Source organism: Plantibacter cousiniae (nom. nud.) (assembly GCF_977070315.1).
Genome location: NZ_CDRVEU010000004.1, coordinates 341517 through 398655, shown reverse-complemented (window position 1 = coordinate 398655; position 57139 = coordinate 341517). Strand labels below are relative to the sequence as shown.

Genomic DNA, 57139 nt, shown 5'->3' with positions numbered 1-57139 from the left:
GGGAGGGGTGCGCTGGTTGATGATCGCAGCCCGGCGCTGATCGGCGCTCAAGCGGTTTCCACAGCCATCATCGCGTGTGCCGACCACGACCAGTGTCTGATCTGCCGGTTTTCCACGCGCGGTTTGCGCAGTGTTGGCGGGCGGCAGTACATCGATACGGGTTCCCGGTGGTGCGTTGAAGGCTCTCTGCAGGCGGGTACTGTGTCCATCCGGGCAGCCGAGGGTGGTAAACATAATCTTTCCGGATGCATCCTCGCAGCGATGAACGTTGCTGGCGGTTGCAGCGGCAGGAAGGCAGAGCAGGGCGCTCCACAGCAGCAGATGATTTTCAGGTCGCATGCTCAAGGTCCTCCGTGACAGGTGTCGGCAAAGGCTAACTGCGGTCTTTGAAAGGGGCGAGCGTGTTTTATTGGCTGAATGTGACGTCGAACCCTGGCTGGCTTACGGAGTTGTGCAGGTTTGCGCTGCAAACGGTTGTTATGAGCTGAATTTTCTCGCGTGCGCTTCGCTCAAAGCGGTGTATCATTGCGCCCGTCAGCTCCGCCGGGGCTTGTGGAACACCTCCATGGACATACCCAGTCGTTACTCGATAATGTTTTTCAACAATCATGAATTAACTGATTGATCTCCCGGCGTGCTCCGCTGCTGGGAGTGGAGTTCGCCTATGACCGAAAGAGAAGTAAAAAAAACGCAGGAAAGCTTGCAGGATCGCCTGGCTCAGGTTGTCGATCTGCTGCAGCGCCAGCGTATTGTTGAAGACCTGACCCACCGTCAGGAAGGTCAGCATCAGGACCGTGTAGAAAACCTGGTTCACCGGCAGAACCTCGTCGAGTTGCAACGCAAGCTCGAAGACCTTCACTCTGCCGACGTCGCCTATATCCTTGAAGCCTTGCCCCTGGAAGACCGCCTGACCGTCTGGCAGTTGGTCAAGGCCGAGCGCGACGGCGACATTCTTCTTGAAGTATCCGATTCCGTTCGTGAAACCCTGATCGCCGACATGGACGATCATGAGTTGCTCGCGGCGGCACGGGACATGGACGCCGACGAACTGGCCGACCTTGCTCCCGAGTTGCCCCGCGACGTCGTTCACGAGCTCATGGAAACACTGGATTCACAGCAGCGTGAGCGCGTGCGGTCGGCCTTGTCCTATGACGAGGATCAGGTCGGTGCGCTGATGGACTTCGAGATGGTGACGATCCGTGAGGATGTCAGCCTTGAAGTCGTGCTGCGCTACCTGCGCAGGCTCAAAGAACTGCCTGGTCACACCGACAAACTGTTCGTAGTCGATTCCGAGGGTGTGCTCAAGGGCGTGCTGCCGATCAAGCGTCTGCTGGTCAATGATCCGGAGAAGCAGGTTGGCGAAGTCATGGCCAACGATCCGGTCAGCTTTCACCCTGAAGACGATGCCTACGATGCGGCACAGGCGTTTGAGCGTTACGACCTTATCTCCACGCCGGTCGTGGACAAGAACGGCAAGCTGATCGGCCGTCTGACCATCGATGAAATGGTCGACCTGATCCGTGAGGAAAGCGAGAGCGAAGTCCTCAACATGGCGGGTCTGCGTGAAGAAGAAGACATCTTCGCGTCGGTATGGCGTTCGCTGCGCAACCGCTGGTCCTGGCTGGCAGTCAACCTGGTAACCGCGTTTCTGGCCTCGCGTGTGATCGGCCTGTTCGAAGGCTCCATCGAGAAGTTGGTGGCGCTCGCTGCGCTGATGCCTATCGTGGCCGGGATTGGCGGCAACTCCGGTAACCAGACCATCACCATGATCGTCCGCGCGATGGCGCTGGATCAGGTCAATACCGGTAATACGGCGCGATTGCTGCGCAAGGAGCTGGCTGTCGGCTTGATCAATGGTCTGATCTGGGGGGGTGTGATCGGCGTGGTCGCCTACTTCCTGTATGACAGCTGGTCGCTGGGTGTGGTCATGACCGCAGCCATGACGCTCAACCTGTTGCTGGCAGCGCTGATGGGTGTTTCCATTCCTATGGCACTTGCACGTTTGGGGCGAGATCCCGCGATGGGGGCGAGCGTCATGATTACGGCGATGACCGACAGCGGCGGCTTCTTCATCTTTCTAGGGCTGGCGACGATCTTTCTGCTCTAAGGCTCGCGACGGCTAGAGTCTATTGAAATAAAAAAACCGCCATGATCAGGCGGTTTTTTTATGCTTCCGCCAAGTCTCAGGTCGCTGTGTAACGCAATAAGCCGACGACTAATAAAGAAAAAGGCTACAACGAAAAAGGCCAGCTTTCGCTGGCCTTTGTCTGTTACGTCAAATCAGGACTCTTCGGAAGCAAGTTCCGTGTCATGAGCAATCAGCGAAACAAGAGCGTTCTGTTGACGATGTGAAAGCTGACGAAAGCGCTGCAGCAGCTCGCGTTCGTGCAAGGACAGCTCAGGACTATCGAGGCGCAGGCTTGGTTCATCACCAAGAGCACCTTCCTGAATCAGGCTTTGTTCGAGACGAGCGATGATTTCCGAGTTCATGCTGCGGTGATGATTCTTGGCTACCTCTTGCACGCGATTACGCATGCCGTCTGGTAGGCGAACGACGAACTTGTCAGCCGTGCGGCTGGAATAAGTAGCCTGTTTCATAGGGCTCATATATTTAACCGGTTAGTTCAGGGGAAGCGGTTCTAGCAAGTGGCCGCAAGATTGTCACAGTCAGACAATCATTTTGGCCAAATGTTCAACCGGGGTTCCAAGGGGTCGACATCATGCCGTATTACGTCGAATCCTTGGCGTCAATTCTGTGACAAATATTGACTCAGGTAGCGGCGTATTGCCAGCACCAATTATCAGAAATGCGAGCGAATTTGCAAACTCATCACATTTGTCCCCGGATAAAAGGGCACGCCATTGAGCTTTTTTGCTGTCATGGCCATTTGACTCTGAGTATGCGTCTAAATTCAGCGTGACCGAGGTTAGCCGACAAAGGGTTGGCTGCGGTGCAGGAAGGTTCTTTCGGAGGAGGGGAGATTCTGGATGCGAACGGTCAGACGACCGGGCAAATTACCGCAGGTAGCTTCGCTGTCAGCGAAGCACCGGGTCGAATTTGAAGCGGCGACCCACGAACAACGCAACCACGAAGAGACTGGCGAACACGCCTGCGGCGATGTTTGCAGCGATACTCATGGCCTGTGCATTAACAGGAAGCAAAAGGTCGGCGACGACAGCCATGATCGCCAGGACCAGAAATGACAACGCGGATTTTGACATGGCTACTCTCTCTTGGAAGGGTCGTTGCGGGCGTTATCAGAAAACCCAGCGCTGTTCAGCGCGTGGAAACTGAAGTGACTCATCATCGTCATTGGCCAGCACCGCTGCGCTCGCAACGCGTTCGGTCATGATTGCCAGCTTTGGCGCTTGACTGATCTGGTGGTGGACAGGAGCAGGCGTGATGGCCTGAGCGTCCTTGATACCAGAATCCTGGAAATGAAATGCTACCAGAGCCACCAGAGCTGCCGCATTCAACACTGAGAGAGTCTTGTTCATTTTCCAGTACCTGTGCCCGACCGTTTGGGATGAGATGTGTTCCACAGATATCAATAATGCAGTCTGCATGCCAATCAGAAAATGATAAAAAGTCCTTTAAAATCAATCACTTATTAAATTAAAAAAAGTGCTCTACAGTGCGTTTTGCAATGATGGCTTTTTGGGGGATTGCAAATTGCATGATCGGTTTATCAGGCCGTGTTTTCAGGCGACATCGGCTACAGGGTCGAAGGACAATGACGACATGACAAAAGCGCCACATGCCGCTAAGATGCACGCCGTCCTCGCTGGCACCGATCGGTGTGTCGGCACGCAGTGTCTCAGTAGCTCAATTGGATAGAGCATCCCCCTCCTAAGGGGAAGGTTGCAGGTTCGAACCCCGCCTGGGACACCATACATACATGCCACCAACCTTTGCTGAACGAGCTGCCTCTTTGAGCCTCTGCTCAGCATGCATAGCCGTATGTCGTCCAATACCAGTGATAGTCTAAAAGTGAGAGAGCCTCGGCTCGCTCTTCGATAAGCAAGCGTTCAGGATCACGAGTCACTTGGTAGGCTCTTCCTGGTACACGTGGAATTTCAGTCAATGATGGTTCCTTAGGCGCGGGCAGGCTTACCCTTGTCCGAGGATACACCCTAGCCACTAGCACAGAACGAATCACGTAACGGGAGTAAGGGCGTCTGTCTAATCCATTTCCAGCATGTATCGACAATGACCGCATAGCGCATCCGAATGGATTTCCTCAATGTCTTTCGTCATCAAGTGGAGCGCCGCATTGCCTACACTCAGGAGCTTTCGGGCCTTCACCACCCTAGGTGGCTGCAATGTAAAGGTCAGAGAAATATTTTCCAGTAAGCATTGAGCTAACCACATCACCAAATTGCGATGTAGCTTCGCATCGGGTGCACTGAAACGCAGTTAGTGAAAGTGTTTCGACGTCGCCGAAGGATTTCATCAGCTTGGCCCTGCATTCTGGGCAGCTCAGATGCTCTGTTGCGCTTGCAAGAATATCCGATGGCCAAGATACATGGGGCTGCCATCGAAGCGCTGGAATCGTAACTACATCACCGCGCTTAAAATTCTGGAGTTAGACCTTTCAATCCCAAGCCAAAGGCTCAAGCATCGGCGGTTATTGAGCTGCCATTTGGCAAGCAAACCATCACGGTGAAATGGCCCGCTTCCGATCCCGAGGGCTGCGCTCAGTTTGTCCGTGGATTTGCCCTATGATCCGCATCGACAGCATCTGGCTCGCCACCGACCCCATGGATATGCGTGCTGGCACCGAGACCGCTCTGGCCAGGGTGATTGCGGTGTTCGGTGCGGCGAAGCCGCACTGTGCTTATCTGTTCGCCAATCGCCGTGCTACCCGCATGACGGGAGCAAACTCGCAAGCTGCATCGTCGAATATCTTTGTTGAAATCCAGCATTCCCGGCGCAAGTTCTTCGAATTGCACGCTACTAACAAGAGTCAGCTCGCCGAGCAGGCCCTGCGTTTACGAAATCGAGAGAGAAGTCCGCGATCTGGCGCTGGATTTACGGTGCCGAATACGGCAATAAAAAGCCGTACCGGTGATGGATATGCTGCATGCCTGGATGATCGCCCAGAGTGATCTTATGCCCGAAGGTTCTGCTATCAGCAGAGCACTCGATTACAGCCTTAAACGCTGGGCAGCGCTGTCGCGCTACCTCGCTGACGGGGCTGTACCCATTGACAACAACTGGGCCGAGAACCAGATCCGGCCGTGGGCTCTTGGACGCACGAACTGGATCTTTGCAGGATCCTCGCGCTGTGGTAAACGCGCGTCGGCGTTGATGAGTATGATCCAGTTGGCCAAACTCAACGGGCATGACCCATATGCTTACTTGAAATACTTTCTGGCGCGACTGCCAACGCTGCGTGCGAGTGAGATCCCCGAGTTGTTGCCGCATAACTGGATGCCGTTACGCAACCCGGATCCCCGTTCGTTTAGCTAACGCGAGGTGTTTTCCTCACCGCTTACTGTGACCCTATCAGCGATTGATGGCGAAGTGCCTGGTTTTTGAGGATTTCAAGTTTGCTGCGCACCTGCCGCTATTCTTTTCAAGGAAATGACGTTCCTAACTCCATTTGACCTCCTAATGAGTAATCTCTATGTCTTGGTTGATAAGTCTGAAGCTGAAGTCCAAGCTACTAACTGCATTTGGTCTATGCGCGTTGATCACTGTTGTTGTGGCAGCGCTGGGGCAGTCCGGCATCGCCACGCTGTATGGCCAACTGCAAGATACTGTGACTAACAACCTGGTCTCGATCCAGAAAACCGACGCAATCAAGGCAAACGTGATTTCCACCAACCGTGATTTCTTCAAGGCCATTGTGCTAACGGCTGCGAACGCGAGCCCTGACGAGGTCAACGCCGTTATGCAGTCGTATCGCGATAATCAGTCTGAGGCTCAAGCTGCATTCAAAATTTACCGCGCCACCCCGCTAGAGGCAGACGAACGGGCTGCGGGCGACGATTTCGAACGTGACTGGCCAGCCTACATTTCTGCGGTGGACTCGGGTTTTGCCGCGCTCAAAAGTGGCGATATTACCCAAGCTAGAAGGCTAGCTACCAGCAGCGTGACACCGGCCTACCTCAAAGTCATTGCTGAGATCAAGATCATAATCGAGTCCAACACTCGACAGGCTTTTGATGTCGCGAAAGCAGGCGAAAGCACTAACAACCAGGTGACCTTGGTGCTTATCGTGGGCTGTATAATCGCCATGTTGTGTGCTGGCTTACTTGGAATGATCGTCACTCGCATGATCACCCGACCGATTTACCTATCGGTAGAAGGCGCAGACCGCGTCGCTCAAGGTGATTTGACGCAAGCCATAGAGGTTCGGGGCACCGATGAAACTGGACAGCTGTTACAGTCTCTTTCCGTTATGCAAAGTAATCTTAAAGGCACCGTTCAGCACATTGCCGACGCCTCGAACCAACTGGCTTCCGCAGCCGAAGAATTGACTGCGGTAACAGAAGACAGCACGCGTGGATTGGTGCGACAAAACGACGAAATCCAACAAGCGGCTACTGCGGTTAACGAGATGACGGCTGCCGTGGAAGAAGTGGCGCGCAACGCAGCCAGCACCTCTCAAATCTCCAGCCAGACTGCTGAAGACGCATTGAAGGGGCAGAAGCAGGTACAGCAGGCCGTGACTGCTATCAATACTGTGGCAGAGGAAATTACTGATTCCACGCAACTGGTCGAGGCATTGGCCGGACAGATCCACGACATTACCAAGGTATTGGAGGTCATCCGTGGTATTGCTGAGCAGACCAACCTGCTTGCGCTTAATGCTGCGATTGAGGCGGCACGTGCCGGCGAGCAAGGCCGTGGTTTTGCTGTAGTGGCCGACGAAGTACGTGCTTTGGCGCACCGTACTCAAACATCCACTGGCGAGATCGAGGCTATGATCAGCAGGGTTCGTGGCGGTGCTGACGATGCAGTGCAGGCCATGGGAAAAAGCCAAAACCTTGTTCGTAGCACTCAATTACTTGCCACTGAAGCCGGCCAGGCACTAGAGCGGATCAGTAACGGCGTTAGCCAGATCAATGAGCAAAACCTGGTGATAGCAAGCGCAGCAGAGGAGCAGGCTCAAGTAGCGCGCGAGGTGGATCGCAACTTGGTTAACATTCAGGATCTATCTACCCAAACTGCGGCGGGTGCCAACCAAACCAGCGCTTCTAGTCACGAGCTATCTCAGTTAGCCATTTCGTTTAATAAATTGGTAGGGCAATTCCGATTGTAGGTTGACACAATAAAAATTGTGTATTGTGTCCGCTTAAACGTGGACACAATTTTCATTCATGAATGTGTGAGTTCCCGAGGTGTGTTCGCCATCCGCTTACAGTGATCTTGCCTTGGAAAATAAAATTCCCTTCAGCATCTGTCACATCCGCCTTGTGATTACGGAACACCATGTCGTGCAGAATTTCAGGCTTCAGGTTCAGCGCCATGAGCTCTGTACGCCGCTCAGGCCGCAGCAGCTCGAGCAGCGCTACGAATTTGTCCTGCATGCCTTGGTGTGGGGTGGCACTCAGCAGCAGCATGTGTTGGGTATGAGTGCGAAGATTCTTCGCTAAATCGTACCGCTCTGAGCTATCCAGCTTTAGCCCGTACTGACGGCGACTCAGTCGATGAGCCTCATCAAAAATAACCAGATCCCAAGGTTCAGCCTGAAGCAGGCTTTCCAAGTGATCTGCTTGCTTCAGTCGATCCATCGAACCGATCACGCAGTCGTACATCTTCCACTCGCGGGGCTCATCGATGAAGAAGTCCTCTCCATAAATCCTGAACTCATCAAGCTGAAATTTATCGTAAAGCTCCTCCTTCCATTGTTTGGTCAAGCCCGCAGGCGTGATGAGGAGAATACGCTTAGCCAGATCGCGCTGCCGCAAGGCATGCAACAGCATCCCGGTTTCAATCGTTTTTCCTAGCCCCACATCATCCGCGATCAACCAACTGAAGTTGCAAGATGCAAGGATACGGTGCACCAGATGTATCTGGTGCGGCAAAGGATCAATTCCGAGGTGTGAAAGGGCCCCAGTATTCTCGTTCCACACCTTGATGGCGTAGGCCAGCATTCGCAGCCGCATGCGCTCTGCATCACGCGCTTCGCCTTTCTGAGCAGTGCAAAAGCGATGCTTAACGCCCTTCACTTGTCTCAAATACTGATAGGGAAGCCAATGGCGTTCACCGCGCTCAGGAAAATCAACCAACACCTGTTCGCTGCCCGCGAGAATCCGCTGTTGCATTACTACGCCCTGCCCCAGCGAGCGAACCCCGGTGGATGGATTTTCATCCACCACATCCATGCCGTTTTTAAAACCCGAGCGCACGGCTGATGCATCTACATAGGCCAACCTCCTTTCTGGAGTAAACCAATGGCGATCCTGATATTAAGGGTAATTGCGTCCGCTTAAATTACGCGGACACAATCGACCTTAATGCCGGGGTTCGGAAGGTGTGTTCGCCGGCCCCTTACAGATCACTAGCGCTTTACAGGTGCCAAGCAGCCGAGAATCCATAGACTTCGATAAAACGCTTCAGGCTTATCTCCGCAAAGGGTATGACGCCGGCGAATCGCTAGGTCGTACTGGCAATGCCATTGGGTTCGTGATGACGGTTTATCGAAAGCTTGCTGCATCCAGTGCGGCTGCCATTCATCGAGCCCTATGCAACCGGCTACAAAGACTTTTAGACGATCACGCGACCATCGCTATCGAAGATGAGATAAGCGACGAGCGTTATCTAGGTGAGTGGGAAGAGCAAGTCGCCACCGATGCTCGCGAGTTCTTTGCTGGCGAGGTTCAACTGCTCCAGGATCTTATTGCCGAGGCCGCCTTGCTGAAGGCAAACGATCTAAAACTTAAACTGTTCGTAGAGGATATCATCGGCAAAATCAACGCTGGAAATCCTAACGAGAAGGTGCTGATTTTCACCGAATATCGCACGACCCAGAGCTACCTAAGAGATGCTCTTGCTGATCGCTACGGAATTGACCGAGTTGATCTCATCAACGGCTCGATGCAGCACGCTGACCGGCGACAAGCCATCAAGCGTTTTGAGGAGCAGGGCCGCTTCTTGATCTCAACTGAAGCAGGCGGGGAGGGTATTAACCTCCAGAGCAAGTGCCATGTCATGGTTAACTATGATTTGCCATGGAACCCTATGCGCCTGGTTCAGCGGATCGGTCGTTTGTATCGCTATGGGCAAAAAAAGAAAGTAGTCGTGTTCAACATCCAGCAATCCGATAGCTTGGATCAGAATATCGTCGACTTGATGTATGAGCGCATCGATAGTGTGGTGGCCGACCTGGCCGGGGTTCAAAAGCATGAATTCAATGATGGCCTGAAAGACGAAATCCTTGGTCAGCTTGCCGAGTTGATTGATGTCGAAAGCATTCTCCAAGAGGCCACGAAGCTCGGTATTGATCGCACACGTGAGCGGATTGATGAAGCCTTAAATCAGGCGCATTCTGCCGCCGCCAAGCAGCGGGAATTGTTCGTCCATGCTGCTTCCAGCGACCCACGCGAATTGCGTGATGAGCTAGAAATCACTACTGATCACCTCTACAGCTTTGTTTTGGGCATGTTCGATCAATTAGGCATCGAAGTCGCAGAGCGAAGCCATAAAGAAAGGCTGCTGCGGATTCGCTTTTCTGACCAAGTGATGCGTGAGATGGGTTTTTCGCGGAAAGCTCCTCAGCGTATGGACGTAACCCTTGATCGTACTTTGGCTGCAAACCGGCCCGGCACTCATATGCTCGATCTCAATTCCAAGCTGATGCAATACCTGCTGGGCAAAGCCTGCGAATATGACTTTGGCGGTTTGGCTGCGACAATTAAGGCTCCTGAGCTTGGCGATGGAGCGATGCTTGGGGCGATGTTACGGTGGCAGGGCCCGCAGGGCAAACGCATGCGCCAAGAGTTTGTGGCTATCCAGATTAACGATGGTAGAGCCACGATGAACCCTCTCACAGCAACTCAGTGGCTACTCACTCCCGCTGAAAGCAGTACCCACAACCATGGCGTCCATGCTTTTGAACTTGCGCAGCTCTGACTTCGATGCGGAAAAGCCGTCGACCTGCTGAATGTCACAGTTCCAGTGCTGGATCTCTCTAACTGTACCCAAGCTAAGAAGATCCTCTCGGACTAGGCTGGTCGAGCCGTAGTTTTGATAGGAGCCAGGAGAGCGCGTCCATCCATTGAGCCTCCGTCGGTACATCCGGCTGGTTTCGTATCCCAAGTCGCCGAAGTCGTTCCAACGCACCACTTCGCCTGCGCTTATACCCTTTTCATGCTCGACCAAGTGCCTGTTCAGGCCGACGTCTGCACGAAGCAAGTTTATCAGGGTCGCCGGCTGGCCGAAGTCCTCCAGTAAAGAGTCGCGGAGAAAATTGATTGCTTTCTTAAGCATTGGCGCTTCCTATATGTCTACCCCGGCGCGATGCACGAGATGCCTCAGAACAGAATGCAGCACTGCGATATGGAAGGCTAACCGAAACATAGCTGCAAATTCCGTATAAGGTTGCTACGACCTAGAGCACGAAAGGCTTGTTTAGGCGGCATGATCAAATCTCTGTGTAAGCAGGCGGGGAACGCAGAGCAGTTTTCGGAAAGCCGCCTAGCTGCTCCTGCCGTGGTATGGCTTTAGGCCGTAGACGATTTATACCTGACTCGCAGGCCTTTATCTGCACTGCAAGGTGGTTGATCCCTAGCGAAAGCCATTTTTCAACCAAGCCTTATATAGCTCTCGGGCAGAAACAATCTGGTCTCGAATCTCTTCAGGGTCAAAGCTGTTGGTGAGCGATGCTCAGTCATTTCCACGCATCTCAACTATATCAATTTTGTCACATGCTGACATTTCTGAAATCCTCAGTTTCAACCATGCTATGTCGGCTTGGATCTGGTTTCCTTCAAGCATTGAGCTGCGAGTCGGCACTAGAAGGAGTACTTGCTTACCTTCAGTAGCGCACTAGGATGCGCTACTGATATTTTTAAAAAAATCTAAAATAATCAATAGCATATGTGTTTAATGCGATCGACTATAAGCTAGTCACCACAGATAATGGTTCGAACCCCGCTGGGACACCACACAAACAAGCATCACTGACTCTCTTCCGCCGCCGCCTCCTTCCCAGCCCCCTCATTAATCAACACCATGCTCTGCGGTGCAGACAGCGCTACACCCAATTCCCTCAGACGCCCCAAGACCGTAAACAACAGATCACTCCGTGCGCCACCCACCGAGCGTGGGCTGTTCACGTAGCCGCTGGCGCTGATGATCAAACCGGTATTGGTCAGGTCCTTGAAGGTGACTGAAGGCGCTGGTGCGTCGAGTATCGCTTCATGCTCGGTGAAGGCCTGCAGCAGCAGTTCACGTATTTGCAGAACATCTGTTTCCAGGGGCAGGGTTAGGGTGATTCCGACCACGCCCAGCGCATTGCCCATGGTCACGTTGCGGACGTTCTGCGTGATGAACTGCGAGTTCGGCACGATCACTGTTGAACGGTCGCCCATCTGGATTTCGGTCGCGCGGACGTTGATCCGGCGAATATCGCCTTCGACCCCAGCCAGGCTCACCCAGTCGCCGACTTTGACCGGACGCTCGGTCAGCAGAATCAGGCCGGAGATGAAGTTCTGCACAATGGCTTGCAGGCCGAAACCTATCCCCACCGACAGCGCACTGACCACCCAGGTCAGATTGGTGAGGCTGATATTGAGCGTGGACATCACCACGGCTACCACCAGCACAAAGCCGATGTAACCGATCAGGGTCACCAGCGAGGCCTGCATGCCTGCGTCCATGTTGGTTTCGGGCAGCAGGCGTTCTCCAAACCACTCCTTGAGTACACGCACACTCAGCAGGCCGACGACCAGGCAGACCAATGCCACCAGAATGTCGCTGGGGACAATGTTCAGGTTGCCCATGGATTTGGACGTGACATCCAGCTGAGTAAAGCTGGCGAGCAGGTCGCCCGGGCTCGACCCTGAAGGCATGAACGCCAGCAGTACAGCGGTGAGCAGAAGCAAGGTGCGGCCTATGCCGGCCAGTACGGTACTTGCCTGCGCCTGATGGCGAGTGGACAAGCCCAGCGCTGAGCCCAGCGCCAGGCCGCCAGGTTGTTTGGGTGACAGGAGGGTTTCGCAGATGTCACCGAAGCAGGCGATCAGCAGGTATGCAGTGGACGCCACCACGCTGATCCAGAGCAGTTTCACTGCCAGAAAGTAAGCCAGCGTCAGGTAGCCGCTCAACAACGCCAGCAAACTCAGGCCGACCCACACCGCAACGATAAACGGAATCAGCCCGGCGAAGCCTGCCGGGCGCTCTAGTTCAAAGCGGCGGCGGGTACGGCGGTAGCGCAACAGGGCGTAGAAGAACACCAGCGAAACCGCCAGTGCCGTCAGGCCATTGACCGCAACGGTCAGTGCCAGGCTGCTGGCAATCACACTGTTGATTCGTTCCTGGGTGCCGATGACCATCAGTGCCAGTGCCAGGGCAGGGGGGAAGCGGCCCAGTGCGGTGGCAATCTGGTCAGGAATTTGCGGCAGGCGCCACGAGGCATGTGCCAGCATCAACAGCGCGCGGCCCAGACCGACGATGAAGGCGCAGAAGGTAATCAGCGTCTGCACCTGATCGAGCAGATTGACCACGTCGTTGCTGAGCACCGCGTTGTGGACGATTCCCCAGCGCAGCAAGGAAGTGGCAATGGTGATGGTGAGAATGGTCGACAGCCCGACCGCCAGGGCCAGGGCGCTGCGGCGCAGGCGGCCTTCGGGCAGCCAGCGAATCATCGCCCAGATCAGCAGGCGCTCCAGCAGGCGCCGGACAACCACCCAGATGAACAACGCGCCCAGCACCACGCTGATGAATTGCACACGGTTGTCCGGTGCCATCGCGTTGTTGAGTACTTGGCGCACGTCCACCAGAAGCCTGTTCAGGCGTCCCAGGTCGTCATCGGTCGGGCGAATCAGCGTGGACCAGAATGCCGAACTGAGCGGGCTCGCCGTGCGCGTGCTGATCTGTGAATCGAAAAGGCTGCGGCGCAGGTTGAATATCTGCGTAGCCAGATCCCGGGCTGACTGGCTCAGCTCATTGGTCTGACGTTCATCATTGACCAGCGCGTTTTTCTGCGCGGTCAACGTCTTGCGCTGACTGGTCAGGCTTTGCGCTTCGTCCGGTTGCACCGGCCCGAGAATGTTGAGCTGATCATTCAGGTGTTCGATATCGACAGCCTGCTGAGCAATCAGATTGTCGGCTTGTTTCTGGACCTGCAAAGCCGCCTGGCGCAGGCTTGAAAGCAGGTCGTCGTTAGCGCTGACCGTCACTTTCTGACGGATCTGATCGAGCTGTTGGCTCAGATCATCCAGGCTCGGGGCATCCACGGCAGGGGTCGCGCTGCTGGCGCTATCGGCCTGGGGGGCGGGAGCATTCTGGGCCAGGGCCGGCAAGGTCACGCAGAGCAAAAGCAAGGCGAGCAACCCGGTACGAAAACGGTTCAGCGAAGCGTGCTGCATTCTTTTTCCTTCTTTCTCTGCGCTATGCGGCCAGGCGAGGCCTGTGGTTCGAGCCCGAGTTTTGTATGGTTTTGAGCGGCATTCACTGGCCGCCCGAGATCGGCGCACAGGATATCAAGGCGCTCACGTTTGAGCGCTGTCAATGCGGGCCAACCCATGCCTGAAGGCTGCATTTTCAGCAGAATCTTCTCCGATTGCCAGGCTTGCTGATCAGCCGAGTGGATACTACTGGCCTAACAAGTGTTAGGTAAACGTTGACTCAGAACAAAAGTACCGCTACGGTGTGGCTACCTAACGATAGTTAGGTAGGTGTTTTACCCTACCTCACAGGCCTGACCATGACCTCTAAATTGCGACTTTTCACCTCTCTTTCGGCTTTTCCGAATCCTCAACGCCTGCGTTTGTTCATCCACGAAAAAGGCATTGCCGATCAGTTCGAAGAAACCATTTATGACATGACGCCGGGTGGAGAGCAGCGTGGCTGGCGTCATCTGAACATGAACCCGTGGGGTGAAACACCGACCCTGGAACTGGCAGACGGCAGCTTCATATCCGAGACGGCCGCTATCGCTCGCTATCTGGATCAGTCTTATCCGGGCCGCAAGATCATGGGCGAGGGCGCTCTGGAGCAGGGCCTCGATAGCATGTGGGACAACCGCATCTGGGTGCATATCCTCTATCGGATCGTTACGGCCTTTCACGTGCTGCACACCGGACTCGGTTTCAAGCTTGAACTGACCAAGAACGAAGCATGGGGCGAGCACTGCCGCAAAGAAGCGCTGAGCCACGCGGCATTGGTCAATCGTCATTTGTCCGATGGTCGCGAATGGCTGCTGGGCGGCGATGCGCCAACGTTCGCGGACATCACGCTTGCAACTGCTATTGCCTTCTCCAAGTTTCCGGTCAACGCCACGCCACTGGATGAGCGTTTCGAGTTTCTGGACCTGTACTGGCAGCGCTGGCAGAAACGTCCGGCTTTTCAGGCGGCCTATGCTGATCGCAGCAGCGGTATTCCCGAGCTGGACTCGCCGGCCGAGTGATTGAGCTGTTTTTACGCTCACCTTATCGCCGGGAACGTCATGCGGGATGTTCCCGGCGATAGCCGTTTCAGCTTGTAAGAAACCGACGATGGCCGTTCAGCAGCGTATGGCTGCTGCCATGCGCCACACCGTCTTTCTACCTAACAAAAGGCAGGTTTTTGAATTAGCATGTGCCGGTCTCCAGAAACGCGTCCGAAGTACAAGGCACTACGATGACCATCAACGCCCGTGAGGCGATCCTGCTTGCTGCGAGAAATATCGCCCAGTCCCAGGGCTACAACGGCCTGAACTTTCGCGATCTGGCCGCCCAGGTCGGAATCAAGCCGGCCAGTATTTACTACCACTTCCCCAGCAAGGCTGATCTGGGTGTCGCTGTTGCCAGGCGATACTGGCAGGACGGTGCCGCTGCACTTGAGACGATCGCCGAAGAAACCCCCGATCCCAGCGAAGCATTACAGCGCTTTCCGGAGATCTTCCGGCGCTCGCTGGAGGTTGAAAACCGCCTTTGCCTGGGCACTTTCGTCGGCGCTGAAACCGACAACCTGCCGCCGGAGATGACTGAAGAAATGCAGCTATTCGCCCAGGTCAACATTGCCTGGCTGAGCAAGCTTCTGGTGGCAGCGAACATTTGCCCGCCTGCGGACAGCGAGGTGCGGGCGCAGGCCATTTTTTCCGCTGTGGCGGGCGCTCAACTGGTTGCCAGAAGCAGGTCGGACATTTCCCTTTTTGACACGTTGATCGACACCTATCGCGCCTGCGGGCCATTGCCGAGCCAAGTCAGTATGGAAAGGCGCTGATACGTCCAGACTATGGCATCTATACCGGCAAGCGAAACTGCTTGCGCAAGCTTTTATCGAACGCTCCGGCAGGCGCGAAGCGCCGTAGCAGGCTGATTTGTCGGGCGGCCTTGCCGGCGGTGTATCGATGCCGTGGGCGAACATCGCTCGCCGCTTTCAGTACCACCGCTGCGACAACCTCGGGCAGGTCGGCTGTCGGCATCACATCGGCGAGCAACGCACGGACACCCGCTCGCGCCTGATCATACTCCGGCAACCGTGAGTCCGGCTCGATGCCGTTTTGATCGAAGACGGTGCGTACGAATGCCGGCTCAATGACCGAAACCCGGACGTTGAAGGCGCGAATTTCGTGATCGAGCGATTCCGAATAGCCTTCCAGAGCATGTTTGACCGCCGAATAATGAGCCGAGTAGGGCGCGGGTATCAGCCCCAGAACCGATCCGATATTGATAATGCGTCCCCGACCTTGTTGGCGCATCGACGGCAGTACTGCGCTGGTCATGCGCATGACGCCAAACAGATTGACGTCGAACAGTGCCTGCACTTGCGGGATCGAGAACTCCTCGGCCCCGCCCAGCATACCGATGCCGGCATTGTTGACGAGCAGGTCGATACGCCCGGTTTTCGCAAGCACGGTGGCAACGAGCGCGCGGACAGAGTCGTCATTCGTGACATCGCAGGTCAGCATGGAGACCTTTGCATAACTGTCACCAATTTTGCGGCTTGTGCCAAACACGGTATACCCCGCGCGCGCCAGCGCCTCTGCGGTGGCACGACCGATGCCCGATGAGGCACCCGTGACGATGGCGGTTCTTTCGGAAGAGGTGTCCATTTGATACTCCAATGCTCGACAGATGCGGGCCTGAATGGTGGCTGAGTGGACGTTGAATAAACGCTTACTTGATCTTCACGACGACCTTGCCTTTGGCACGGCCCTGGCCCAGGTATTCAAGCCCTTCGCTGGCCTGTTCAAACGCAAAGACCCTGTCAATCACCGGTGTTATGTGGCCACTTTCGAGCAGCCTGGCGATGTCGCCAAGTTGAGCGCCATCCGCGCGAACAAACAGAAACGAGTACGACACATTCTTCTTCCTCGCCAGGCGCGTGATTCTGCGGCTCATCAACCCGAATACGAAGGTGAAGAAGACATTCATCCGCCGAGCCCTGGCGAATGCCTTATCCAGCGGGCCGACCAGGGATACGATCCTGCCGCCGGGCTTGAGGATGCCGACAGCTCTTTCAAGGTCGTCTCCCCGGGTGGTGCCGAGCACCAGGTCAACGTCGTGCAGCACTTGTTCAAATGCCTGCTCTTTGTAATTCACGACTTCATCTGCGCCCAGGCTGCGAACCAGCTCCATATTCCCCGCGCTGGTGGTCGTGGCCACTTTGGCGCCCAGGTGTTTGGCCAGCTGGATGGCGAAGGTGCCGATACCTCCAGACCCGGCCGGTATGAACACCTTCTGGCCCGCTTTAAGAGGGGCGCGTTCCTTGAATGCCTGCCACGACGTAAGCGCGACCATCGGGATGGAGGCGGCCTGAACAAAGTCCAGATTGGCGGGTTTCAATGCGGCAGCGTGCTCCGGTACGGCGGCGAACTGGGCGATGGCGCCCCCACGCAGTTCGAACAGGCTCGCGAATACTGCGTCGCCTGCCTTGAAACGAGTGACTGCGCTGCCTACTTGAATGACCATGCCTGCCAGATCGCTGCCCATGGTGGCCGGTAGTTGCAACTTCACTACAGGCTTGAAGACCCCCGTAGTGATGATGTTGTCGATCGGGTTCAACCCGGCCGCGTGAACTTCCACCAACAGTTCGTCAGGTTTGATGGCCGGTATGGGGACGTGGGTAATCGCAATCTCAGGCGACTTGCCGTACTTTTCGAATGTCAGTGCTTTCATGACGCTCTGATTCCAGTGTCGTCGAACAAGGGTGTGGATCTGCCGCGGCTTGACCCGCCTCAGGCTTGCGGGCGATAGCGCTCGGCCGCCTGAGCCTGTCGAATGTCCGACAACAGCCCTTGCCGCGCCTCATCCAGCGAGTCCCAACGACCCGCTACATGCAGCGGCGGAATGGTCACCTGTTCGCGGCGGTCGTAGCCCACCAGTGCCGCATCAACCAGTTCGTCGACGTCCATCACCTCTGCAATCGTGTTCAGATCGATCCCCGCACGCTCCCAGATTTCGGTGCGCGTGGCCGCCGGAAGCACCGCCTGGACGTAGACGCCGTTGGGCGCCAATTCCACGTTCATTCCCTGGGAAAGGAACAGCACGTAGGCCTTGGTCGCACCGTAGACCGACATGCCGAACTCTGGCGCAAAGCCCACCACCGAACCGAGGTTAACGATCGAGCCCGAGCCGGACTGCGCGAAACGTGGGGCCACGGCGGCCGCAAGGCGTGTCAGGGCGACGATATTGAGGGCGACAAGCTTGTCGATGGACTCGGCGTTCTGTTGCGCGAACCCTCCGGATTGAGCAATGCCCGCGTTGTTGATCAGCACACCGATGCTGGCGTCCTCACGCAGGCGGGTTTCCAGAGCTGTGAGGTCGGCAGCTTGAGTCAAATCGGCCTGAATGACTTCAACGGCAACGCCGTTTTCTTCACGAAGGCGTGCTGCCAGATCATCAAGACGTGCCTTGTCACGAGCGACCACTACGAGATTGTGACCGCGACGGGCAAATCGTTCGGCATATACCGCGCCGATGCCGCTGGAAGCACCGGTAATGAGAACAGTGGATGGCGTTGTCATGGAGGATGTACTCGTAAACTGCGTGGAGGAGATGGCAGTTATGATTACGATCAAAATCTAAAATGTCAACGTATTGATGTTGATCGACATCAAAAATAGGCCGTGCTGATCCTGCTCGGGTTTCGGAAGGGGACGTGGGGAACATCATGGGAAGACGTGCGGGCAAATTGCATGCACACCGCCAAAACCGCTTCTGCGCAAGCGCAGTCACGACGGCGGTTGTGTATCGATCTGATGGAGGTCAGTGCGTCTGTTTTCAGTCTGACGGCATAAGCACGGCGCATGTCATCAATTGCAGTACCGACTCGGCAGAGGGAATAGGGGGGGTATTCGTCTTTCTGTCGATGGTCAGGGAAGCGTAGCCATGCGCGGTGCTCCAGGCGAGGAAGGTGCGCTGTTCAAGCAGTTCCGGGTCGGGCTCGCTACCGTATTTTGTTATCCAGGCGTTGCGTATCGACTGGCGGAGGACTTGCAGCGCACGTTCACCCGATTCGAGAAGCCTGGGCAACGTGCGGTTTACACCCGCGCCAAACATCAACCGGAAGTGCTCCGGGTAACTTTTGGCGAAACTTACATAACCAATGCCGCAACCCAGGAGGGTGTCGTCAAGTTCCTGTTGCACGGCAACGATGACGTCGGCCATGCGCTCATACCCATCGGCCACCACCTCCGCCAGCAGATTTTCCAGAGAGCCGAAATGGTGGGCGGGGGCGGCATGAGAGACATTCGCCCTTCTGGCGCACTCGCGCAGTGACATGCCGCGGACTCCCGCTTCCCCCACGATATCCCAGGCGGCCTGACGCAGGACGGCGGGCAGATTGCCGTGGTGGTAGGTCCGTGGGGCGTCTGAAGTCGACATGTAAGGCTCCCTATCATGAAACAAAAGTTATATTCCCATCGGTTCAGCTATCTTGTCAGTGACAAGATAGGCTGTTCTAATGGCGCCAGATCATCTGACGGGCGTGGGGAATAGCGATGAGCGACATCATCAACAGGCTTCGACTATTGACGCTGCGCGGCATGTTCACGCTGAGCAGCCGTATTCTACCGGGCATCACTGGAAGATACCTCGCTCAACGTTTTGTGACTCCTCAGGCGTCCGGACGTGCCAAGGCTGCCGAAATCCTGAGTACAGCGACGGATGTGCAAACCGGTAGCCTTGAACTGGACGGCATCAGAATTGCCACCTATGTTTGGGGCGATCCCTCCAGCCAGCCGTATGTGTTGCTGGCCCACGGCTGGTCAAGTTACGCGATGCGTTTTATCGGATGGGTGCCGTTACTGCGCTCGATGGGCTACGCCGTAGTGGGGTTCGATCAGCCCGCGCACGGGTTGAGCGCAGGCAATATCAGCCACATGACCCAGTTCGTGGCTGTGCAGCAGCACGTGGGACGCCATTTCGGAAAACCTGCGGCGGTGATAGCGCATTCATTGGGCGCTTCATCGATTGTTTTCGCTCAGGAACAGTCGTGGTGCCCTGATCGTTTTATCCTGATTGCGCCGTTCCTGGCACCTACGGACAGCGTACTTCAACTATTCGATTCGGTCGGTGTTGCCCACACAGTATTCAAACCTTTCGAGGGCGTCCTGCACTCGCTGACCGGTCGCCGCTTTGCAGACTACGACGCCAGTTCGCGACTGCCGCTGCTTGATCGTCCCGCCCTGATCATTCATGACCGCCGTGACCGTGAAACACCGTGGGAAAAGGGCGCTCGTTTTGCAGAACTATGGCCGGGGGCGCGTCTGTTTACCACTGAAGGGCTTGGTCACAATCGGCTGATTGATCACCCTTCGGTGATTACGGAAGCGATGAACTTTCTGAAACCGGATCATCGTTAACGGCATCCGCAACGGATGGCCTTTCCGACGATTCCACTCTAAAGCGCCTACACGCAGCTTCATGAAATCCGTATGTGCCAGCTGGATCTGGCTCGTTTAATTGCAATATGAATAACGGAAGCCAGATGCGTTTCCGCTCATCACGAGCTGAGCTTCTTTTAAAAGTCCTGACACAGCCGGACAGGCGAGTCAGCGTCTTCAGAAGTGGGAGGCCGCTATGGGTTTTAATAATTTTTCCGATGAATTGGCGGTGCTTGAAATCGTCCGCAGCGCGAACTTCGTCCGCCCTGGAAAGTTGACGTCTGGCCAGATTTATCTCGCGCTGATACGCCTTCAATCAGACGTTCCGGCGGCCGGGGATTTTATGGCAATGATTGATGAGCTGGTCAAAGAGGGTCTGCTGGTTTCAGCCGCTGTGCTGGAGCACGACATCTCGTTTCCCTATGTCCAGCACATTGTTCTTGGTGTTACCGAAACAGGTGCGGCCGTACTGGAAGACCGGAGTTTTCAGGCTGACCTTTTTTACATGTGATCGACGATGCCGTTTCTTGCTTTTGGTGTAGGCGAACTGCCGGATGGGCTGAATGGAGCAGTCGAGCAGAGCAGGCCGCTGCCTGACGCTTTCCGGCAGCGGCCTTGCCACGTCAGATTCGGAAACTGCCCACCAACTGCGTCAATCGAGTGGACTGCTGTTCAAGGTCAGTGCACGCGCGCAGGGTCGCGTTCAGGTTCTCTACGCCTTGCTGGTTCAGCGTATTGATCTCGGTGATGTCCACGTTGATCGCTTCCACGACGGCGGTCTGCTCTTCGGTGGCAGTCGCCACCGACTGGTTCATGCCGTCGATTTCGCCGATACGCTCGGTGACGTTTTCCAGACTTGTCACGGCCTTGTTGGCAATCTCGACCGTTTCAACGCTCTCGCGCTGGCTGTCGTTCATGATCGCCACGGCTTCACGAGCACCGGATTGCAACTGCTCGATCATCTCCTGCACCTGACTCGCTGATTCCTGGGTTCGGTGCGCCAGGCTGCGGACTTCATCGGCAACCACGGCAAAACCTCTGCCGGCCTCACCCGCACGCGCGGCCTCGATGGCCGCATTGAGGGCCAGTAGATTGGTCTGTTGGGAGATGCCGGTAATCACGTCGAGGATCTGGCCGATGTTGGCTGTTTTGGTATTCAGCGTCTCGATCTGCTCGCTTGCGCTGCTGATGCGTTTGGAGAGACGGCTCATGGCCGAGATGTTCTGCCCGACTACGTCCTGCCCGTTAGATGCCAACGTCCGTGCATCGCTGGAGTGCCCCGATGCACGCGCGGCGTTCTGGGCGATCTCCTGTGTTGCGGCGCCCAGTTCATTGATGGCTGCGGCGACGCTGTTGGTGCGGTGGGACTGTTGATCGGAGTTGAGCATCGACGAGTTGGATGCATTCAGTACCCGCTGGGCAACTTCATTGAGCTGCACGGTGGAGGAGGCGACTTCACGCATCGAGTCATGGATTCGCTCTACAAAGAGGTTGAAGCCGTTGCCCAGGTAGCCGAACTCGTCCTGGCTCTCGATAATCAGGCGCTTGGTCAGGTCACCTTCGCCGGCAGCGATATCGTGCATGGCGCGGCCCATCAGGTTCAGTGGCCGCAGCAGGACGCTCAGGAGCATGCCCAGCAGCAGGATGATCAGCACCACAGCAATCACAGTGGCCACGATGGCCGAGTTTCTGAACTCGCCCAGTGCCGCGTAGGCGATGTCTTTATCCATCGCCACGCCGACGTACCAGTTGACCGATGGCAGACCGTCCACGTGAGCGAAGGTAAGGATCTGTGTCTTGCCGGCATATTCGCTTTCACTGAGGTCTTGCGACAGCTTCGGTGTGTTCGTCGGGTAGACTTCGGCCAGCGTCTTCATCACCAGCGAGGTGTCCGGATGAACCAGAATGCGGCCATTCGCATCGACCAGGAACGCGTATCCGTCGCCGTGCAGTCGCAGTGAACTGATCATCTTCACCAGGATTTCCAGGCTCAGGTCGCCGCCAATCACGCCGGCCACGCCAGACTCACCCTTGATCGGTGTGGCAAGGGTCACGATCAGGCCCTTGGTCACCGCGTCCAGATACGGCTCGGTGAGGATGGTTTTGCCGGCGCGAACGGCATCGACATACCACGGCCGGGTTCGTGGGTCGTAATCGGCCGGCATGTCATCAGGCGGCTGGGTGACGAAGGAGCCATCACTTCTGCCTTGGTAAATGCTCATGAAGGTGGCGATCAGCGTGGGTTGGCCGAGCACCCGATTCTGCTCTTGCGCGGACTGAGGCGAAGAGGCGTTTTCCGCCAGGTTCTCTACCAGAAGAATTCGCCCTGAAAGCCAGTTACGGATATTGCCAGCGGTGCTTTCGCCTGTCTGGTTAAGGTTCTCCTTGAGCTGCACGCGCAACGCATTGCGCTGCAGATAATCGTTGTAGAAGGTGAATAGCGTGAATGCGGCGATTACCACGAGGGACGCTGCCAAGAGGATTTTATGGCTGAATTTTAAAGATTTTCTCATGCCGGTATGAGCCTTTAGAGGGGTATTACGCAAGGAGTCATAGGTAGTGGGTAAAGCTGGGGTGGTTATCGGCGGGAATCGATGTTTATGAATGTCATATGTCATATAAATGACAAAGCGCCTGAAGGTTTCATCCTTCAGTTCAGAATGACGCTGTCAGTTCAGTAGGCAGAGTGATTCAAATCGAGATACCACTGTGCATAAGGCGTGTTTTTCACCTTGCGCCGATTGAAGTCCTCGGCGCCATCGGTCCACCAGACCTCACCGCGCTCGCCAAGCGCAACCTTGGCCTTGTCCACACTGGTCCGAGCCGTCTTCAAGGCTTCGGGGTCTTCGGACGCCTTGGCGGCCTTGACTGCACGACGTGCAGCCATCAGCTCATCCACCAGATGCTGGCGGACGTCGTCGCTCAAAGAGGGATTGGAGCACCGCCAGAGTTGGTCCCTGACCACAAAATACCGACCGTCAGGCGTGGTCGGATTCACTCTACGAAAACCCGCGGGCGACTGCGTCAGCGCCGATCAGGCCTGTCACTCGCCCGGCCAGCGCATCCAGCCCGAACGGCTTGGTGAGCAGTTGCGTGCAAGGCCGCAGGTGGCAATCGTCCAGCACGGATGTTTTGGCATAACCGGTGATGAACAGGGTCGGCAGGCCCGGTCGACAGTCGCCTGCCGCATCGGCCATTTCCCGGCCATTCATGCCGCCCGGCAAGCCTATGTCACTGATCAACAGGTCGATGCGTGTGTCCGACTGCAGGATCTGCAAACCTGACTGTGCGTCTGCCGCTTCCAGGCAGTTGTAGCCCAGACCGCTGATGACTTCGGCGACGAGCATCCTCACCGAGGGTTCGTCGTCCACGATCAGGACGGTTTCGCCGGTGTGATGCGGCGGTTCTTCAATGACTTCCGGCTCGACGGGGCGGGGAGCATTTTCAGCAGTGTGGCGTGGCAGGTGCATGACCACGCTGGTGCCCTGGCCTTCGACCGATTCGACGCGAATCTGCCCGCCGGACTGGCGCACAAAACCATACACCATCGACAGCCCGAGACCGGTGCCGGCACCTATGGGCTTGGTGGTGAAGAACGGTTCGAAGGCTTTGGCGGCAATGTCCGGACTCATGCCGATGCCCGTGTCGGTGACCCGTATGCTCAGGTGCTCGCCGGCAGGAATGCCATGGTCCGGATCGGTGCACTCTTCAAGAGACGCGTTAGCGGTCTCGATGATAATGCGCCCGCCGTTGGGCATCGCGTCACGGGCGTTCAGGCACAGGTTCAGAAGCGAGCTTTCCAGCTGGGCATGATCGATCAGCGCAGGCCATAGATCATTCTGGGCGACGACCTTTATGTCTATCTCCGGGCCGACGGTACGGGCGATCAACTCTTCCATGTCATGAATCAACCCGTTGACGTCGGTGACTCTCGGCGACAGTGTCTGGCGTCGGGAGAACGCCAGCAGACGGTGAGTCAGCGACGCCGCGCGGCGTACTGCGCCCTGGGCGACCGACACGTAACGGTCAACATCGCCGACGCGCCCCTGAGCCAACCGTTTGGTGATCAGTTCCAGGCTGCCGGAAATACCGGCCAGCAGGTTGTTGAAGTCATGAGCGATGCCTCCGGTCAGTTGCCCGACGGCATCCATCTTCTGCGAGTGGCGCAGGGCGTCTTCGATCTGCTCGCGTTCGAAAACGGCTTGTTCGATGCGCTGTTCGAGTGTCTGATTGAGTTCTCTGACCGCTTCTTCGGCTTTTTTTCTGGCGGTGACATCAACAGACGAGCCGATCAGACCGATCACCTCGCCGTTTTCATCGAGCAGGGGCGCTTTGGTCGAGAGCCACGTCGCTGCAGAGCCGTCAGGCAGGTTGACGTGTTCTTCGATCTGTTCGCTGACATTGTTCTGCATGATCCGGCGGTCGGTTTCCATGAGCACCCGTGCCTGCTGCGGATCATCCAGAAACTCCAGGTCCGTCTTGCCGATGAAAAACGCGGGCGGCTTGCCGATCAGTTCAGCGGTGCCACGATTGGCGACCAGCATGCGACCCTCGAGATCCTTGGCGTAGACGACGCCGGGAACGGCAGCCGTGAATATCCTCAGCAACTCGTTGAGCCGGTCGCGCTCCTCTTCAGCCGTGCGACGGCTGTCTATATCGAGCAATACGCCCGGACTGCGAACAGGTTTGCCGCGACTATCGCGCTCGATTCGTCCGCTGGCTTCGATCCAGCGATAAAGACCGTCTTCATGCAGAACCCGGTATTCGCATCGGTAGGTTTCGCTGCTTTGAAGCGCGTCCTCGATTGACTTGTCGACTCTGGCCGAGTCGTCGGGATGAATGGAGGCAATCACCAGTTCCAGTGGCAAGCCTTTGGCGCACAGCTTCGGGGACAAACCGAAGGTCCGGGCAAAACGCTCATCGCCGGTCAACTGATCGGCAATGATGTCCCACACCCAAGTGCCGACAACTGCCCCTGAATCCAGGGCGAGTTGTAGCTGCTCGGCCGCTTCCTGCTCCGAAGGCGGGGGTGGCTGGGGGGCAAATGGCCTGCCGCCAGAAACATCATTGCTCATCACTATCGACCCACTTGAACGCCTGGTTCACAAAGACTCAGTCATAGGGCAGCGCAGCGGCCTGAAAGTTGTACAAAATTTATTCTATTTTGTGCCTGATGCCTCACAGAGTGATCAGTGACACTCGATCATTCCATGATTCTGGATAGGGTGATATTAAATTAATATCATTTGAGGTGCGCGCTATTTTCAGCGGAGCAGGCGGGGTAGCGCTTTCAGGTCATGCCGGGCTCGGCGGTTCACCTGAAAGCGCTGGTTTCATTCAAGTATTCAGCGTCCTGCGAACGTCTCAATGCTGGCCGACGGGCGCAGGCAGGTTGGCAGCCTGCACCGGCGACCAGCGGGTTAGCGCATAAAACACTGCGCCGCCCAGGATGCAACCGGTAAACCAGGCGAAGTTGGCAATCGGCTTGAACCACTCGACAAAGGTGAAGCACAGACCGACCAGTGCAGTGAGCAGCAATGCCTTGACCGCGATCCAGTTGACGCCGTTGGTGTACCAGTAACGACCGCTTGGCGTGTCATTGAACAGGGCGTCGACGTCGATCTGCTGTTTCTTGATCAGGTAGTAATCCACCAGCAGGATGCCGAAAAGCGGGCCGATGCAGGCCGCCAGCACGTCCAGGGTGTAATGGATCACTTCCGGGTTGTTGAACAGGTTCCAGGGGGGGATGAAGATCGACGCTACGGCAGCGATCATGCCGCCTGCACGCCAGCTGATGCGGCTGGGCGCCACGTTGGCGAAGTCGAAGGCAGGGGAAACGAAGTTGGCGACGATGTTGATACCGACCGTCGCGGTCACGAAAGTAAAGGCGCCGAGCAGCACGGCCGTGGTGTTATCGATGCGTGCGACGGTCGCGATCGGGTCGTGGATCATCTCACCGAAAATCGGCAATGTACCCGAGACGATCACCACCGTTACCAGTGAAAACGCCAGAAAATTCACCGGCAGGCCCCAGAAATTGCCGCGGCGCACGTCGGCCATGCTGCGGCAATAGCGGCTGAAATCACCGAAGTTCAGCGTCGGCCCGGAGAAATACGAGACCACCAGCGCGATGGCCATGACCACTTGCCCGAACGCCGCCCAGCCGGACAACTCTTTTTCAGCCAGGGTGAAACTGATGTTATCCCAGCCGGCGCGCCAGACAATCCAGCCTGCCAGCGCGAACATCACCGCGTAAACGGCAGGACCGGCCCAGTCGATGAAACGTCTGATCGACTCCATGCCGGTCCAGAACACAGCAGCCTGAACCACCCACAACGCCAGAAAGCCGGACCAGCCAAGCCACGACAGCCCGAGAAAGGTCACATTTTGATACGCAGCCAGTTCCGGGAAGAAACGCAGCACCACGATCACCAGCGCGCTGGACGCCAGGTAGGTTTGAATGCCGTACCACGCCACCGCGATCAGCCCGCGAATGATGGCGGGAATGTTGGCACCGAAGACGCCGAAGGCCAGGCGGCAGATGACCGGGTAGGGCACGGCGGCTTGCTGACTGGGTTTGGCGACCAGATTGGCGATCACTTGAATGATGCAGATCCCCACCAGCAGCGCGATCAGCACTTGCCAACTGGCCAGGCCCAGAGCGAACAGACTGGCCGCGAAAACGTAGCCGCCGACGCTGTGCACGTCGCTCATCCAGAACGCCAGGATGTTGTACCAGGTCCACTTCTGCGGCACCGGCCCCAGATCGTGGTTGTGCAGGCGCGGGCTGTACCCGGCCGGGCGTTGATCTGTCATTGCGTGACTCCCTCGGTGTGTCGTGACGTGATCGGAGTACGATCGGCGATTTTTTTGTATACGATCGTGTACGCAAAACATGTGCCATACGATTATCATTCGGCCTGGAATGGCCGCGAGTCTTGTTTCAGGGCGCTTGTACCGAGACGGGTGTGTAAATCAGACAGGTTCGAACCTGCGCTTGAAGTGCACGTAAACAGGGCGCTTTTGCTCATTTACGGTGCGATTCATGCGTTTTCGACTGAGGAGCGATTTGGCGCACTGCTAAATTGCGCTACTCATCATGTTCCGCATCAGGCACTATTCTTGTATACGATCTGTAATGCCAATGTGATGTGAAACCATGATCCGATCTGACAGTGCCCCGTTGTTTCTCACGCCTTCTGCCGATGAAAAAGGCCGTGATGAACAGATTTACCAGCATGTACTGAAAGCTATCGTCGAACATCGGCTCGCTCCGGGGACGCGCTTGCCCGAGGACGCTTTGGCCGACGTATTCGAGATCAGCCGTACCGGCATTCGCAAGGTCTTGCAGCGTCTGGCGCTGGAACGACTGGTGACCCTGCGCCCCAAGCGCGGCGCAGAGGTTGCGCAACCGTCGGCTCAGGAGGCACAGGATGTATTGGGTGCCAGGCAACTGATCGAGCCCGCGCTGATGGCCGATATCGCCACGCGAGTCGCCGGTCAGTGCCTGCAAGCCCTGCGCGCGCTCTGCGATCAGGAGCATGAGGCGCAACACGCCGGGCGCCACAGCGAAGCGATTCAATTGTCGGCGCGTTTCCATGTGCAACTGAGCGCGCTGGCGGGTAATCAGGTGTTGACCGAGCAGGTTGCGCAACTCACCACGCGGTCTTCGTTGATTGTGGCTGTGTATGGTTCGCGACGCAGTGTCGGCTGTGATTGTGGCCAGCATCTTGACTTGCTGACCTTGCTTGAAAGCGGGCAGGGCGAACAGGCACGTGAATGGATGGCCGAGCATTTACGGCGCATCCGTGCCAGCCTGAATGTGGATGCGCCGGTCAGCGAGACAGTGGATTTTCATAGCATTTTCAAACGGCGCTGAAGGAGTTCCGGTGCGTATTCAAGTAATCAACCCCAACACCAGCGAAGCCATGACCCACAAGATTGGCCTCGCGGCGCAAGCCATTGCGCGCCCCGGTACGCAGATTCTTGCGTGCAGCCCCGATGATGGCCCGGTGTCTATCGAAGGTCATTTTGACGAAGCGATCGCTACCCTTGGCGTGCTGGAAGAAATACGCAAAGGCCGTGAGCAGCAGGTCGACGCGCACATCATCGCCTGTTTCGGCGACCCCGGCCTGCTGGCGGCACGCGAGTACGCCAGCGCCCCGGTGATCGGTATCGCCGAAGCGGCTTTTCACATGGCCAGCCTGATTTCTACCCGTTTCGCCGTGGTCACCACACTGACCCGCACCCGGATCATCGCCGAACATCTGCTGCAGCGTTATGGCTTCAGTGAATTATGCACATCGGTGCGCTGTATCGATCTGCCGGTGCTGGCGCTGGAGGAAAGCGGGCCGGAGCTCATCGAATGCATGGCCGAACAAGCCCGTCGCGCCCGTGATGACGAAGGGGCGGGAGCCATTGTGCTGGGTTGCGGCGGGATGGCGGATCTGGGCAGGCAGCTGAGCGAAGCGATCGGCCTGCCGGTCATCGACGGCGTGGCTGCGGCGGTGAAACTGGCCGAATCGCTGGTGGATCTGGGCCTGACCACCAGCAAACACGGCGACCTGGCCGACCCCATCGGCAAACCGTTCAAAGGCCGGTTTGCCTACCTGAGCCGTTGATGGCTTCTGCCCGAAGGGCGTAGGAGCGAACGTGTTCGCGAAAGGGGCGGCATGAACGATGAACATTCATCGTCTGAATACCGTTCGCGAACAGGTTTGCTCCTGCGGCCTCAGGCCAGAATCAAAAGCGAACTTGTATCTCACATAGCCGGCACGCCACCCCCGACCAAGGCTTCGGTCGTGTCGTCGGGCACCACAATCGTGTTGTTGCCGGGCGTCAGGATGACCTTACGGCAATCCTCTTCCTTCTTGTCGAACAGCTTGTAGCCCTTCGCCGCATCTTCCAGTGACATCCGGTGCGTGATGATAGCTTCGGGCTCCAGGCGGCCGGCCTCAATGTGTTCCAGCAGTTCAGGCATGAAGCGATGCACGTGGGTCTGGCCCATCTTGAAGGTCAGGCCCTTGTCGAACGCATCGCCGAACATGAAGCCGTGGATGAAACCGGCATATACGCCTGGCACACTGACCACGCCGCCACGTCTTACCGCCGCGATGCACTGACGCAATGCCTTGCCGCTGCTGCCTTCCAGCTTCAGCGTGGCCAGGATGGTTTCAGTGGTGCTGCCCTTGGCCTCGAAACCCACCGCATCCACAACGCCGTCCACGCCACGCATGCCAGCAGTCTGGCGGATGATCGTGTCGGCCGGATCATCATCTTCGTCGAAGTTGATCGGGATCACGCCGTAGGTTTTCTGCGCATAGGCCAGACGGTACGGGTGGTGATCTACCATGAAGATCTTCTCCGCACCGAGCATTTTTGCGCACGCTGCGCTCATCAGGCCGACCGGGCCAGCCCCATAAATGGCAACAGTCGAGCCTTGGCCTATCCCGGCGTTGAGTACAGCCTGCCAGGCGGTGGGGAGAATATCGGAGAGGAACAGAACCTTCTCGTCAGCCAGCATGCCCGGCACCTTGAACGGACCGACATTGGCCTTGGGCACGCGCACGTATTCAGCCTGGCCGCCCGGGACGCCGCCATACAGATGGCTGAAGCCGAATAGCGCCGCGCCTGGTGGAATCGACTTTTTGTTAAGAATCGCGCCACGTCCGGTGTTGGTGGTTTCGCAGGCCGCGAACAGGTCGATGTTGCAGAAAAAACAGCTGCCGCAGGCGATGACGAACGGGATCACCACGCGATCGCCTTTGGCCACGGCCGTGACGGCCGAGCCGGTTTCTTCCACGACGCCCATGAACTCGTGACCGAAAATGTCGCCATGTTCAACCGTAGGGATTTTGCCGCGATACAAGTGCAGGTCGGAACCGCAGATAGCCGTCGCGGTTACGCGCAGAATGATGTCATCCGCCTGCTCGATCACGGGGTCCGGCACCGTGTCGACCTTCACATTGTTCGCACCGTGGTAAGTCAAGGCTCTCATGGTTAATCCTCAATGGCAGCAGGAATTCCGCTCCGTTACTGAAGATGAACCATGAGATTTTTGTTGGTTCAGCGCGATTGGTTGACGTGGGACTAACGGTAGGTCAGTTGCGGAACGCCGTCATATCCTGCAACAGCATGCCCATCAGGCGGTTGGCGCCGACACTCAGTTGACGGCCCAGGCGGCTGATCAGGTGGGTCTGCGGGGTGCTGAACACCTCATGCTGCAAGGGCAGGGCCCGCAATGTTCCGGTCTTTATTTCTTCCTCCACGACAAAGGTCGGCAGCAGCGTGACGCCACCCTGCATGGCGAAATGCTTGAGCATGGCGAAAGTGCTGCAGGTCAGCGTCGGCTGCACAGTGATGCCCAACTGGTGCTCGGCTTGCAGCAGAATCTGGCGGATACCGTAAGACACTGCGGGCAGGGCGACACGGTAGTCTTCAAGTGCCTGGAGCTTTATCGGGCCTGGTTCTTCCGCCAGCGGATGATTCGGCGCGGTGATCACACAGACCGGTTGACGCTGATGCGCATGCGAGCGGATTTTCGGGTCGGCAGCCGGGTTGAAGACCAGGCCGATGTGCGCTTCATCCTCGACCACCTGGCGAATCACTTCGTTGCTGCCACACACGTTCACGATCAGTTCGATCCTAGGGTACAGCTCGGAAAACCGGGCCAGCGGCTGCGCGAGACTTTCCAGAAACCCCTCTCCGGAGACCAGCGTCACCGAGCCGCTGTGCAAGCCTTTCAGAGCCTGAATCGAATCCAGCAGGACCTCCTGCTGCGTCAGACGCTGGCGGTAGTAGGCCAACACCTTGTCGCCCGCCTCGGTCGGTTTGACGCCGCGTCGATGACGCTCCAGCAGTGGAGAGCCCAGCTCCTGTTCCAGTTGCGCGATCTGACGGCTGACCGCCGAAGGCGCAACGTTGAGGAAGTCGGCAGCAGCCCGAACGCTGCCCAAGCGTACGGCTTCGAAAAAATACAGGATGCGTCGATCTTGAACGAGGCTCATGGGCTTCCAGTGTTGCGCTAAAGGCAACATAAATTCGATTTTTGGATTATTGCTGAGAGGGGAGAGCGCTGTCCATACTCGAATCATCAGCACATTGCAGACCGAAAGGGCCCGCAGCGTCATCCTCTAATTCGTACAAAATCTTTGATCGGGATGCAGACATGACTTTGAAAGCAGGTGTGATCGGATTGGGCAACATGGGCGGCGGCATGGCTGCGACGCTGGCGGGCAAGGGCTTTGATGTCAGCGGCTTCGACCTGTCGCAGGCCGCACTGGCCCAGGCCGAAAGCAAGGGCGTCAAGCCGGTTGCCGATCGCACGCAACTGATTCAAGGCGTGGACATTCTGATCCTCTCGCTGCCCAAGGCCGAGCATGTGGAATCGGTGTGCCTCGGCGCGGGTGGCATCAACGAAGTGGGTCGCAAGGGCCTTATCGTCGTCGATACCACGACGTCAACGCCGGAAATGAGCCGCAAGGTCGCCGCCGAACTGGCGAAGAACGGCATCGCGTTCATCGACGCGCCGGTGTCTGGCGGCCCGAAAGGCGCAGCCACCGGCACCATGTCGATGGTCATCGGTGCCGAGGACGCCGACCTGGCGCGCGCTATGCCAATCCTGGAAGGCATGAGCGGGACACGCGTGCACGTCGGGCAATGTGGCGCAGGCAATGTCGCCAAGATCGCCAACAACATGCTCGCCGCCTGTCACCTGATCAGCACTGCCGAAGCCGTGGCGATGGCCGCGCGTGCAGGGGTCGATCCAGAAAAACTTCTGCAGGGCCTGAATGCCGGTTCCGGACGCAGCGGTGCCACGCAAGTGATGTTCCCGACCTGGGTACTCAACAAGGCCTATGACTCGGGTTTCACCATGGGCCTGATGCGCAAGGACGTTGGCCTGGCCAGCGATCTGGCGGACAGCCTGGACATGGACCTGCCGCTGTCGCGCGTCGTCGCACAATTGTGGCAGGCCAGCAGTGAAACCCTGGCGGACAATGAAGACTTCTGCGCCATCGTGCAACGCACCGATGGCAAACTTTACGGTCATGGAGAATAAGCGATGAGCACTGCAAAAATCCTCGAACTGATGCGTCCTTACTGGGGCGATCGCAGTGTCATCGCCAGCTACGTAGGTGGCCAGTTCATCGAAGGTCACGGCGCGCCCGTCGAAGTGCGCAATGCCCATGACGACAGCCTGTTGCTGAGTTTCCCGGATGCCGACGAGTCGTTGGTCGAAGTGGCCGACAAGGCCGCCAGGGCTGCACAACAACAATGGTGGGCACTGACCGCTCAGGCGCGTGGCCGCGCCATGTATCAGGTGGGCAATCTGATTCGTGAAGAGCTGGAAAACCTCGCTCAGATTGAATCCCTGACCGCCAACAAGCCGATCCGCGATGCGCGTGTCGAAGTGCTCAAAGTGGCCGAGATGTTCGAGTATTACGCCGGTTGGGCGGACAAGCTGCACGGCGAAATCATCCCGGTGCCGACCACGCACCTGAACTATGTGACCTACGAACCACTGGGCACGGTGTTGCAGATTACGCCCTGGAATGCGCCGATCTTCACCTGCGGCTGGCAGATCGCCCCGGCGATTGCAGCGGGCAACGCGGTCATTCTCAAACCGTCGGAACTGACCCCGCTCAGCTCGCTGATGGTCGGCGTGCTGATCGAGCGTGCCGGCGTGCCGAAAGGGCTGGTCAACGTGATTGCCGGTTTCGGTCATTCCATCGGCCAGGCGTTCATTGCCAAGGCTGACATTCGCAAGGTGGTGTTCGTCGGCTCACCCGCCACTGGCCGGCATATCGCTGTGGCAGCGGCGCAGCGTTGCATTCCTGCGGTGCTGGAACTGGGCGGCAAGTCGGCCAATATCGTGTTCGACGATGCCGACCTGGAAGTCGCCTTGCGCGGTGCCCAGGCTGCGATCTTCTCCGGTGCCGGGCAGAGCTGTGTTTCCGGTTCGCGCCTGTTGGTGCAGGAGTCGATCTTCGAGAAGTTCACCAATGCCCTGGCGGTGGCTGCGACGCAGTTCAAGGTCGGTGACCCGAGCGATCCGGAAACCCAGATCGGCCCGATCAACAACGCCAAGCAATACAGTCATGTGAAAAACATGGTCGAGCAGGCGCTCAAGGACGGCGCAAAACTGGTGGGCGAGCACGCTGATCCGATCCCGGAAAAGCCCGGTTACTACATCAACCCGACCGTTCTGGCGGGCACCAACGCGCTGTATTGCGCGCAGGAAGAAATCTTCGGCCCGGTGGTAGTGGCGATTCCATTCAAGGACGAAGAGGACGCGATCCGCATCGCCAACGACAGTCGTTTCGGTCTGGCCGGTGGTGTCTGGACCCGCGATGTCGGCCGCGCTCACCGCGTTGCAAAGCAAGTGCGAGCGGGGACCTTCTGGGTCAACGGTTACAAGACGATTCACGTCAGTTCGCCGTTCGGCGGCTATGGTGAGAGTGGTTATGGCCGGTCTTCCGGTCTGGATGCCCTGCGCGAGTACAGTGAAGTGAAAAGCGTCTGGGTCGAAACCGCCGCCAAGCCAGCCGCCAGCTTTGGCTACGGCGCGAGTCTGGAGTAAGCACATGTCCATTTCAAAGACGTTGATTGACGAAGCCACCGTGTGGCGCCGCACCCTCCACGCCGCGCCGGAACTGGGGTTCCAGGAGCTGAAAACCTCTGACAAGGTGGCTGAGTTGCTGAGCGGTTTCGGCATCGAGATCCACCGAGGTCTGGGCGGCACTGGCGTGGTTGGCACCCTGCGTAATGGTGACGGGCCGACCATCGGCCTGCGTGCCGACATGGATGCCTTGCCGATTCAGGAGCTGGGCGACAGCGTTCACAAGTCGACCCACAAGGGCTGCATGCACGCCTGCGGTCACGATGGCCACACCGCGATCCTGCTGGCCACCGCCAGGCATCTGGCCGAGACTCGCCGCTTTCGCGGCACGGTGCATTTCGTCTTCCAGCCTGCCGAAGAGAACCTCGGCGGCGCACAGCGAATGATCGAAGACGGGCTGTTCGAGCGCTTTCCGATGGAAGCCATCTACGGCCTGCACAACTGGCCGGGTGTGCCTGCGGGCAAGGTTGTGATCAATCCGGGTCCGATGATGGCCTCGCTCGACACCTTTGAAATCACCCTGACCGGCAAGGGCAGCCACGCGGCCATGCCGGACAAGGGCAATGATCCGATCGTGGCCGCAGCCGAGCTGGTGCTGGGGCTGCAAACCATTGTCTCCCGGCGCCTGTCACCGCTCGACTCGGCGGTGGTCAGCATCACTCAGTTCAATGCCGGTGAGGCGATCAACGTGATCCCGGAAACCGCCACGCTGCGTGGCACCGTGCGTTGCCTGCAAACCCCTGTGCGGGAAAAGGTCCAGCGATTGATCGGCGAGTTCGTCGAGCGTTTGCCGACGGCCTTCGGCGTGCGCGGCGAACTGGTTTACAACGTCGGCTACCCGGTGACCGAAAACCATGTCGAAGCAGCAGCCACGATCCGTCGTGCAGCGGTCGCTGCAGTGGGCGAGGCCAACGTGCAGTGGGGCTGCAACCCGTCGATGGCCTCCGAAGACTTCGCCTTCATGCTGCATGCCTGTCCGGGTGCCTACATTTGGATGGGCGTCGACGGCGAGAAGCCGTCGGCGGCGTTGCACAATCCGTACTACGACTTCAACGACCAGGTCATCGAACCCGGCGTTGCGGTCTGGACCTCGCTGGTGGAGCAGTGTTTGCCGCTGAGTTGAATGGCTCGCATACATATGTCGTAGGAGTGAGCTTGCTCACGAAAGCAATGGTCCAGACGCCCTTTTTTATGGGATTTACTGGCCTCTTCGTGAGCAAGCTCACTCCCACCGGAAACGGACTCCGTCAAGGTGCCGCGAGCAATTCCACTGCAATACCGGATATGTCCGGCAGGCAGGTCAGCAGGTGGTCGCGCAGTTCCAGTACTCGCTGGCGCTTGAAGCTGTCCTGCAGCCAGACCAGGTAATAGGCATCTCCGGTGCCAACCGCCGAGTTGAACGGCAGAAAAACCTGGCCTTCGTTCAGGTCATCAGCGACTAGAAACAGATCGCCAATCGACACACCGTGCCCTCTGACCGCGGCGGTAATGCCCTGATCAAGCGTGTCGAACACCTTGCCTTTGCTCAACGTCACCTGACCGGAGAGGTCCATCCGGTTTAGCCAGCGCCGCCAGTCGCGGCGGTCGCTGGACGGATGGATAAGTTCAGCGGCCTGCAGCCTCTCTGTTCCCCACGGCTGGTCGCCTAACGTGTCTGCCGAGCAGATCGGGATCAGCCACTCATCGAACAGCTTGCAGGTTTCCACCTCGGCACCAAAGTTGCCATTGCCCAGCAGAATCGCGCAGTCGAAAGGCTCCGAATAGAAGTCCACGCTATCAAAGTCCATCCACACGCTGGACAGCTGAACCGGCAGGGCGGGCGCAGGCTTTTTGAAGGACTCCAGCGCGTGCAGCAGCCAGCGCATGGTCAGGGTGGACGGTGATTTGAGGCGCAGATTCGCGCCCTGACCCCGGAAGGGCTGGCAAGCGTCCTCGATAATCCGGAAGCCGATCTTGAGCTGGCTGGACAGCCGCCGGCCCTCGTCACTGAGCGAAAGCCGCGGGCCATTGCGCTCGAACAATCGACAGCCAAGGGTTTCTTCCAGGGTACGAATATGACGGCTGATGGCACTCTGGGTAAGAGATAGCTCCTGCGCAGCACGCGTAAATGAGCATGATCGGGCCGCTACTTCAAAGGCTCTCAGCGCGTAAAGAGGCGGTATACGTTCAGTCATGTGATAACTAACCATGATTATTTGTCATAGTAGGTTACACCTTTTTCCATTTTTCCGCGCACGCGTCTCCGGTCAGAATCGCCGGCTCGTCCACTGTCGTAAAAATCAAACAATAAGGCGGTGTTCTTATCTGCTGCGTGCGTGAGGGAATATGCTGCCCAAGTCCGAAAAGCTGTTGCGCCAATCTGTTGTAAGACATTTGCTGGAAAGTGACACCGCCCTGGAAATGGGCTGGCGGGTTCAGGCTTACAGGCAATTCGAGCAGGTGCTGAGTGACAAGGGCTTCCCTTGTCTGTTTGGACGCCGTGCCAACAAGTCCGGAAGTTGTCTGCTGCTGTTCATCCCCTGTGAGAATGAGCAACAAGCGCTACGTGACGGCATGGAAGCGTACGTGAAGTTCGTTAATGACACACCCCTTGAAGATCGCCTGTTCAACCCGTTGATTGTCATTTTCGAGAAAACCGATTTCAACAGCCTGGCCGAAGAACAGGCCTATGCCTGGGCCACCCTGCAACATTTACATGAAGGTGACCGATCGCCCTGGCCGGCCAACGCCTGCACAGACCCTGAAGTGTTTGAGTGGACCTATCACTTCGCCGGACTGCCGATGTTCATCAACATGAGCTTTCCCCGTCACAGCGCGATGAAAAGCCGTTCGCTGGGTGGGCACATTGTGTTTGTGGTCAACCCTCGGGAGAACTTTGACGAGGTGGCAAGCGCCGAGACGGAAAGTGGTCGCAAGGTCAGGGAAAAGATTCGCCAGCGAATCGCCGATTACAACAACGGCGTGGTACCCGACACGCTGGGTTTTTTCGGCGACCGTAGCAGCCTGGAATGGAAGCAATATCAACTGTATGAAGAAGGCGGGCTTTCACTGTCCCGTTGTCCTCTGCACATCAAAGTCGACAAGACTGACCATTTGAACGAGCGTTGAGTACCCATGGATATATCGTTGCTGCTGATCTACATGTTCAGCGTGTTCATGCTGATCATCACCCCTGGTCCGGTGGTGGCACTGATCGTCAACACCAGCCTGGCGTGCGGGCCGAAACGCGCGATGTTGACGGCGCTGGGCACCAACTGGGCGTCACTGGTGCTGGTGTTGGTCGCGGCATTGATTCTGACGGGAACACTGTCGGTGAGCGTAAGCATGCTCAACTGGATCAGCCTGGTGGGCTGTTTCTTCATCGCTTACCTGTCGGTGCAGGCGCTGGAACAGGCGTTGCGTTACGCCCCGTCGCGGCCTGAAACAGCGCCAGCGCCGATGCCTGCGCATAGCAGGCACAGCGGGCTGGTGACCGGTTTTCTGGTCGGAATTTCCAATCCGAAGGACATCATCTTCTTCGTCTCGTTTTTCCCGCAGTTCATTCACGTCACCGAATCGTTCAAGGGCAGCATCGCCTTGTTGTCGTTGCTGTGGATCATCATTGATCTGTCTATCCTGTTCGCCTATATCTTCCTGATGCGCCAGAAACTGGCCTTGAAGTACAAGCGCAAGATCGAAGTCGCCTCCAGCGTGACCTTGCTGCTGATCGCGCTGGGCGGGATCCTCTATTCGGGCTCGACACTGTTGAATCAGTAAACGCCTGCGCCCATCAGCACTCGATCAGGTTGACCGCTAGGCCGCCGCGTGAGGTTTCCTTGTATTTGTCGTGCATGTCGGCGCCGGTGTCGCGCATGGTGCGGATGGCGTGGTCCAGCGAGATGTGATGCTCGCCGTCGCCGCGCAGGGCCATCTGGGCGGCATTGATGGCCTTCACGGCAGCAATCGCATTGCGCTCGATGCAGGGGATCTGCACCAGCCCGCCGACCGGATCGCAGGTCAGCCCCAGATTATGTTCCAGGCCAATCTCGGCAGCGTTCTCCACCTGCTCGGGCGTTGCGCCGAGGATCTCTGCCAGACCGGCGGCGGCCATCGCGCAGGCCGATCCTACCTCACCCTGACAACCGACTTCGGCACCGGAAATCGAGGCGTTTTTCTTGCACAGAATGCCGACCGCAGCGGCGCTCAGGAAAAAGCGCACCACGTCATCGTCATTGGCCGTGGGTTTGAATTTCATGAAGTAGTGCAGCACGGCAGGTACGATGCCAGCCGCGCCGTTGGTGGGCGCCGTCACCATGCGCCCGCCTGCGGCGTTTTCTTCGTTGACCGCGAGGGCGAACAGGTTGACCCATTCCATGGCGCTCAGCGTCGAGCCGATCACGTTGGGGTTATCGAGGTTCTGCAGGTTCTGATGCAGGCGGTAGGCACGCCGCCGCACGTTCAGGCCACCGGGCAGGATGCCGGTTTCCACCAGGCCCTTGTCGACGCAGGCGCGCATCGCGGCCCAGATCACCATGATCTTCTCGCGGATTTCTTCCTCGCTGCGCCAGACCTTCTCGTTGGCCATCATCAGTTCGGAAATGCTCATGCCGTGGGTCTTGCACAGCTTGAGCAACTGCGCGCCGCTGAAAAAATCGTAGGGCAGGACGGTTGTGTCGTTGTCCAGCACGCCGCTGGCGGCCTGTTCGGCGTCGATCACAAAACCGCCGCCCACCGAATAGTAGGTCTGCTCGTGGAGTTCGCCGTTCTTGCCGTAGGCACACAGGGTCATGCCGTTGGGGTGGTAGGGGAGGCTTTCATCGAGCAGGCACATGTCCCGCTCCCAGACGAAGGTGATGGCCTGTTCGCCCGCCAGCATCAGCTGGTTATCGGCACGCAGCGCGTCGATGCGCTGGTTGACCTGACTGGGGTCGATCTGGTCCGGCCACTCACCCATCAGGCCCATGACTGTTGCGCGATCGCTGCCGTGACCGATGCCCGTGGCCGACAGAGAACCGTACAATCGCACCTCGATCCGTTCTACGCTGTGCAACCGGTTGTGGTTGCGCAGCTCGGTCACGAACAGCGCACCGGCGCGCATTGGCCCTACGGTGTGGGAACTGGACGGCCCGATGCCGATTTTGAACATGTCGAAGACGCTGATAGCCATCACGAAGGTCCTTCAGGTGAGATGATGCACGGGAATTTGGTATTCCCCTTTTTCTGTTACTCATCTTTGGCTTCGGCTGTCGAAACGACAAACGATTGTTGCTATGCAACGCTTTAGCGGAACTCTTCAATGAGCAGAATCTTCAACGCACAGATGCACGCCTGGCTACAGGTGTTCGCCTGCGCGGCCCGTCACCTGTCCTTCACCCGCTGCGCGGAAGAATTGCACGTCACCCCCGGCGCGATCAGTCAGCAGATGCGCCAGCTCGAGGAGCGCCTGGGCTTTGCGCTGTTTCACCGGGTCGGGCGCGGGCTTGAGCTGACCGCTGAAGGTCAGCGTCTGGCGGTGGTCGCCAACGAAGTGCAGAGCCGTATCAGCGAAGAACTGCGCCTGCTGTATTCCGGGCGTATCGGCGGGGTGTTCAAGCTGCGCTGCATTCCATCATTCCTGAGCAAATGGCTGATGCCGCGCCTGCCACGCTTGCAGGCGGCGTTTCCGGACATCCAGTTGCGGATCATTGCCGAGGACAGCAGCGGGTCGTTGCGTGATGACGATTTCGATCTGGCCATCGACCTGAACGACGGCAGCTATCCGGGGTTGTCGACTACGCCCTTGCTGGAGGAGGAGCTGTTTGCGGTCTGCTCGCCTGACCTGCTGGTGGGCAAGCCGCCGCTGGATACGCCGAGTCAGCTGGTGCACTTCCCGTTGCTGCACGACATCACCGCCTGGCGCGGCAGCTATGAATATGCGGAGTGGGAGTTCTACCTGACGGCCATCGGTGCCGATGGCATCGATGTGCGTCGCGGCCACACGTTCAATCGTAATCATCTGACCATCGACGCCGCGCGTATGGGGATGGGCGTGGCCATTGCGCGCAAGGCGCTGATCACCGATGAGCTGGAGCAGGGCTTGCTGATCGTGCCGTTCGGCCATCCGATCAAGGCCAGAAAGAAATACGTGCTGGCCTATCGCGAAGGGGCGCTCAGCACCCCGTCACGTCGCGCAGTGCATGACTGGCTGGTGAACGAGGCGCTGGGCTGATTCGATCCGGATCATTCGGTGCGAATCAATGAAACAGCTCGGCGATCAATACCGCGCCAATGAACGTACCGAAGTTGGCCAGGAACGACACCAGCACAATCCGCCAGCCCAGGCGGCGGAAAGCCGGGAGGTCCTTGGCAATCGACAGGCCGGCGAAGGTCAGCATCGGGGTAATGACCGCCAGCAGGTTGATCGAGCTAGTGATTCGCGCAATCTCGGCGGCCCAGGGGCAGGCCGGCGACGTCAGGAACATTGCTACCAGTGACACCATGCACACTGCGGGGATCTTGCGGCGAAGCAGGTTGCACAGCACCTCACCCGCGAAGGCGCAGAAAATCATGATGCCCATGCCGGTGAGGGCATCGGCTGACAGGGTCTTGTAGCCGACATAGTTGGCAATCAACGCCAGTACACCCGCCGCCAGCCAGGCACTGATCTTGCCCGACCAGCCCAGCTCCGGCACCTCCAGCGACACGTCGCTGTGGCGCAGACCTTCCTCGCTCATGGACGCCTTGGTGGTGCGGCCGATCAGCGGCTCGAGCACACGGTAGCCCCAGACCGCCAGTGGCAGGGAGATGAACAGGGTGAAGTAGGTGCCGATGGTGGTGGTGATCAGGTTCGAGGCTGCCGCCAGAGTCATGACTTCCTTGGCGACTTCTGGTGTCTGTTGCGCGGCAATCGCCCCGGCAGCGGCGGCCATCATGCTGCCCGAGCCGATGCCTGAGCCCATCGCCAGCGAGTTGGGATGGAAGATCCCCAGGCTGGCGATAAACCCGGCGACAATCGCAATGAACAGCGCGCCGAACAGGGTGCCCGTCAGGTATTCGGCCAATACACCGCGACCCTCCGGAGAGTCCATGCCATAGCGTTCGCCGATGATTGCCAGGCTTGGTTCACGGCCGACCGAGAAGGTCGCACCGATGGCTTCGCGCTTGATACCGAGCATCAACGCCACCGGCAGACCGAGCACCACGGTGCCGATGAAGTGGCCGAACTCCTGAAACATCAGCGCCCATCCGGAAGCGAACACCACCGGTAGCGAGCCGCCGACCACCAGGCCGAGCTTGGCGATGAAAATCAGCAGGGCAGGTTGCAGGATGGAGGCCGAGCGCAATTGCGTACCGTGGTCGATGCCAATGGTGCCTGGCATACGGCGACTGGCAAGGCCGATCATCGCGCCCAGCAGCAGCGCCCAGACCATCGGTAACAGCACCACTTTGCCGGGGCCCAGCGGAATACTGATGGCACCGATCATTTCGGCAATGATGAGGATAATGGCGGCCCAGACATACAGTTTCACCGTCGATGAAACGGCCTGATTGTCACCCGACACTGCAGCGTGTGAGTTTTGCATGATGATCCCCTTGCCTGCTGAATGGCCTTTTTCAGGCCTTATCAATCGTTATTCTGTTTTTCAGGTCGGCGCGGTGAAGCGCCAGGGCAGCGTTGAAAAGTCCATGAAGTCATGGAGACCGTTATCCGGCCAGATATTTTTATGAGGTCTGAATGTGATCCAGACCCAGGCTGCTTCGAGCCTTTGCAAGGGGATCACCGGGTGCGCTATTTGAAGGGATGAGCCTTTGAATACGGCACTTTGCTGTCCACACGCAATCGCAGTATGCATAGCACGAGGTTGCACACCAATATTGCGAATTTTATTTATCGTTGCTTTAAACAGAACGCAGAACGCTAAGGGAATGTGACGCAGAGCGCTCATCATTATGCACAAGTCCGCTTTTGATTCTGGCCGAAGGCCGTAGGAGCGAACTCGTTCGCGAAGACGATGTTGGCTATCGTGCCGACGCTCCGCGTCGTCATGCCGTTCCGGACGCTCCGCGTCCTCTTGGCGACGCAGAGCGTCGTGAACTGCATTCCCACGCGGAGCGTGAGGAACGATAGTCTCAACTCCGTGCCGAAGCGCTGCGTCGATCTGCACGGACAATCCGATTATCGTGCGACGCTCCGCGTCGTCATGCCGTTCTGGACGCTCCGCGTCCTCTTGGCGACGCAGAGCGTCGTGAACTGCATTCCCACGCGGCGCGTGAGGAACGATGATCTCAACTATCGTGCAGCCCCTGTCGCTCTCACTAATCAGTAGGCGGGACTGCTCAGTTCCAGCGCCTTGGCGCATTCCTCCAGTGAGCGCCGCTGGGTGTCGGCATACAGGTCCAGTTCGTTGAGCGTCCCGCGTCCCAGTGCCTGCTCGAAATCCTGCTGATTCGAATTCGTCGCGTAGTGCGCCTGTGCGTTATCGCCCAGGTTGGACTGGAAAATGCCCGCCGCACTGACCGGCAAAAAGTCTTCGTACACCAGTGGCTCGAAGCGCACGTGACCTGCTTCGACAAGCTGCTCCAGACTGCCGGATGCACGCTCGGCAATACCTGATTCGGTCGGGAAATAGCGGAAGTAGGCCAGGCCCTGCCTGCGCATTTCAGCGTGGCTGTCCGGAAACGCCTCGAACGTGTTTTCCAGCAGCTCGGCATAGCGCAGGGCATTCGCCTCATTGGGGAACTCGCCCAGCGCGTCGCGGGCCTCGTTCAGCAGCCGGTCATACAGCTCGCGACCTTTGGGGGTCAGTGCAGCGCCACGCTGTTCGATCTCGCCGAAGCGTGCCGAGTGGCTGCCCGACTGACTGCCACCCTGGCCCATGAAGGCAATCGGTTCTTCCAGCGCCTTGAAGCTGGTCTGGCGCAGCAGAATCGGGCACTGGCGACGTGGCGGCCCTTCAACCACCGCCTTGGGTGTGATGCTTTTGCCGGGCATACCGGCCTGAACCGCATCAATGTCCAGCGTGCGTGGCGTCAGGTGGTTGATGTGCGGACCTCGAAACGCCACCACATCGGCGATCAGTCGATGCTGAGTGTTCAGCTTCTGGTAGTCGTCAAGCGAAACGGTCGCCGTGTTGTGCCAGCGAAAGGTTTCCAGCGCCTGCTGAATGAACTCGGCCGCATCGGTTTCGCTCAAGCCGCCGTCTGCTTCATGCTTGTCGATCAACGCCAGGGCGCCGGGCGTGAAGATACTGCGTTTGCTCAGCACCTGACCGGCGAACTCACGCAGGCTGTCGCTTTCGATCAGTTCCAGACGCAGCAACGAGGTGAACACGCGAAACGGACTGACCTGCAGCGCCTGCTCATGCACGGCGCGAAAGGCGGTGGAGTGAACCGGCACGCCGGCCGCGCTCAGGTCGTAGTAACCCACCGGCTGCATGCCCATGACCGCGAACAGGCGGGCGAGGGTGGCCAGTTCCTGTGCCGTGCCGACGCGGATTGCACCGTGCCGTTCCATGTCCAGGCGCTGGATTTCACCGGTCTGGCGCAAACTGTCCAGCACACTGCTGTCATGGCTCATGACCTGTTCGTTGACTTCACTCACCAGCGCCATCAGCGTGCCGTACAGCGGCACTTCGTGCTTGTACATCTGCGACATGGCGCGAGAAAAGCCCGCGCGGATCTGGTCCGGGTCGGCAAAGCGTGCTGTGCTCATCAGGGTGTTTTCTCCGTACGGGTTCAAGCCAGCGCTGCCAGGCAGCGCTCGAAAATATCCAGCCCTTCGTGCAGCACGTCGGGCTCGATGGTCAGCGGGATCAGCAGGCGGATGATGTGCCGCGACTTGCCACTGGGCATCAGTAGCAGCCCGGCGTCCCTGGCTGAGCTCAGCAGTTCGGCGAACTGTCGGGTGCCGGGCTCGCCCTCCGGCGTGATCAGTTCGATACCGCGCATGCAGCCAACACCGGTCAGCCTGCCCAGATACGGCGACAGTTTGCTCGCCCGCCAGGCTTCATAGCGTGAAACGATGGCGTGTTCCTGCTGCTCGCCCCAGCTGGACAGGTTGGCATCGGTCATCTGCGCCAGTGATGCGAGGCCCGCTGCGCAGCCGATCGGGTTACCGGAATACGTGCCGCCCAGGCCGCCCTTGGGCAGGTTGTCCAGCAACTGCTTGCGACCTACCACCGCGCCCAGCGGGATGCCGCCCGCAATGCTTTTGCCCAGCAGAATCAGATCCGGCTCGATGCCCAAGCGGCTGAACGCAAAACGCTGCCCGGTACGGCCGAAGCCGGACTGAATTTCATCGGCGACCAGTACGATGCCGTGTTTATCGCAGAACGCTCGCAGTGCCTGGGCAAAGTCCGGCTGCATGGCCAGAAAACCGCCTTCGCCCTGAACCGGTTCGAAGATGATGCAGCCCACGTCGTTGACGTCGATCTCGACGCTGAACAGTCGGTCCATGGCCTTGAGCGCCTGCTCGGTGGACACGCCGTTGTCCTTGCTGGGGAACGGAATGTGAAAGACCGGACCGGGCAGCACGCCGACTTTCTGTTTATAGGGCGCTACCTTGCCGTTGAGGTTCAGGGTCGCCAGTGTTCGGCCATGAAAGCCGCCGTCAAAGGCGATGACCGCCGTGCGGCCGGTTGCGCCGCGTACGATCTTCAGCGCATTTTCGGCCGCTTCCGCACCGCTGTTGGTGAGCATGCCGCTGAGGGGGTAACTGACCGGTACGAATTGCGTGAGCTGCTGCATGAAGCGGATATACGGGTCATGAGGCGTGGCGTTAAAGCAATAGTGGGTCAGCTTTGCCGCCTGATCCTGAATGGCCGTGACCACCTGCGGGTTGCAGTGCCCCAGATTGAGCACCCCGATGCCGCCGACAAAGTCGATATAGCGCTTGCCGGTGGTGTCCCAGACTTCGGCGTTGCGGCCGTGGGACAGCGTCATGTTGTGGACAAACGAAATGGATTCGCTGATGTGTTCGCTCATCGGCCTGGCCCTGACTCCGGGTGATCATGATGGCCTTATCCAAACAAACATCGGGCCGCGCTCGCAAACGAAATAAAATCACCGGGTCATTCCAATAATTCCCGATGTAAGGGCTTTTATGGCTATTAACGATCAGGAGTTCATTCCTAAAAGGAATCATGTTTTTCAAAAACGTCGTTTGTAGCCCGACCCTGGGTAGCTTGATACTGAGGTCATCGATGATTTCCACCGGGTTCATGACAGGAGAATCAACATGGTTGCCGAGTTATTAGCACGTCTGGGCGTGGCGAACAGTGCCCACACACAAGGGGACTATCCGGTTTACACCCCGATTGATGGCAGCCGGATTGCCTCGGTTACGCTTGAAGACAAGGCACAGGTCGTGGCGCGTATCGACAGCGCTCACAATGCGTTTCTAAAGTGGCGCACAGTACCGGCCCCACGGCGTGGCGAGCTGGTGCGGATCTTTGGTGAAGTGCTGCGTGAGCACAAGGCTGATCTGGGCGAACTGGTATCGGTCGAGGCCGGCAAGATCACTCAGGAAGGTCTGGGTGAAGTGCAGGAAATGATCGACATCTGCGACTTTGCCGTCGGTCTGTCGCGTCAGTTGTACGGCCTGACCATCGCCTCCGAGCGTCCCGGTCATCACATGCGCGAAACCTGGCACCCGCTGGGTGTGGTCGGCGTGATCAGCGCGTTCAACTTTCCGGTTGCGGTCTGGGCCTGGAACACCACGCTGGCGCTGGTCTGCGGCAACCCGGTGATCTGGAAGCCTTCGGAAAAGACTCCGCTGACGGCACTGGCCTGTCAGGCGCTGTTCGACAAGGCGCTGAAGATTTTCGGTGACGCGCCGGCAGCACTGGCGCAACTGGTGATCGTTGATCGTGACGCCGGTGAAGCGCTGGTCGACGACCCTCGCGTGCCACTGATCAGCGCCACCGGCAGCACCCGCATGGGCCGTGAAGTCGGGCCGCGTGTCGCCGCCCGTTTCGGGCGCAGCATTCTGGAGCTGGGCGGCAACAACGCGATGATTCTGGCCCCGAGCGCCGATCTGGACCTGGCCGTGCGCGGCATTCTGTTCAGTGCGGTAGGCACCGCCGGTCAGCGTTGCACCACGTTGCGCCGCCTGATTGTGCACCGCTCGATCAAGGACGAAGTGGTCGCCCGCGTCAAGGCAGCCTACGCCAAGGTGCGCGTCGGTGATCCGCGCGAAGGCAATCTGATCGGCCCGCTGATCGACCAGCAAGCGTTTTCGGCCATGCAGAACGCGCTGACCAAGGCCCGCGACGAAGGCGGTCAAGTGTTTGGTGGCGAGCGTCAGTTGCAGGACAAATACCCGAACGGCTACTACGTCACGCCGGCCATTGCCGAAATGCCTGGCCAGAGCGAAGTCGTGCGTCACGAAACCTTCGCGCCGATTCTCTACGTGCTGGTTTACGACGACTTCGAAGAGGCCCTGCGCCTGAACAACGAAGTGCCACAGGGCCTGTCGTCGTGCATTTTCACTACCGACCTGCGTGAGGCCGAGGCTTTCCAGAGTGCCGCGGGCAGCGATTGCGGTATTGCCAACGTCAATATCGGCACCAGCGGTGCGGAAATCGGCGGGGCATTTGGTGGCGAGAAGGAAACCGGTGGGGGTCGCGAGTCCGGCTCCGATTCGTGGCGCGCCTACATGCGCCGGCAGACTAATACCGTCAACTACTCCCGCGAGTTGCCGCTGGCTCAGGGCATCGTTTTCGACTGATGTGAACCGGGCGCTTATTGCCGACATTGCTGGAGCTTTTCGATGGTGCAGTTTGCTGAAGGCTGTCTGTGGGAACAATTGACTCCGCAACGTCCGGTCAGCCCGGCCCTGAGCGGTGAGCGGAGCGCCGACGTGTGCATCATCGGCGCCGGGTTCACCGGTCTGTCGGCGGCGTTGCGCTTGCTTGAAGGCGGCAAGTCGGTGTGCGTGGTCGAAGCGCATCAGGTCGGGCATGGCGGTTCCGGACGCAACGTCGGTCTGGTGAATGCCGGGACCTGGGTGGCGCCTGATCAACTGGACAAGGTACTGGGCAGTGTCGAGGCCAGCCGATTGAATGGCGCATTGGGCGCGGCGCCGGCACTGGTGTTCGCGACCATCGACAAGTACCGCATCGATTGTCAGGACACCCGCACCGGCAACCTGCACATGGCGCACAACGCCAAGGGTCTGGCTGATCTGCGTAGCCGTGCCGCACAGTGGCAACGGCGTGGTGCCAACGTTGAATTGCTGACCGGCAAACCCTGCGAAGACGCCTGTGGCACCGACAAGGTCAGCGGCGCCTTGCTCGATCATCGCGCAGGCACGGTGAACCCGATGGCTTATGTCTCGGGCATGGCGCTTAACGTGGTAGCGCAGGGTGGGCAAGTATTCGGTGATTCTCCTGTCAACGGCTTGCAACGCACCGCTGATGGCTGGAAGGTCTCTACTGCTGCGGGCAGTGTGTGCGCCGAGAAAGTAATCATCGCGTCCAATGCCTACACAGAGGGCGAGTGGACCGACATCAAGGATCACATCTTCGCTGGCTATTACTATCAGGTCGCTTCGCAGCCACTCAGCGGTGCCGAGCAGGCGCAGATTCTGCGCGGCGGGCAGGGTTCGTGGGACACGCGCACGGTGCTCAGCAATATTCGTCGCGACGCTCATGGGCGCCTGCTGCTGGGCAGCCTGGGTAACGCCGGCAATTATCCGCTGTGGTTCATTCGTCAGTGGGCGGATCGCGTCCAGCAGCATTACTTTCCGCAACTGGGCCGGGTCGAGTGGCAGAGCACCTGGACCGGGCGCATCGGCTTTACGCCGGACCACTTGCTGCGCCTCTTCGAACCTGCGTCAGGCTTGCTGGCGGCGACCGGTTTCAATGGCCGGGGGGTGACCACCGGGACACTGGTGGGCAAATGCTTTGCCGATTACCTGCTGAGCAACGACGCGGCTGCGCTGCCGGTGAGCTTTTCAAGCGGTAAAAAGGTTTCGGGCAGTTCGCTGCGCAGTCTGGCCTACGACGCGGGTTTCACCCTGTATCACGCCGGGCAATGCCTGCGCGTGGTGCTTTGAGCCAAGCAGGGTTCAGCTCGTCCTGCTCTTGATGCGCAGCTCTGCACACAGTCCGCCCTGCGCCGAGTTGCGCAGGTGCAGGCTGCTTTCCAGTTTGCGCACGATCATGTCGACGATCGCCAGCCCCAGCCCCGCGCCATTGCTGTGGCCCTGGCTGTAGAAGCGTTCGAACAGGCGAGCCTTCTGCTGTTCGTCGATACCAGGCCCCGCGTCTTCGACCGACAGGTGTGCGCTGCCATCTTCCTGGGCGTGCAGGGCAACGCGAATCTCGCTGGCGGTCGGGGCGAAATTCAGCGCATTGGTCAGCAGGTTCTGCAGGGCAATGGTGATGGCTGCCGGGTCGCTGCGGATCACGCAATCCTCGCCTTCTTCAAATACCAGATCGACGCGCTTCTCCAGTGCCAGCGGCGTGAGTTCGGCCATTTCCTCGCGTACCAGCGTGTTCAGCTCGAAGGTCTGTAACTGACTGACGTCAAGGCGCGGTTCCAGGCGTGCCATGGTCAATAGCTGACTGGCCAGGCGGGCGGCGCGGTCGACGCCATGCACGAGAAAGTCCAGCGCTTCCAGGCGTTGCTCCGGGGTTTCGGCCTGGCGCGCGTTCTGCGCGTGGATACGCAGGATGGTCAGCGGCGTGCGCAGTTCGTGGGCCGCGTCAGCGATGAAACGTCGCTCGCGTTCCAGCACACTTTCGATCTGGGTCAGCAGGCGGTTGAGCGCGTACTGCATGGGCTCCAGTTCTTTGGGCAGGGGCGTTACATCAAGCGGTTCCAGGCTCTCGGCATCGCGCTTGCGGATAACTCTGGCCATTGATTGCAGCGGGCGCAGGCCCCAGCCTATGGCCAGCCAGATCGCGACCACCAGCAGCGGCACACCGATCAGCGCCGGCCACAGCGTGTGACTGACAATGCGCTGGATCAGGTCCTGGCGTACGTCATCGCGCTCACCCACCCAGATCAGAAAACCCTGCTGTGGATCGGCGAGGAGAAAGCCGCACCACTCGTGCCCGTTTTCGACTAAGTCGTGGGAGCCTTCGGTTGCGGGAGGTGCGCTGAGCAGCGGGGCTTCGGCCGAGCGCACCAGCAGCTCGCCCGAGGTACGCCAGACCTGAAAGGTCAGCCGGGTTTCGTAGGGGTGGGCCACGCCGCTGGTGCCAACCCGGCTCATGGCCTGATCGAACGCCTGATACAGCTTGTCGAGATCCTGCTCACCCGCTGCGCGCTGACGTAGCACACCCTGCAGCAGACGTGCGCTCTGGGCCAGTTGTGCATCGTAGACTTCTTCGATTTCGTGATGGCTGTCGCGCAGGGCGAGCAGGCTGATCGTCAGGTCGCCGAGCAGCAACAGCATCAGTACCGGGATCAGAATACGCGCGCGTACCGAGGTCATGCCTTGAGCTCCAGCAGGTAGCCGACACCGCGCACGGTGCGGATCAGCTCGGTGGACAGTTTCTTGCGCAGGTTGTGAATCAGCACCTCCAGCGTGTTGCTTTCGACCTTGTCCTGCCAGCCGTACAGGGTATTGGACAAGCGCTCGCGGGTGACCACCTTGCCGGGACGGATCATCAGTTGATGCAGCAACTGGTATTCCATCGGCGTCATCGGTACTTCGCTGCCCTGAAAACTGACCTGTTGCGACGCCGGGTCGAGGCTGATGCCGGCGTGTTCCAGCAGCGGTTGCGCACGGCCCTGGCTGCGCCTGAGCAGGGCGCGGACCCGGGCTTTCAGTTCATCGACGTCGAATGGCTTGATCAGGTAGTCGTCCGCGCCCGCATCCAGACCGGCAATACGGTCGGCAGTCCCGTCGCGTGCGGTCAGGATCAGCACCGGCAAGGTAAGTGCTTCGGCGCGCAACTGGCGCAGCAGGTCCAGGCCATCCATGCGCGGCAGTCCAAGGTCGAGCAGCAACAGGTCGAATAGCTCGCTGCGCAGGGCGTGCAGCGCGCTCAGCCCGTCCTCCAGCCAGTCGAGGGTATAGCCCTCGGTATTCAGGGCTACGCGGATGCCTTGACCAATGGCTCGATCATCCTCGACGAGAAGCAGGCGCATAGGGCTTTGACCGGTGAGTGTGGGGAAGGGCGCCATGATGCCGTCAGCAGGCAGCAGCGCGAAGTGCCGTGTGTCCGGGAAGATGTTACGAGCTATTACGTATTAAGCTTTTCCTAAGATTCGTTTCGCACAGTAGGCGCTCCTTAACTGCTTGCGAGTATCTGTCATGCGTAAAGTCCTGCTGATTTCCTTGTGTCTGGCCAGCCCGCTGGCACTTGCCGGCCCGCAATGCACCACGGCTGACAAGTCCCAATGGCAGGATCAGGCCAAATTCCAGGAGCAGCTCAAGGCTCAGGGTTACGAGATCAGCAAGTTCAAGGTGACTGACGGCAACTGCTACGAAATCTATGGTTTCGACAAGGACAAGCGCAAGGTCGAGATCTATCACGATCCGGTGACGGGTAAAGCGGTGAAGACCGAGACCAAGTAATGAGCCGTGTTTCCCTGCGCCTGTGGGACCCGCTGGTCAGGCTGTTTCACGTCTCGATCGCGGGTGTCTTCGTTGCCAATTATTTCTTCAATGAAGCAGGTGGCGACTGGCACATCTGGCTGGGCTATTACGCGGTTGCCTGGCTGGCGGTGAGCGTGGTGTGGGGATTCATCGGGCCGCGCAGCGCACGCTGGAGCGATTTCTGGCCACATCCGGCGCGCCTGCGTGCGCACATCCGCTCGCTGATCGACCGGCGGCCGACGCATCGGCTCGGCCATTCCCCGCTCGGCGCGTTGGTCATGGTACTCATGATGGTGCTGATCTTCGGCATGGGCCTGACCGGTTTTCTGATGGAAGAAGTCGATGCCCTTTGGGGCGCCGACTGGCCGCAGGACATCCACGAAATTCTCGCCAACACTTTGTGTGCCTTGGTGGTGCTGCACATGGCCGCCGCCATCTTCGAAAGCGTTCAGGTGCGTGACAACCTGCCCTTGTCGATGCTGACAGGCAAGCGACGCCCGTTGCCCGAAGATCGCCATCGCTGAAACCACACCTTTGTTCCTCTTTACAGTGATGCCTCCCGATGCGTGTTATTTCCCGAAACCTGGCTGCATGGAGCGCAGGCCTGATTGTTGTGGCGATTTTTCTCAGTGCGTGGCTCAGCCATCCACAGCACCGTATTGCGCCGTTCGCGCTCAGCCCCGTGCCGGTTGGCGCTGAAAGCGTGGCGCCCAAGGCGTCCTACATTTCGCGTTTCGCGTCTTCCGATCTGGACGACTTCGTGCATTCCTCGGCCGTGACGGCATTGCCCGGCGGCGACCTGATGTCGGTGTGGTTCGCCGGTTCTCGCGAGGGCGCGGGCGACGTTGAAATACGCACCTCGCGCTTCGACGCGGCCAGTGGTGAGTGGGGCGGCGAGCAGGTGCTGGCAACCCGTGATTCCACCCAGTCGGGCACTGGTAAATACATCCGCAAACTGGGCAATCCGGTGATCGCCCTGGCTCCGGACAATCGCCTGTGGCTGTTCTACGTTTCAGTCTCGGTCGGCGGCTGGGCGGGCAGTACGGTCAACGCCATGGTCTCCAGCGACATGGGCTCCAGCTGGTCGCCGCCGTGGCAACTGGTGACAACCCCGTTTCTGAACATCAGTACGCTGGTGCGCGGCGCGCCGGTGTTTCATGCCGACGGTTCGATCGGCCTGCCGGTCTATCATGAGTTTCTCGGCAAGTTTGCCGAATACCTGTACCTGAGCGCCGACGGTGAAGTGATCGACAAGTTTCGCATCAGCCGTGGCAACAATTCCCTGCAGCCCACCGTCGTGCCTTTGGACGGGCAGCGCGCCGTGGCCTTGTTGCGCTATGCCGGTGAGACGTTCCACCGGGTGCTGGCCAGCCGCACCGAAGACGGCGGGCAGAGCTGGAGCGAGCCGTATCCGTTGACCCCGAGCAACCCCAATTCTTCGCTGGCTGCGGTCGGTGTGCCAGGCAAGGGGCTGCTCGTGGCGCTCAACGACCTGCGCGAGGGGCGCTTTAAACTCAGTCTGTACGGTACTGACGAGGAGATGAACGTCTGGAGGCCACTGATGGATTTCGACAAGTCGCCCGATCCGCTGGGCACACCGTTTACCCTCGAAGCATACAAAGAGGTGATCGGCGAGGGCTTCCGCAGTTCCAGTGGCGCCCTGCGTCAACCGATGGAAGAGGCGTTTCTGAGCAATCTGGACCAGCGCGTCTGCTCGCCCCAGGGCTGCGACTTCGAATACGAATACCCGTACTTCATCCGCAGCCCGGACGGCCTGTATCACCTGGTCTACTCGTGGAATAACACCTTCATCAAGCATGTCAGCTTCAACGAGGCCTGGCTGGCGGAGCAACTTTTATGATCGCGTTGGGATTGGCTCATCTGGCATTTGCCTGGACCCTGTTTGTGCTGTTGGCGCCCTTGACCGCATCGTTATGGTGGCGCTGCGGCCTGTTGGCTGCCGTCTCGCTAGTGAGTGTGATCTCGATCGACGGGCTGTCGATGGCGTCCTATGCCCGCAGCCTGACCGATGACCTGGCCATCAGCAGCCTGGTGCTGCTGGGCTGGCTGACCCTGCAGCGACTGGGTGTGCTCAGGCCGATGGCAGTGTCCAGGCGCGGGCTGATGCTGTTGGTGTTCGCTGCGCTGGCACTGACTTTGTACCCGGCCACGCTGGGCCTGACGTATTTCGATCCGTACCGCTGGGGCTACAACCCGCGGCCGATGATCATGGTTGTCGCTGTCATCGCGCTGGGGCTGGTCTTTATGCGCAATGCGCTGGCCGTCGTGATGCTCAGCGCAGCGACGCTGGCCTTCACTTTCCGCATCAAGCCATCGGAAAATTATTGGGATTACCTGATCGACCCGCTGCTTGGCCTTTACTGCTGTGGGGCCTTGCTGGTCCTGGCTGTCCGGTTTGTTTATCGCCGCACAATGGAGACTCGCCGTCCGGCGGCTCTGTCTGTCGGCAATGTCTAGAGGAATGACGATGAGTTGGTTGCAATCGCGACGCCTGCATTATTGGCTGGGCGCGGTCATGGCGGTGTTCCTGCTGTCGGCGTTGCTGAGGGGCGTGTTCTTCTACGGGTTTTCCGGTATCGAACCGGGCACGCTGTTCACGCATGGCGAGGTCGCAAAGACGCTCGGCATCGGTTTGCGCTTCGACCTGCGCCTGGCGCTGCTGATACTGCTGCCGGTCGCGGTGCTGCTCTGGATGCCGGGTTGTAACCTGATCAGCGTGCGTGCCCTGCGCTGGCTGGCGCGGGGCTATCTGATCGTTGCGCTGGCGATTCTGACGATGATTTACATCGTCGACTTCGGCCATTACGCCTATCTCGGGGTCAGGCTCAACGCCAGCGTGCTGCGCTATCTGGAGGATGCGCAGATTTCCCGGGACATGCTTTGGCAGACTTATCCAGTATTCTGGATCACTGTCGGCTGGCTGCTCACTGTCGCAGTGCTCGGCTGGGCATTGATCAGGCTTGAACGTGCCACCCTGGACCGTGAGGCCAGACCGATCAAACGCGGGTCCGTGGTCTGGGGTTCGGCGCTGATGGTCTGTGCAACCTTACTCGGCCTGCTGGGCCGGGTCGAGAATCTCAATCTGGAAAACCCGGTACCGTTGCGCTGGAGCGATGCGTTCTTCTCAGGCAACAGCCAGGTGGCGGCACTGGGGCTCAACCCGGCGCTGTTCCTGTACGACACGCTCAAGGTCTCCCAGTCGAACTTCGACGAACCCGAGGTGCGCAAGCACTATGAGCGGGTCGCGCGTTATCTGGGCGTCCGGCAGCCAGATGTACAGGGATTGAGTTTCAAGCGTCACCAGACCGTGCAGCCCTACCGGCTGACGGGCGAGCGGCCGCCGAATGTCATGTTCGTCATGCTCGAATCGCTGGGCACCAGTGCTGTCGGTGCCTACGGTAACCCGTTGAACCCGACGCCAAACCTGGACCATCTGGCCACTCAAAGCTGGTTCTTCAAGCACTTTTACGTACCGGTGACCGGCACTGCGAAAACGGTCTGGGCGAGCATCACCGGGGTGCCTGACGTGACACGGCAGGAGACCGCCACGCGCCATCCGCTGCTCACACGGCAAAACACCATCATCAATGACTTCAAGGGGTACGAGAAGCTGTACATGATTGGTGGCAATTCCGGCTGGGCCAACATGAACGCCTTGATCCGTCGCAGTATCAACGACGTACGGCTGTACGACGAGCGCGACTGGAAGTCACCGCAGGTGGATGTCTGGGGGATTTCCGACCTGGATCTGTTCAAGGAGAGCGACCGGATCCTGCGTGCGTTGCCAGCCGACAAACCGTTCTTTGCCTATGTGCAGACTGCGGGCAATCACCGGCCGTTTACCATTCCGAAGGACAACGACGGTTTTCAGGTCAGCGACAAGACCGTGGAGCAGGTCCAGGCCGCCGGTTCGCGCAGCGTGGAGCAGTACAACGCCGTGCGCCTGCTGGATTTCAACATCGGACGGTTGATGGAACTGGCCAAGGCGGGCGGTTACTACGAAAACACCATCTTCGTGCTGTTTGGCGATCACAACACGCGCATCAGCCAGATCCCGCACATGGCGCCGGCGTTCGAGCAACTGGGCCTGGAGAGCAACAACGTTCCGCTGTTGATTCACGCCCCCGGCCTGCTGGGCACACGCGTTGTCGACGAAGCGGTCGGTCTCGCCGACCTGCTGCCGACACTGGCGGGGATGGCCGGAATGGACTTCACCAGCGGCACCATGGGGCGTGACATTCAGCAAGCGGCTCCGGAAGGTGAACGTGTGGTGCCGCTGGTACTGCGCGAAGGTACGTTCCCGCTGATCGGCGGTGTCACGCGCAACTACCTGCTGCAAATGGAGCACGACGGCAGTTCGCCAACGCTCCATGACCTGTCTTCACCCACGCCGCTGGACAACGTCGCCGAACAGAACCCGCAAGAGTTCGAACGGCTGCGCGACCTCACCCGCGGTCTGCATGAAACCTCGCGCATGATGCTGTATCAGAACGTGCGTTGACGAAGCGAACCGGCCTTTGTCAGCGTTGCTACGCAAGCCGCTGGTCGAGTCAGCGGCTTGCCTGAGGATGGCATATTTATTGGATGATGTTAAAGTGCTTGCGCCTGTGAACCGCGCACGCACGAAACGCATATAGGGCTCGGTTTTCGACTATCTTGGTTAGTTGAGCGCGTATTTTGCGGAAAGTTGTAAACCGTCGTCCTGTCACGCTGGCTTTTATCTTTATGGATTGCGGTATTTCATCGCAAACACATGAAAAAACTGTCAGATTTTGCTCTGAATCTGTATTTTAGCGGCCTGTTTTCGCTCGGATGCGTTTTTTGCCCATTGCACACTCAAGAGCCTTCCTGGATGCCGGCAAGTTTTTCATGTGTTAACCCGCCGAAACTGCTTGATGCACTGCGTGCTGAAACGAGGCAGTTGCACGTCAAGCTTGAAAAACGCATGCCGTTTTTTTCACCCGCTCTGGATCACGCTCTTTACCTCCGTCTGCTTCAGGCCTACTACGGTTTTTATGCACCGCTTGAAGCGATACTGCATGGCAGTGCCTTGATACCTGCGGAGCTTATTCCGGTCGAGAGGGTCAAAACTCCTGTGCTGGTCGAGGATCTGCGTGCGCTGGGGCTGTCCGATCACGACATCGGGCAATTGCCCCGCTGCGAACGGTTGCCCACTGTTGATTCTGCCGGTGCATGCCTGGGTGTGATGTATGTGCTGGAAGGGGCGACACTGGGCGGGCAGGTGTTGCGACGTGAGATAAACCGGCGTCTGGGCCTGGATGAGCAACGTGGAACGGCCTTTCTCGATGTGTACGGTGCCCTCACCGGACCTCGCTGGAAGGCGTTTCTGAATCATCTGGACGACGTGCCGCGAGAAGTTGTTCTTATTGATGCCGCCGCGTTTGCAGCGCACTCCACATTTGCATGTTTCGAGCACTGGCTCGAGGGTCAAGAGGTACTGCTATGAGCCAACTCGACAAAGACGCCTTTGAAGTCCTTCTGGCCAATTGTGCGGATGAGCCCATTCAGTTCCCTGGCGCCATTCAACCCCACGGCCTGCTGTTCACGTTGCAAGAGCCCGAGCTGACTATCCTGCAAGTCAGTGCCAACGTGCACACTGTGCTGGGCCATGTGCCCGAGCAGGTGCTCGGCAAGGGGCTGGACTGTGTGCTGGGCGCTGGCTGGGCCGAGGTGATTAAAAGCGCCAGCGCTCATGACTCGTTCATCGACGCGCAACGCCTGCTGATGTCGATCAACGGCATCGAGTTTGAAGCCTTGCTGCACCGCAGCCAGGGCGTTCTGATTCTGGAACTGGAGATTCAGGACAAGGATGCGCAAGCGATCAGTTATTCCGAGCGCACCGGCAACATGGGCCGCATGTTGCGCCAGTTGCATGCTGCGAGTGATCTGCAGACCCTGTATGAAGTCAGTGTCCGCGAGATCCAGAAAATGACCGGTTACGACCGGGTGCTGATCTACCGTTTCGAAGAGGAAGGCCATGGTCAGGTGATCGCTGAAGCGTCGTCGCCCTCCATGGAGCTTTTCAACGGACTGTTTTTCCCGGCATCGGACATTCCCGAGCAGGCGCGCGAACTGTATCGCCGCAACTGGCTGCGCATTATTCCCGATGCCGATTACATCCCGGTGCCCCTGGTGCCTCAACTGCGTCCGGACACTCAGGAGCAGCTTGATCTGAGTTTTTCGACGTTGCGCAGTGTTTCACCGATCCACTGCCAGTACATGAAGAACATGGGCGTGCTGTCATCCATGAGTGTTTCGCTGATTCAGGGCGGCAAGTTGTGGGGATTGATCAGTTGCGGCAACCGCACGCCGCTGTACGTGACTCACGAACTGCGCAGTGCCTGCCAGGCGATAGGTCAGGTGCTTTCCCTGCAGATCAGTGCCATGGAAGCGCTGGAAATAAGCCGTCAGCGAGAGGCGAAAGTCAGGGCGCTAGAGCAATTGAATCTGGCCATGGCCGAGTCCGAAGAAAACGTCTTTGACGGTCTGGCGCAGCAACCACAGTTATTGATGGATCTGGTAGGCGCGAGCGGCGTCGCCATCATCGAAGACCGGCAAACGCATTGTTTCGGCACCTGCCCGGAGCCTTCTGAGGTACGTGCACTGCATGCGTGGATGATTGCTGGTGGCGAACCAGTGTATGCCAGTCATCATCTATCCAGTGTCTATCCGCCTGCCGAGGCCTATCAGCCAATTGCCAGCGGCGTATTGGCGATGAGCCTGCCAAAGCCGGTCGACAACGGCGTTATCTGGTTTCGCCCCGAGGTCAAGGAAACGGTTCAGTGGAGCGGTAATCCGAAAAAACCACTGGATATGGAGAGCTCGGCAGGCGGCATGCGTCTTCGGCCGCGCACCTCGTTTGAGATCTGGAAAGTCGAGATGACCGGGATCGCTACGAAGTGGAGCTATGGCGATGTGTTCGCCGCCAATGACCTGCGCCGCTCCGCTCTGGAAAATGACCTCGCCCGCCAGGTGCGCAGGGAG

At 58.5% G+C, this 57139-nt stretch carries 48 protein-coding genes, 1 tRNA gene and 3 pseudogenes (2 of these 52 only partly in view); 27 read left to right on the top strand and 25 right to left on the bottom strand.

The window, feature by feature from the left end:
* A protein-coding gene (bamE, locus tag ACW55A_RS11770; protein WP_455809767.1) for an outer membrane protein assembly factor BamE domain-containing protein crosses the window boundary here: on the bottom strand, positions 1-339 show its 5' portion. It extends 153 nt beyond the left edge of the window; 339 of the gene's 492 nt are visible here — the first part of the coding sequence; it begins with the start codon at positions 337-339; its stop codon lies off the left edge, out of view.
* A 325-nt stretch (positions 340-664) separates the two neighbouring features.
* Here bamE and mgtE point away from each other — a divergent pair, with 325 nt between their 5' ends.
* Positions 665-2107, top strand: coding sequence for a magnesium transporter (gene mgtE / locus ACW55A_RS11765; protein ID WP_003434593.1), 1443 nt, complete (start codon positions 665-667; stop codon positions 2105-2107).
* Positions 2108-2280: 173 nt separating this feature from the next.
* On the opposite strand, the gene ACW55A_RS11760 is transcribed toward mgtE, so the two are convergent.
* From ACW55A_RS11760 to ACW55A_RS11750, 3 genes are all read right to left on the bottom strand, one after another.
* The gene (locus ACW55A_RS11760; RefSeq protein ID WP_003412622.1) at positions 2281-2598 is read right to left on the bottom strand and encodes an Arc family DNA-binding protein; all 318 of its coding nucleotides are present in this window, start codon (positions 2596-2598) and stop codon (positions 2281-2283) included.
* Positions 2599-3036: 438 nt separating this feature from the next.
* Positions 3037-3222: a PA3371 family protein gene (locus tag ACW55A_RS11755; RefSeq protein WP_003369912.1), complete on the bottom strand. Its 186-nt coding sequence runs from the start codon at positions 3220-3222 to the stop codon at positions 3037-3039.
* Positions 3223-3258: 36 nt separating this feature from the next.
* A complete protein-coding gene (locus ACW55A_RS11750) occupies positions 3259-3498 on the bottom strand; it encodes a hypothetical protein (protein ID WP_003369913.1) in 240 nt (79 codons plus the stop codon).
* Between the two features lie 317 nt (positions 3499-3815).
* Between ACW55A_RS11750 and ACW55A_RS11745 the strand changes: the two genes are divergently transcribed.
* The 4 genes and pseudogenes from ACW55A_RS11745 (at position 3816) to ACW55A_RS11730 (ending at position 7271) form a co-directional block, all read left to right on the top strand.
* Positions 3816-3892, top strand: a tRNA-Arg gene (locus ACW55A_RS11745).
* 776 nt (positions 3893-4668) lie between these two features.
* Positions 4669-4860 (top strand): annotated as a pseudogene (locus tag ACW55A_RS11740) (transposase family protein); the annotation flags it as partial.
* 63 nt (positions 4861-4923) lie between these two features.
* Positions 4924-5473 (top strand): annotated as a pseudogene (locus tag ACW55A_RS11735) (IS66 family transposase); the annotation flags it as partial.
* 157 nt (positions 5474-5630) lie between these two features.
* Positions 5631-7271 carry a methyl-accepting chemotaxis protein gene (locus ACW55A_RS11730; protein WP_416364694.1) on the top strand — a complete coding sequence of 547 codons (1641 nt, stop codon included), beginning with the start codon at positions 5631-5633 and terminating at the stop codon, positions 7269-7271.
* Between the two features lie 52 nt (positions 7272-7323).
* Here ACW55A_RS11730 and ACW55A_RS11725 read toward each other — a convergent pair whose 3' ends face one another.
* On the bottom strand, positions 7324-8385 hold the full coding sequence (locus tag ACW55A_RS11725; RefSeq protein WP_498811253.1) for a DEAD/DEAH box helicase: 1062 nt from the start codon (positions 8383-8385) through the stop codon (positions 7324-7326).
* Between the two features lie 103 nt (positions 8386-8488).
* Between ACW55A_RS11725 and ACW55A_RS11720 the strand changes: the two genes are divergently transcribed.
* Positions 8489-10084, top strand: a complete 1596-nt coding sequence (locus ACW55A_RS11720; RefSeq protein ID WP_498811254.1) for a helicase-related protein — start codon at positions 8489-8491, stop codon at positions 10082-10084.
* On the opposite strand, the gene ACW55A_RS11715 is transcribed toward ACW55A_RS11720, so the two are convergent.
* Both ACW55A_RS11715 and ACW55A_RS11710 read right to left on the bottom strand, forming a co-directional pair.
* Positions 10016-10441 (bottom strand): DUF6685 family protein, encoded by a 426-nt coding sequence (locus ACW55A_RS11715; protein ID WP_498811255.1) that lies wholly within the window; start codon positions 10439-10441, stop codon positions 10016-10018. The genes ACW55A_RS11720 and ACW55A_RS11715 overlap by 69 nt on opposite strands.
* A gap of 689 nt (positions 10442-11130) precedes the next feature.
* Positions 11131-13542 carry a DUF3772 domain-containing protein gene (locus tag ACW55A_RS11710; RefSeq protein ID WP_054080884.1) on the bottom strand — a complete coding sequence of 804 codons (2412 nt, stop codon included), beginning with the start codon at positions 13540-13542 and terminating at the stop codon, positions 11131-11133.
* Positions 13543-13880: 338 nt separating this feature from the next.
* Here ACW55A_RS11710 and ACW55A_RS11705 point away from each other — a divergent pair, with 338 nt between their 5' ends.
* Both ACW55A_RS11705 and ACW55A_RS11700 read left to right on the top strand, forming a co-directional pair.
* Complete coding sequence (locus ACW55A_RS11705) at positions 13881-14582, top strand: glutathione S-transferase family protein (RefSeq protein ID WP_498811256.1); 702 nt, start codon at positions 13881-13883, stop codon at positions 14580-14582.
* A 212-nt stretch (positions 14583-14794) separates the two neighbouring features.
* On the top strand, positions 14795-15379 hold the full coding sequence (locus ACW55A_RS11700) for a TetR/AcrR family transcriptional regulator (protein ID WP_065349418.1): 585 nt from the start codon (positions 14795-14797) through the stop codon (positions 15377-15379).
* Positions 15380-15398: 19 nt separating this feature from the next.
* Here ACW55A_RS11700 and ACW55A_RS11695 read toward each other — a convergent pair whose 3' ends face one another.
* The 4 genes from ACW55A_RS11695 to ACW55A_RS11680 all read right to left on the bottom strand — a co-directional run bounded on the left by ACW55A_RS11695 (position 15399) and on the right by ACW55A_RS11680 (position 18984).
* On the bottom strand, positions 15399-16211 hold the full coding sequence (locus tag ACW55A_RS11695; RefSeq protein WP_455808223.1) for an oxidoreductase: 813 nt from the start codon (positions 16209-16211) through the stop codon (positions 15399-15401).
* Between the two features lie 64 nt (positions 16212-16275).
* Positions 16276-17277 carry an NADP-dependent oxidoreductase gene (locus tag ACW55A_RS11690; RefSeq protein ID WP_455808222.1) on the bottom strand — a complete coding sequence of 334 codons (1002 nt, stop codon included), beginning with the start codon at positions 17275-17277 and terminating at the stop codon, positions 16276-16278.
* A gap of 59 nt (positions 17278-17336) precedes the next feature.
* Positions 17337-18125, bottom strand: a complete 789-nt coding sequence (locus ACW55A_RS11685) for an SDR family NAD(P)-dependent oxidoreductase (protein WP_003369923.1) — start codon at positions 18123-18125, stop codon at positions 17337-17339.
* A 256-nt stretch (positions 18126-18381) separates the two neighbouring features.
* Positions 18382-18984 carry a TetR/AcrR family transcriptional regulator gene (locus ACW55A_RS11680; RefSeq protein ID WP_003434607.1) on the bottom strand — a complete coding sequence of 201 codons (603 nt, stop codon included), beginning with the start codon at positions 18982-18984 and terminating at the stop codon, positions 18382-18384.
* A 116-nt stretch (positions 18985-19100) separates the two neighbouring features.
* Between ACW55A_RS11680 and ACW55A_RS11675 the strand changes: the two genes are divergently transcribed.
* Both ACW55A_RS11675 and ACW55A_RS11670 read left to right on the top strand, forming a co-directional pair.
* A complete protein-coding gene (locus ACW55A_RS11675; RefSeq protein ID WP_003434608.1) occupies positions 19101-19964 on the top strand; it encodes an alpha/beta hydrolase in 864 nt (287 codons plus the stop codon).
* A 217-nt stretch (positions 19965-20181) separates the two neighbouring features.
* On the top strand, positions 20182-20496 hold the full coding sequence (locus ACW55A_RS11670; RefSeq protein WP_032699219.1) for a hypothetical protein: 315 nt from the start codon (positions 20182-20184) through the stop codon (positions 20494-20496).
* Between the two features lie 112 nt (positions 20497-20608).
* Here ACW55A_RS11670 and ACW55A_RS11665 read toward each other — a convergent pair.
* The 4 genes and pseudogenes from ACW55A_RS11665 to ACW55A_RS11650 form a co-directional block, all read right to left on the bottom strand.
* Positions 20609-22384 (bottom strand): annotated as a pseudogene (locus ACW55A_RS11665) (methyl-accepting chemotaxis protein); the annotation flags it as partial.
* Between the two features lie 275 nt (positions 22385-22659).
* A complete protein-coding gene (locus ACW55A_RS11660) occupies positions 22660-22911 on the bottom strand; it encodes a hypothetical protein (RefSeq protein WP_498811257.1) in 252 nt (83 codons plus the stop codon).
* Between the two features lie 73 nt (positions 22912-22984).
* The gene (locus tag ACW55A_RS11655) at positions 22985-25060 is read right to left on the bottom strand and encodes a hybrid sensor histidine kinase/response regulator (protein WP_498811258.1); all 2076 of its coding nucleotides are present in this window, start codon (positions 25058-25060) and stop codon (positions 22985-22987) included.
* A 289-nt stretch (positions 25061-25349) separates the two neighbouring features.
* Entirely contained in the window at positions 25350-26801 is a 1452-nt protein-coding gene (locus tag ACW55A_RS11650; RefSeq protein WP_498811259.1) for an NCS1 family nucleobase:cation symporter-1, read from the bottom strand.
* Positions 26802-27144: 343 nt separating this feature from the next.
* Here ACW55A_RS11650 and ACW55A_RS11645 point away from each other — a divergent pair, with 343 nt between their 5' ends.
* Both ACW55A_RS11645 and ACW55A_RS11640 read left to right on the top strand, forming a co-directional pair.
* On the top strand, positions 27145-27864 hold the full coding sequence (locus tag ACW55A_RS11645; RefSeq protein ID WP_455808220.1) for a GntR family transcriptional regulator: 720 nt from the start codon (positions 27145-27147) through the stop codon (positions 27862-27864).
* Between the two features lie 10 nt (positions 27865-27874).
* Positions 27875-28606 (top strand): aspartate/glutamate racemase family protein, encoded by a 732-nt coding sequence (locus ACW55A_RS11640; RefSeq protein WP_003369945.1) that lies wholly within the window; start codon positions 27875-27877, stop codon positions 28604-28606.
* Positions 28607-28746: 140 nt separating this feature from the next.
* On the opposite strand, the gene ACW55A_RS11635 is transcribed toward ACW55A_RS11640, so the two are convergent.
* Together ACW55A_RS11635 and ACW55A_RS11630 are read right to left on the bottom strand one after the other, a co-directional pair.
* Entirely contained in the window at positions 28747-29982 is a 1236-nt protein-coding gene (locus ACW55A_RS11635; RefSeq protein WP_455808219.1) for a zinc-dependent alcohol dehydrogenase, read from the bottom strand.
* A 103-nt stretch (positions 29983-30085) separates the two neighbouring features.
* Positions 30086-30991 carry a LysR family transcriptional regulator gene (locus ACW55A_RS11630; protein WP_455808218.1) on the bottom strand — a complete coding sequence of 302 codons (906 nt, stop codon included), beginning with the start codon at positions 30989-30991 and terminating at the stop codon, positions 30086-30088.
* 161 nt (positions 30992-31152) lie between these two features.
* Between ACW55A_RS11630 and ACW55A_RS11625 the strand changes: the two genes are divergently transcribed.
* Genes ACW55A_RS11625 through ACW55A_RS11615 form a run of 3 tightly spaced genes read left to right on the top strand, consistent with a single transcriptional unit; the run spans position 31153 to position 34726 of the window.
* Complete coding sequence (locus ACW55A_RS11625) at positions 31153-32043, top strand: NAD(P)-dependent oxidoreductase (protein ID WP_058397081.1); 891 nt, start codon at positions 31153-31155, stop codon at positions 32041-32043.
* A 3-nt stretch (positions 32044-32046) separates the two neighbouring features.
* Positions 32047-33564, top strand: coding sequence for an aldehyde dehydrogenase family protein (locus ACW55A_RS11620; protein ID WP_455808217.1), 1518 nt, complete (start codon positions 32047-32049; stop codon positions 33562-33564).
* Between the two features lie 4 nt (positions 33565-33568).
* The gene (locus ACW55A_RS11615; RefSeq protein ID WP_065349428.1) at positions 33569-34726 is read left to right on the top strand and encodes a M20 aminoacylase family protein; all 1158 of its coding nucleotides are present in this window, start codon (positions 33569-33571) and stop codon (positions 34724-34726) included.
* Between the two features lie 124 nt (positions 34727-34850).
* Here ACW55A_RS11615 and ACW55A_RS11610 read toward each other — a convergent pair whose 3' ends face one another.
* Positions 34851-35777, bottom strand: a complete 927-nt coding sequence (locus ACW55A_RS11610) for a LysR family transcriptional regulator (protein WP_032609679.1) — start codon at positions 35775-35777, stop codon at positions 34851-34853.
* Between the two features lie 151 nt (positions 35778-35928).
* On the opposite strand from ACW55A_RS11610, the gene ACW55A_RS11605 reads away from it, so the two are divergent.
* Entirely contained in the window at positions 35929-36711 is a 783-nt protein-coding gene (locus ACW55A_RS11605; RefSeq protein ID WP_003434618.1) for a YqcI/YcgG family protein, read from the top strand.
* 6 nt (positions 36712-36717) lie between these two features.
* A complete protein-coding gene (locus ACW55A_RS11600; RefSeq protein WP_003434619.1) occupies positions 36718-37359 on the top strand; it encodes a LysE family translocator in 642 nt (213 codons plus the stop codon).
* A gap of 13 nt (positions 37360-37372) precedes the next feature.
* On the opposite strand, the gene ACW55A_RS11595 is transcribed toward ACW55A_RS11600, so the two are convergent.
* A complete protein-coding gene (locus ACW55A_RS11595; RefSeq protein WP_003349229.1) occupies positions 37373-38749 on the bottom strand; it encodes an L-serine ammonia-lyase in 1377 nt (458 codons plus the stop codon).
* A gap of 129 nt (positions 38750-38878) precedes the next feature.
* Between ACW55A_RS11595 and ACW55A_RS11590 the strand changes: the two genes are divergently transcribed.
* Complete coding sequence (locus ACW55A_RS11590) at positions 38879-39790, top strand: LysR substrate-binding domain-containing protein (RefSeq protein ID WP_003314779.1); 912 nt, start codon at positions 38879-38881, stop codon at positions 39788-39790.
* A gap of 25 nt (positions 39791-39815) precedes the next feature.
* On the opposite strand, the gene ACW55A_RS11585 is transcribed toward ACW55A_RS11590, so the two are convergent.
* The 4 genes from ACW55A_RS11585 to ACW55A_RS11570 form a co-directional block, all read right to left on the bottom strand.
* Positions 39816-41144, bottom strand: a complete 1329-nt coding sequence (locus ACW55A_RS11585) for a DUF3100 domain-containing protein (RefSeq protein ID WP_498811260.1) — start codon at positions 41142-41144, stop codon at positions 39816-39818.
* 60 nt (positions 41145-41204) lie between these two features.
* Positions 41205-41510 carry a hypothetical protein gene (locus ACW55A_RS11580; protein WP_455808215.1) on the bottom strand — a complete coding sequence of 102 codons (306 nt, stop codon included), beginning with the start codon at positions 41508-41510 and terminating at the stop codon, positions 41205-41207.
* A gap of 371 nt (positions 41511-41881) precedes the next feature.
* Positions 41882-43273 carry a 2-oxoadipate dioxygenase/decarboxylase HglS gene (gene hglS, locus ACW55A_RS11575; RefSeq protein WP_498811261.1) on the bottom strand — a complete coding sequence of 464 codons (1392 nt, stop codon included), beginning with the start codon at positions 43271-43273 and terminating at the stop codon, positions 41882-41884.
* A gap of 23 nt (positions 43274-43296) precedes the next feature.
* On the bottom strand, positions 43297-44544 hold the full coding sequence (locus tag ACW55A_RS11570; RefSeq protein ID WP_455808213.1) for a 2-aminoadipate transaminase: 1248 nt from the start codon (positions 44542-44544) through the stop codon (positions 43297-43299).
* 253 nt (positions 44545-44797) lie between these two features.
* Here ACW55A_RS11570 and amaB point away from each other — a divergent pair, with 253 nt between their 5' ends.
* Both amaB and amaA read left to right on the top strand, forming a co-directional pair.
* Positions 44798-46288: an L-piperidine-6-carboxylate dehydrogenase gene (gene amaB / locus ACW55A_RS11565; protein WP_498811262.1), complete on the top strand. Its 1491-nt coding sequence runs from the start codon at positions 44798-44800 to the stop codon at positions 46286-46288.
* A gap of 42 nt (positions 46289-46330) precedes the next feature.
* Entirely contained in the window at positions 46331-47617 is a 1287-nt protein-coding gene (amaA, locus tag ACW55A_RS11560) for an L-pipecolate oxidase (RefSeq protein WP_122241091.1), read from the top strand.
* A gap of 12 nt (positions 47618-47629) precedes the next feature.
* Here the strand turns inward: amaA and ACW55A_RS11555 are convergent, their stop codons facing one another.
* Positions 47630-49003: a sensor histidine kinase gene (locus ACW55A_RS11555; protein WP_455808211.1), complete on the bottom strand. Its 1374-nt coding sequence runs from the start codon at positions 49001-49003 to the stop codon at positions 47630-47632.
* Positions 49000-49662, bottom strand: coding sequence for a response regulator (locus ACW55A_RS11550; protein WP_455808210.1), 663 nt, complete (start codon positions 49660-49662; stop codon positions 49000-49002). The genes ACW55A_RS11555 and ACW55A_RS11550 overlap by 4 nt, the downstream gene beginning before the upstream one ends.
* Positions 49663-49828: 166 nt before the next feature.
* Here ACW55A_RS11550 and ACW55A_RS11545 point away from each other — a divergent pair, with 166 nt between their 5' ends.
* The 7 genes from ACW55A_RS11545 to ACW55A_RS11515 all read left to right on the top strand — a co-directional run.
* Positions 49829-50092, top strand: a complete 264-nt coding sequence (locus tag ACW55A_RS11545; RefSeq protein WP_003349279.1) for a PepSY domain-containing protein — start codon at positions 49829-49831, stop codon at positions 50090-50092.
* On the top strand, positions 50092-50637 hold the full coding sequence (locus ACW55A_RS11540; protein WP_498811263.1) for a cytochrome b/b6 domain-containing protein: 546 nt from the start codon (positions 50092-50094) through the stop codon (positions 50635-50637). The genes ACW55A_RS11545 and ACW55A_RS11540 overlap by 1 nt, the downstream gene beginning before the upstream one ends.
* 38 nt (positions 50638-50675) lie before the next feature.
* Positions 50676-51974: a sialidase family protein gene (locus ACW55A_RS11535; protein ID WP_498811264.1), complete on the top strand. Its 1299-nt coding sequence runs from the start codon at positions 50676-50678 to the stop codon at positions 51972-51974.
* A complete protein-coding gene (locus tag ACW55A_RS11530) occupies positions 51971-52591 on the top strand; it encodes a hypothetical protein (protein ID WP_054080903.1) in 621 nt (206 codons plus the stop codon). The genes ACW55A_RS11535 and ACW55A_RS11530 overlap by 4 nt, the downstream gene beginning before the upstream one ends.
* Positions 52592-52601: 10 nt before the next feature.
* Positions 52602-54635, top strand: a complete 2034-nt coding sequence (locus ACW55A_RS11525) for an LTA synthase family protein (protein WP_498811265.1) — start codon at positions 52602-52604, stop codon at positions 54633-54635.
* Positions 54636-54887: 252 nt separating this feature from the next.
* On the top strand, positions 54888-55601 hold the full coding sequence (locus ACW55A_RS11520) for a biliverdin-producing heme oxygenase (protein ID WP_498811266.1): 714 nt from the start codon (positions 54888-54890) through the stop codon (positions 55599-55601).
* Positions 55598-57139 carry the 5' portion of an ATP-binding protein gene (locus ACW55A_RS11515; protein ID WP_096107968.1) on the top strand. 696 nt of this gene lie beyond the right edge of the window, so 1542 of the gene's 2238 nt are visible here — the first part of the coding sequence; the start codon lies at positions 55598-55600; its stop codon lies beyond the right edge, outside the window. The genes ACW55A_RS11520 and ACW55A_RS11515 overlap by 4 nt, the downstream gene beginning before the upstream one ends.

Excerpts from the sequence above, each read along its gene's own strand:
- ACW55A_RS11610 (WP_032609679.1), bottom strand. The coding sequence starts at position 35,777 with ATGACTGAACGTATACCGCCTCTTTACGCGCTGAGAGCCTTTGAAGTA.
- ACW55A_RS11520 (WP_498811266.1), top strand. The coding sequence starts at position 54,888 with ATGAAAAAACTGTCAGATTTTGCTCTGAATCTGTATTTTAGCGGCCTG.
- mgtE (WP_003434593.1), top strand. The coding sequence starts at position 665 with ATGACCGAAAGAGAAGTAAAAAAAACGCAGGAAAGCTTGCAGGATCGC.
- ACW55A_RS11650 (WP_498811259.1), bottom strand. The coding sequence starts at position 26,801 with ATGACAGATCAACGCCCGGCCGGGTACAGCCCGCGCCTGCACAACCAC.
- ACW55A_RS11625 (WP_058397081.1), top strand. The coding sequence starts at position 31,153 with ATGACTTTGAAAGCAGGTGTGATCGGATTGGGCAACATGGGCGGCGGC.
- ACW55A_RS11525 (WP_498811265.1), top strand. The coding sequence starts at position 52,602 with ATGAGTTGGTTGCAATCGCGACGCCTGCATTATTGGCTGGGCGCGGTC.
- ACW55A_RS11645 (WP_455808220.1), top strand. The coding sequence starts at position 27,145 with ATGATCCGATCTGACAGTGCCCCGTTGTTTCTCACGCCTTCTGCCGAT.
- ACW55A_RS11615 (WP_065349428.1), top strand. The coding sequence starts at position 33,569 with ATGTCCATTTCAAAGACGTTGATTGACGAAGCCACCGTGTGGCGCCGC.
- ACW55A_RS11755 (WP_003369912.1), bottom strand. The coding sequence starts at position 3,222 with ATGTCAAAATCCGCGTTGTCATTTCTGGTCCTGGCGATCATGGCTGTC.
- ACW55A_RS11570 (WP_455808213.1), bottom strand. The coding sequence starts at position 44,544 with ATGAGCGAACACATCAGCGAATCCATTTCGTTTGTCCACAACATGACG.
- ACW55A_RS11685 (WP_003369923.1), bottom strand. The coding sequence starts at position 18,125 with ATGACAACGCCATCCACTGTTCTCATTACCGGTGCTTCCAGCGGCATC.
- ACW55A_RS11695 (WP_455808223.1), bottom strand. The coding sequence starts at position 16,211 with ATGGACACCTCTTCCGAAAGAACCGCCATCGTCACGGGTGCCTCATCG.
- ACW55A_RS11690 (WP_455808222.1), bottom strand. The coding sequence starts at position 17,277 with ATGAAAGCACTGACATTCGAAAAGTACGGCAAGTCGCCTGAGATTGCG.
- ACW55A_RS11675 (WP_003434608.1), top strand. The coding sequence starts at position 19,101 with ATGAGCGACATCATCAACAGGCTTCGACTATTGACGCTGCGCGGCATG.
- ACW55A_RS11600 (WP_003434619.1), top strand. The coding sequence starts at position 36,718 with ATGGATATATCGTTGCTGCTGATCTACATGTTCAGCGTGTTCATGCTG.
- ACW55A_RS11550 (WP_455808210.1), bottom strand. The coding sequence starts at position 49,662 with ATGCGCCTGCTTCTCGTCGAGGATGATCGAGCCATTGGTCAAGGCATC.
- ACW55A_RS11535 (WP_498811264.1), top strand. The coding sequence starts at position 50,676 with ATGCGTGTTATTTCCCGAAACCTGGCTGCATGGAGCGCAGGCCTGATT.
- ACW55A_RS11555 (WP_455808211.1), bottom strand. The coding sequence starts at position 49,003 with ATGACCTCGGTACGCGCGCGTATTCTGATCCCGGTACTGATGCTGTTG.
- ACW55A_RS11590 (WP_003314779.1), top strand. The coding sequence starts at position 38,879 with ATGAGCAGAATCTTCAACGCACAGATGCACGCCTGGCTACAGGTGTTC.
- ACW55A_RS11530 (WP_054080903.1), top strand. The coding sequence starts at position 51,971 with ATGATCGCGTTGGGATTGGCTCATCTGGCATTTGCCTGGACCCTGTTT.
- ACW55A_RS11620 (WP_455808217.1), top strand. The coding sequence starts at position 32,047 with ATGAGCACTGCAAAAATCCTCGAACTGATGCGTCCTTACTGGGGCGAT.
- ACW55A_RS11655 (WP_498811258.1), bottom strand. The coding sequence starts at position 25,060 with ATGAGCAATGATGTTTCTGGCGGCAGGCCATTTGCCCCCCAGCCACCC.
- ACW55A_RS11630 (WP_455808218.1), bottom strand. The coding sequence starts at position 30,991 with ATGAGCCTCGTTCAAGATCGACGCATCCTGTATTTTTTCGAAGCCGTA.
- ACW55A_RS11580 (WP_455808215.1), bottom strand. The coding sequence starts at position 41,510 with ATGATGAGCGCTCTGCGTCACATTCCCTTAGCGTTCTGCGTTCTGTTT.
- ACW55A_RS11760 (WP_003412622.1), bottom strand. The coding sequence starts at position 2,598 with ATGAAACAGGCTACTTATTCCAGCCGCACGGCTGACAAGTTCGTCGTT.
- ACW55A_RS11605 (WP_003434618.1), top strand. The coding sequence starts at position 35,929 with ATGCTGCCCAAGTCCGAAAAGCTGTTGCGCCAATCTGTTGTAAGACAT.
- ACW55A_RS11670 (WP_032699219.1), top strand. The coding sequence starts at position 20,182 with ATGGGTTTTAATAATTTTTCCGATGAATTGGCGGTGCTTGAAATCGTC.
- ACW55A_RS11595 (WP_003349229.1), bottom strand. The coding sequence starts at position 38,749 with ATGGCTATCAGCGTCTTCGACATGTTCAAAATCGGCATCGGGCCGTCC.
- amaB (WP_498811262.1), top strand. The coding sequence starts at position 44,798 with ATGGTTGCCGAGTTATTAGCACGTCTGGGCGTGGCGAACAGTGCCCAC.
- ACW55A_RS11705 (WP_498811256.1), top strand. The coding sequence starts at position 13,881 with ATGACCTCTAAATTGCGACTTTTCACCTCTCTTTCGGCTTTTCCGAAT.
- hglS (WP_498811261.1), bottom strand. The coding sequence starts at position 43,273 with ATGAGCACAGCACGCTTTGCCGACCCGGACCAGATCCGCGCGGGCTTT.
- ACW55A_RS11710 (WP_054080884.1), bottom strand. The coding sequence starts at position 13,542 with ATGCAGCACGCTTCGCTGAACCGTTTTCGTACCGGGTTGCTCGCCTTG.
- ACW55A_RS11545 (WP_003349279.1), top strand. The coding sequence starts at position 49,829 with ATGCGTAAAGTCCTGCTGATTTCCTTGTGTCTGGCCAGCCCGCTGGCA.
- ACW55A_RS11730 (WP_416364694.1), top strand. The coding sequence starts at position 5,631 with ATGTCTTGGTTGATAAGTCTGAAGCTGAAGTCCAAGCTACTAACTGCA.
- ACW55A_RS11635 (WP_455808219.1), bottom strand. The coding sequence starts at position 29,982 with ATGAGAGCCTTGACTTACCACGGTGCGAACAATGTGAAGGTCGACACG.
- ACW55A_RS11680 (WP_003434607.1), bottom strand. The coding sequence starts at position 18,984 with ATGTCGACTTCAGACGCCCCACGGACCTACCACCACGGCAATCTGCCC.
- amaA (WP_122241091.1), top strand. The coding sequence starts at position 46,331 with ATGGTGCAGTTTGCTGAAGGCTGTCTGTGGGAACAATTGACTCCGCAA.
- ACW55A_RS11540 (WP_498811263.1), top strand. The coding sequence starts at position 50,092 with ATGAGCCGTGTTTCCCTGCGCCTGTGGGACCCGCTGGTCAGGCTGTTT.
- ACW55A_RS11715 (WP_498811255.1), bottom strand. The coding sequence starts at position 10,441 with ATGCTTAAGAAAGCAATCAATTTTCTCCGCGACTCTTTACTGGAGGAC.
- ACW55A_RS11700 (WP_065349418.1), top strand. The coding sequence starts at position 14,795 with ATGACCATCAACGCCCGTGAGGCGATCCTGCTTGCTGCGAGAAATATC.
- ACW55A_RS11750 (WP_003369913.1), bottom strand. The coding sequence starts at position 3,498 with ATGAACAAGACTCTCTCAGTGTTGAATGCGGCAGCTCTGGTGGCTCTG.
- ACW55A_RS11585 (WP_498811260.1), bottom strand. The coding sequence starts at position 41,144 with ATGCAAAACTCACACGCTGCAGTGTCGGGTGACAATCAGGCCGTTTCA.